The 57,671-nt window shown below is 48.6% G+C and carries 50 protein-coding genes (2 of these 50 only partly in view); 26 read left to right on the top strand and 24 right to left on the bottom strand.

What is annotated here, in order from left to right:
- A protein-coding gene (locus tag AC1DYT_RS23365) for a hypothetical protein (RefSeq protein WP_477471915.1) crosses the window boundary here: on the top strand, nt 1-53 show its final stretch. It extends 199 nt beyond the left edge of the window; only the last 53 of its 252 coding nucleotides appear in the window; its start codon lies off the left edge, out of view; its stop codon occupies nt 51-53.
- A 2-nt stretch (nt 54-55) separates the two neighbouring features.
- Here AC1DYT_RS23365 and AC1DYT_RS23360 read toward each other — a convergent pair whose 3' ends face one another.
- The 3 genes from AC1DYT_RS23360 to AC1DYT_RS23350 form a co-directional block, all read right to left on the bottom strand.
- Nucleotides 56-1,810: an ABC transporter ATP-binding protein gene (locus AC1DYT_RS23360; protein WP_477471917.1), complete on the bottom strand. Its 1,755-nt coding sequence runs from the start codon at nt 1,808-1,810 to the stop codon at nt 56-58.
- Nucleotides 1,811-1,947: 137 nt separating this feature from the next.
- Nucleotides 1,948-2,763, bottom strand: a complete 816-nt coding sequence (truA, locus tag AC1DYT_RS23355; RefSeq protein ID WP_477471914.1) for a tRNA pseudouridine(38-40) synthase TruA — start codon at nt 2,761-2,763, stop codon at nt 1,948-1,950.
- A gap of 47 nt (nt 2,764-2,810) precedes the next feature.
- Complete coding sequence (locus AC1DYT_RS23350) at nt 2,811-3,101, bottom strand: hypothetical protein (protein WP_477471913.1); 291 nt, start codon at nt 3,099-3,101, stop codon at nt 2,811-2,813.
- A 95-nt stretch (nt 3,102-3,196) separates the two neighbouring features.
- On the opposite strand from AC1DYT_RS23350, the gene AC1DYT_RS23345 reads away from it, so the two are divergent.
- Nucleotides 3,197-3,664: a DUF4293 domain-containing protein gene (locus AC1DYT_RS23345; protein WP_477471912.1), complete on the top strand. Its 468-nt coding sequence runs from the start codon at nt 3,197-3,199 to the stop codon at nt 3,662-3,664.
- Nucleotides 3,665-3,720: 56 nt separating this feature from the next.
- On the opposite strand, the gene AC1DYT_RS23340 is transcribed toward AC1DYT_RS23345, so the two are convergent.
- From AC1DYT_RS23340 to AC1DYT_RS23325, 4 genes are all read right to left on the bottom strand, one after another.
- Complete coding sequence (locus AC1DYT_RS23340) at nt 3,721-3,972, bottom strand: hypothetical protein (protein ID WP_477471911.1); 252 nt, start codon at nt 3,970-3,972, stop codon at nt 3,721-3,723.
- Nucleotides 3,973-4,101: 129 nt separating this feature from the next.
- Nucleotides 4,102-5,109, bottom strand: a complete 1,008-nt coding sequence (gene recA / locus AC1DYT_RS23335; RefSeq protein WP_477471910.1) for a recombinase RecA — start codon at nt 5,107-5,109, stop codon at nt 4,102-4,104.
- A gap of 222 nt (nt 5,110-5,331) precedes the next feature.
- Nucleotides 5,332-6,090, bottom strand: coding sequence for an endonuclease III (nth, locus tag AC1DYT_RS23330; protein ID WP_477471909.1), 759 nt, complete (start codon nt 6,088-6,090; stop codon nt 5,332-5,334).
- Between the two features lie 243 nt (nt 6,091-6,333).
- Nucleotides 6,334-6,531: a hypothetical protein gene (locus AC1DYT_RS23325; protein WP_477471908.1), complete on the bottom strand. Its 198-nt coding sequence runs from the start codon at nt 6,529-6,531 to the stop codon at nt 6,334-6,336.
- 266 nt (nt 6,532-6,797) lie between these two features.
- Between AC1DYT_RS23325 and AC1DYT_RS23320 the strand changes: the two genes are divergently transcribed.
- Complete coding sequence (locus AC1DYT_RS23320; protein WP_477471907.1) at nt 6,798-7,856, top strand: proline iminopeptidase-family hydrolase; 1,059 nt, start codon at nt 6,798-6,800, stop codon at nt 7,854-7,856.
- Between the two features lie 144 nt (nt 7,857-8,000).
- Here AC1DYT_RS23320 and AC1DYT_RS23315 read toward each other — a convergent pair whose 3' ends face one another.
- Entirely contained in the window at nt 8,001-10,559 is a 2,559-nt protein-coding gene (locus tag AC1DYT_RS23315) for a family 20 glycosylhydrolase (RefSeq protein WP_477471906.1), read from the bottom strand.
- An 81-nt stretch (nt 10,560-10,640) separates the two neighbouring features.
- Nucleotides 10,641-11,567 (bottom strand): cobalamin-binding protein, encoded by a 927-nt coding sequence (locus AC1DYT_RS23310; protein WP_477471905.1) that lies wholly within the window; start codon nt 11,565-11,567, stop codon nt 10,641-10,643.
- Nucleotides 11,568-11,945: 378 nt separating this feature from the next.
- Here AC1DYT_RS23310 and AC1DYT_RS23305 point away from each other — a divergent pair, with 378 nt between their 5' ends.
- Together AC1DYT_RS23305 and AC1DYT_RS23300 are read left to right on the top strand one after the other, a co-directional pair.
- A complete protein-coding gene (locus tag AC1DYT_RS23305; RefSeq protein ID WP_477471904.1) occupies nt 11,946-12,572 on the top strand; it encodes a LysE family translocator in 627 nt (208 codons plus the stop codon).
- A 10-nt stretch (nt 12,573-12,582) separates the two neighbouring features.
- Nucleotides 12,583-12,978, top strand: a complete 396-nt coding sequence (locus tag AC1DYT_RS23300; protein WP_477471903.1) for a hypothetical protein — start codon at nt 12,583-12,585, stop codon at nt 12,976-12,978.
- 178 nt (nt 12,979-13,156) lie between these two features.
- Here the strand turns inward: AC1DYT_RS23300 and AC1DYT_RS23295 are convergent, their stop codons facing one another.
- The 3 genes from AC1DYT_RS23295 to AC1DYT_RS23285 all read right to left on the bottom strand — a co-directional run bounded on the left by AC1DYT_RS23295 (nt 13,157) and on the right by AC1DYT_RS23285 (nt 18,697).
- A complete protein-coding gene (locus AC1DYT_RS23295; protein WP_477471902.1) occupies nt 13,157-14,218 on the bottom strand; it encodes a DUF2157 domain-containing protein in 1,062 nt (353 codons plus the stop codon).
- A gap of 845 nt (nt 14,219-15,063) precedes the next feature.
- Nucleotides 15,064-17,133, bottom strand: coding sequence for a TonB-dependent receptor (locus AC1DYT_RS23290; RefSeq protein ID WP_477471901.1), 2,070 nt, complete (start codon nt 17,131-17,133; stop codon nt 15,064-15,066).
- Nucleotides 17,134-17,380: 247 nt separating this feature from the next.
- Nucleotides 17,381-18,697: a PQQ-dependent sugar dehydrogenase gene (locus AC1DYT_RS23285; RefSeq protein ID WP_477471900.1), complete on the bottom strand. Its 1,317-nt coding sequence runs from the start codon at nt 18,695-18,697 to the stop codon at nt 17,381-17,383.
- 230 nt (nt 18,698-18,927) lie between these two features.
- Here AC1DYT_RS23285 and AC1DYT_RS23280 point away from each other — a divergent pair, with 230 nt between their 5' ends.
- A complete protein-coding gene (locus AC1DYT_RS23280; RefSeq protein ID WP_477471899.1) occupies nt 18,928-20,808 on the top strand; it encodes a gliding motility-associated C-terminal domain-containing protein in 1,881 nt (626 codons plus the stop codon).
- Here AC1DYT_RS23280 and AC1DYT_RS23275 read toward each other — a convergent pair whose 3' ends face one another.
- From AC1DYT_RS23275 to AC1DYT_RS23265, 3 genes are all read right to left on the bottom strand, one after another.
- Complete coding sequence (locus tag AC1DYT_RS23275; protein WP_477471898.1) at nt 20,809-22,086, bottom strand: hypothetical protein; 1,278 nt, start codon at nt 22,084-22,086, stop codon at nt 20,809-20,811.
- Nucleotides 22,087-22,120: 34 nt separating this feature from the next.
- Nucleotides 22,121-23,377, bottom strand: coding sequence for a hypothetical protein (locus AC1DYT_RS23270; RefSeq protein ID WP_477471897.1), 1,257 nt, complete (start codon nt 23,375-23,377; stop codon nt 22,121-22,123).
- Between the two features lie 237 nt (nt 23,378-23,614).
- The gene (locus AC1DYT_RS23265; protein WP_477471896.1) at nt 23,615-24,136 is read right to left on the bottom strand and encodes an NADPH-dependent FMN reductase; all 522 of its coding nucleotides are present in this window, start codon (nt 24,134-24,136) and stop codon (nt 23,615-23,617) included.
- 344 nt (nt 24,137-24,480) lie between these two features.
- Here AC1DYT_RS23265 and AC1DYT_RS23260 point away from each other — a divergent pair, with 344 nt between their 5' ends.
- The 5 genes from AC1DYT_RS23260 to lepB are packed head-to-tail and all read left to right on the top strand — an operon-like array spanning nt 24,481 to nt 29,165.
- A complete protein-coding gene (locus AC1DYT_RS23260) occupies nt 24,481-25,284 on the top strand; it encodes a ParA family protein (RefSeq protein ID WP_477457193.1) in 804 nt (267 codons plus the stop codon).
- A 5-nt stretch (nt 25,285-25,289) separates the two neighbouring features.
- Complete coding sequence (locus AC1DYT_RS23255; protein ID WP_477457192.1) at nt 25,290-26,210, top strand: ParB/RepB/Spo0J family partition protein; 921 nt, start codon at nt 25,290-25,292, stop codon at nt 26,208-26,210.
- Between the two features lie 3 nt (nt 26,211-26,213).
- Nucleotides 26,214-26,915 (top strand): DUF5683 domain-containing protein, encoded by a 702-nt coding sequence (locus AC1DYT_RS23250; protein WP_477471895.1) that lies wholly within the window; start codon nt 26,214-26,216, stop codon nt 26,913-26,915.
- Between the two features lie 22 nt (nt 26,916-26,937).
- Nucleotides 26,938-27,687: a 4-hydroxy-tetrahydrodipicolinate reductase gene (gene dapB, locus AC1DYT_RS23245; protein WP_477457190.1), complete on the top strand. Its 750-nt coding sequence runs from the start codon at nt 26,938-26,940 to the stop codon at nt 27,685-27,687.
- A gap of 11 nt (nt 27,688-27,698) precedes the next feature.
- Nucleotides 27,699-29,165: a signal peptidase I gene (gene lepB / locus AC1DYT_RS23240; RefSeq protein WP_477471894.1), complete on the top strand. Its 1,467-nt coding sequence runs from the start codon at nt 27,699-27,701 to the stop codon at nt 29,163-29,165.
- A gap of 208 nt (nt 29,166-29,373) precedes the next feature.
- On the opposite strand, the gene AC1DYT_RS23235 is transcribed toward lepB, so the two are convergent.
- The 5 genes from AC1DYT_RS23235 to AC1DYT_RS23215 all read right to left on the bottom strand — a co-directional run bounded on the left by AC1DYT_RS23235 (nt 29,374) and on the right by AC1DYT_RS23215 (nt 34,208).
- The gene (locus AC1DYT_RS23235; RefSeq protein WP_477471893.1) at nt 29,374-30,372 is read right to left on the bottom strand and encodes a Gfo/Idh/MocA family protein; all 999 of its coding nucleotides are present in this window, start codon (nt 30,370-30,372) and stop codon (nt 29,374-29,376) included.
- 112 nt (nt 30,373-30,484) lie between these two features.
- On the bottom strand, nt 30,485-31,546 hold the full coding sequence (locus AC1DYT_RS23230; RefSeq protein WP_477471892.1) for a hypothetical protein: 1,062 nt from the start codon (nt 31,544-31,546) through the stop codon (nt 30,485-30,487).
- Between the two features lie 99 nt (nt 31,547-31,645).
- On the bottom strand, nt 31,646-32,533 hold the full coding sequence (locus AC1DYT_RS23225; RefSeq protein WP_477471891.1) for a class I SAM-dependent methyltransferase: 888 nt from the start codon (nt 32,531-32,533) through the stop codon (nt 31,646-31,648).
- Between the two features lie 194 nt (nt 32,534-32,727).
- Nucleotides 32,728-33,480, bottom strand: coding sequence for an ABC transporter ATP-binding protein (locus AC1DYT_RS23220; RefSeq protein WP_477471890.1), 753 nt, complete (start codon nt 33,478-33,480; stop codon nt 32,728-32,730).
- Complete coding sequence (locus AC1DYT_RS23215) at nt 33,477-34,208, bottom strand: MlaE family ABC transporter permease (protein ID WP_477471889.1); 732 nt, start codon at nt 34,206-34,208, stop codon at nt 33,477-33,479. Before AC1DYT_RS23215 ends, AC1DYT_RS23220 begins: the two co-directional genes overlap by 4 nt.
- Nucleotides 34,209-34,438: 230 nt before the next feature.
- On the opposite strand from AC1DYT_RS23215, the gene AC1DYT_RS23210 reads away from it, so the two are divergent.
- From AC1DYT_RS23210 to AC1DYT_RS23185, 6 genes are all read left to right on the top strand, one after another.
- The gene (locus AC1DYT_RS23210) at nt 34,439-35,143 is read left to right on the top strand and encodes an SDR family oxidoreductase (protein ID WP_477471888.1); all 705 of its coding nucleotides are present in this window, start codon (nt 34,439-34,441) and stop codon (nt 35,141-35,143) included.
- Nucleotides 35,144-35,174: 31 nt separating this feature from the next.
- The gene (locus AC1DYT_RS23205) at nt 35,175-35,807 is read left to right on the top strand and encodes a PspC domain-containing protein (RefSeq protein WP_477471887.1); all 633 of its coding nucleotides are present in this window, start codon (nt 35,175-35,177) and stop codon (nt 35,805-35,807) included.
- Between the two features lie 2 nt (nt 35,808-35,809).
- On the top strand, nt 35,810-36,778 hold the full coding sequence (locus tag AC1DYT_RS23200) for a LiaI-LiaF-like domain-containing protein (protein WP_477471886.1): 969 nt from the start codon (nt 35,810-35,812) through the stop codon (nt 36,776-36,778).
- A 52-nt stretch (nt 36,779-36,830) separates the two neighbouring features.
- Complete coding sequence (locus AC1DYT_RS23195; protein WP_477471885.1) at nt 36,831-37,493, top strand: RDD family protein; 663 nt, start codon at nt 36,831-36,833, stop codon at nt 37,491-37,493.
- Nucleotides 37,494-37,859: 366 nt separating this feature from the next.
- Complete coding sequence (locus AC1DYT_RS23190) at nt 37,860-38,816, top strand: GLPGLI family protein (protein ID WP_477471884.1); 957 nt, start codon at nt 37,860-37,862, stop codon at nt 38,814-38,816.
- Entirely contained in the window at nt 38,813-41,482 is a 2,670-nt protein-coding gene (locus tag AC1DYT_RS23185) for a TonB-dependent receptor (RefSeq protein WP_477471883.1), read from the top strand. The genes AC1DYT_RS23190 and AC1DYT_RS23185 overlap by 4 nt, the downstream gene beginning before the upstream one ends.
- A gap of 294 nt (nt 41,483-41,776) precedes the next feature.
- Here the strand turns inward: AC1DYT_RS23185 and AC1DYT_RS23180 are convergent, their stop codons facing one another.
- From AC1DYT_RS23180 to AC1DYT_RS23165, 4 genes are all read right to left on the bottom strand, one after another.
- On the bottom strand, nt 41,777-43,114 hold the full coding sequence (locus tag AC1DYT_RS23180) for a TldD/PmbA family protein (protein ID WP_477471882.1): 1,338 nt from the start codon (nt 43,112-43,114) through the stop codon (nt 41,777-41,779).
- 3 nt (nt 43,115-43,117) lie between these two features.
- Complete coding sequence (locus AC1DYT_RS23175; RefSeq protein ID WP_477457208.1) at nt 43,118-44,752, bottom strand: TldD/PmbA family protein; 1,635 nt, start codon at nt 44,750-44,752, stop codon at nt 43,118-43,120.
- A 67-nt stretch (nt 44,753-44,819) separates the two neighbouring features.
- Nucleotides 44,820-45,446, bottom strand: a complete 627-nt coding sequence (locus AC1DYT_RS23170) for an RDD family protein (protein ID WP_477471881.1) — start codon at nt 45,444-45,446, stop codon at nt 44,820-44,822.
- A gap of 38 nt (nt 45,447-45,484) precedes the next feature.
- Nucleotides 45,485-46,111 (bottom strand): DUF4159 domain-containing protein, encoded by a 627-nt coding sequence (locus AC1DYT_RS23165; RefSeq protein WP_477471880.1) that lies wholly within the window; start codon nt 46,109-46,111, stop codon nt 45,485-45,487.
- 343 nt (nt 46,112-46,454) lie between these two features.
- Between AC1DYT_RS23165 and AC1DYT_RS23160 the strand changes: the two genes are divergently transcribed.
- The 9 genes from AC1DYT_RS23160 to AC1DYT_RS23120 form a co-directional block, all read left to right on the top strand.
- The gene (locus AC1DYT_RS23160; protein WP_477471879.1) at nt 46,455-47,486 is read left to right on the top strand and encodes an AAA family ATPase; all 1,032 of its coding nucleotides are present in this window, start codon (nt 46,455-46,457) and stop codon (nt 47,484-47,486) included.
- A gap of 162 nt (nt 47,487-47,648) precedes the next feature.
- Nucleotides 47,649-48,527 carry a DUF58 domain-containing protein gene (locus AC1DYT_RS23155; RefSeq protein WP_477471878.1) on the top strand — a complete coding sequence of 293 codons (879 nt, stop codon included), beginning with the start codon at nt 47,649-47,651 and terminating at the stop codon, nt 48,525-48,527.
- Between the two features lie 385 nt (nt 48,528-48,912).
- On the top strand, nt 48,913-50,388 hold the full coding sequence (locus tag AC1DYT_RS23150) for a BatA domain-containing protein (RefSeq protein WP_477471877.1): 1,476 nt from the start codon (nt 48,913-48,915) through the stop codon (nt 50,386-50,388).
- On the top strand, nt 50,381-52,495 hold the full coding sequence (locus AC1DYT_RS23145; RefSeq protein WP_477471876.1) for a hypothetical protein: 2,115 nt from the start codon (nt 50,381-50,383) through the stop codon (nt 52,493-52,495). The genes AC1DYT_RS23150 and AC1DYT_RS23145 overlap by 8 nt, the downstream gene beginning before the upstream one ends.
- Nucleotides 52,492-54,267, top strand: coding sequence for a hypothetical protein (locus AC1DYT_RS23140; protein ID WP_477471875.1), 1,776 nt, complete (start codon nt 52,492-52,494; stop codon nt 54,265-54,267). Before AC1DYT_RS23145 ends, AC1DYT_RS23140 begins: the two co-directional genes overlap by 4 nt.
- Before the next feature lie 185 nt (nt 54,268-54,452).
- Nucleotides 54,453-56,090, top strand: a complete 1,638-nt coding sequence (locus tag AC1DYT_RS23135) for a TldD/PmbA family protein (protein ID WP_477471874.1) — start codon at nt 54,453-54,455, stop codon at nt 56,088-56,090.
- Nucleotides 56,091-56,093: 3 nt separating this feature from the next.
- Nucleotides 56,094-57,425, top strand: a complete 1,332-nt coding sequence (locus AC1DYT_RS23130; RefSeq protein ID WP_477471873.1) for a TldD/PmbA family protein — start codon at nt 56,094-56,096, stop codon at nt 57,423-57,425.
- A 41-nt stretch (nt 57,426-57,466) separates the two neighbouring features.
- On the top strand, nt 57,467-57,664 hold the full coding sequence (locus tag AC1DYT_RS23125; RefSeq protein WP_477471872.1) for a DUF2683 family protein: 198 nt from the start codon (nt 57,467-57,469) through the stop codon (nt 57,662-57,664).
- Nucleotides 57,655-57,671 carry the 5' end (the start) of a Txe/YoeB family addiction module toxin gene (locus AC1DYT_RS23120; protein ID WP_477471871.1) on the top strand. 241 nt of this gene lie beyond the right edge of the window, so only the first 17 of its 258 coding nucleotides appear in the window; the start codon lies at nt 57,655-57,657; the stop codon falls past the right edge of the window. Before AC1DYT_RS23125 ends, AC1DYT_RS23120 begins: the two co-directional genes overlap by 10 nt.

The following is a 57,671-nucleotide window of genomic DNA, read 5'->3' as shown; positions in this document are numbered from 1 at the left end:
ATAACCAGCCCGATGCATCTGACGATGATGCCCGTCGCCTGGAATCTAAGTAAGGCTAAACGGACTTGGCTATACCCGCCGAATTGAATTGCAGATCGTAAAGTTTGCGGTAGTAGCCGTTTTCTATGCGCAGCAGTTCCTGGTGGGTGCCGCTTTCCATAATCTCGCCATGGTCTAAAACGATAATCTTATCGGCATTTTGAATGGTAGAAAGCCGGTGCGCTATCACGATGGCCGTGCGGCCCTGCATCAGTTTATTGATGGCGTTTTGTATAAGCAGTTCGGTTTCGGTATCTACAGAAGAGGTTGCCTCGTCCAACACTAATATGGCCGGGTTATAAACTAATGCGCGTATAAACGAGATGAGCTGCGCCTGCCCTGCCGAGAGGGTTGCGCCGCGTTCCATCACGTTATAGTCATAGCCACCGGGCAAACGCTCTATGAATTCATGCGCGCCCACGTCTTTGGCCGCCGCAATGATCTCTTCGCGAGTTATCTGCGTATTGTTCAGGCTAATGTTATTACCGATGGTATCGGTAAACAAAAACACATCCTGTATTACTGTCGCAATTTTAGAGCGAAGGTAGTCAACCTTATAATCCCTTATGTCCACACCATCTACCGTTACGCGGCCTTTGCCTATCTCGTAAAAACGGTTGAGGATGTTGATGGTAGATGATTTGCCCGCGCCCGTTGCACCCACCAAGGCCAGCGTTTCGCCGGGCTTAATGTGGAAGTTGATGTTTTTGAGCACCCAATTCTCGTCGTTATAAGCAAACCATACATCCTTAAATTGGATATCGCCTTGCAGTACCGCAGGCGCAAGCTTGCCGCTATCTGCGGCCACTTCGTCGGTATCCAGCACTTTAAAAATCCTATCGGCACCAACCATACCCATTTGCAGGGTGTTGAATTTATCGGCCAACTGGCGTATAGGGCGGAAGAGCATATTCAGCAAGGCAATAAAGGCGGTTATCTTGCCGATGGTTACGCCCTTTGCATCTGCCGAGAGCATGTTCAGCTGCTGATCTGTAAGTATCCTTTTGCAGCCGTACCAAACCAGCAGGGCCATGCAAATGGCAAACAAAATTTCCACTACCGGGAAAAAGATAGAGTAATACCAATTGGAGCGGATGTTGGCATCGCGGTATTTTTGGTTTACAGCGCGGAACTTGCGCATCTCCTGATCCTCACGTGCGAAGTACTGGATAATGCTGATGCCGCTGATATGCTCGGCTAAAAAGGTGTTTAGCTGCGCTACCTGCGTGCGCACTTCCTGGAAGGATGATTTGATGGCCTCCTTGAACACATAGGTAGATGCGAACAGGAAGGGCATGGGGATGAGCGTGATGAGCGCCAGTTTCCAGTCTTCCACCAGCATGTAGCCTATTACAGCAATCACCAGCAGCATATCGCCCATAATGGAGATGAGCCCTTCGGAGAAGATATCGGCTATGGTTTCCAGGTCGGATACCGTACGGGTGATGAGCATACCGATTGGCGTGCGGTCGAAATATTTAAGCCGCAAACTGGTGATGTGGTTGAACACATCGATACGCAAATCGCGGATGACGGATTGGCCAAGTGAGTTGGTGAGGTATGTTTGGTAATACTGCGCAAGGGTTTGGATAACGAGCTGCCCCACCATCAGTTCTACCATAAAAACCAGCCCGTGGTAGTTGTTGGCGAGGATATATTTATCGAGCGTGCGCTGGATGAGTATGGGTTGGATAAGCGCAACCACTGCCAAAAAAACGGTGAGGAAGCCTGATAGAACGAACACACCCATATAGGGTTTCACGTAACGCATAACGCGCTTAAGCAATTGCCAATCGAAGGCTTTGCCGGTAACAATAGGTTTCCCCGTGCTCCCTGTAGCAGAAGGGGCCGTTTTTTGAGCAGTGTCTTTATTCCCTTTTTCTTTACTCATTCTTCATTAATAATTTACTAACCATTTAGCGGCCGGAGCAAATACGGATACTTCACTTCCGTTAAATACAGCCCGCAAGCCGGTACGCTGGCGCCCGCCTTGCTGCGGTTCTTGCTTTCGATGATATCGCGGATGCCCTCGGGGGGTATCTCGCTGCGGCCAATAGCAATCAGGGTGCCTACTATGGCCCTCACCATATTACGTAAAAAACGGTCGGCAGATATTTTGAATACGATACCTTTTTCGGTGGTCTCCCACGTCGCTTTTACAATTTTACAATTATTGGTTTTAACCTGCGTATTAGATTTGCTGAAACAGCTAAAATCTGTGTATTCCATGACGATTGCCGCTGCCTGGTTCATCAAATCCAGGTCGGGTCTGTCGCGCAGCAACCAGGAGTAACCGTGCCTGAAAGGGTCTTTCTCAAAATGGATATGGTATTCGTAACTCCGCAGCGTGGCGTCGAAACGGGCATGCGCTTCGGGGGCTACGGGAATGATGTTTTTAATGGCGATATCATAGGGGAGGAGGGAGTTTAGGCCGCGAAGCCCCCCCCGCCCCCTAAAGGGGGAGCCTTTGATTTGCAAGGCCAGGCTAATAGCTCCCCCTTCAGGGGGCGGGGGGGGCTCGTCAAAATGCGCAAAATACTCTTTTGCATGCACACCGGTATCAGTTCTTCCGCAGCCTGTGGTTTCAATGGGCTGGCGCAGCAGGGTGGATAAGGCTTTGTTCAGCAATTCCTGTACGCTTACGGCATTTTGCTGTACCTGCCAGCCGTGGTATTTGGTACCATCATAGGCCAGTTCTAGAAAATAACGTTGGGTATCTGCCACGAAGCAAAGGTAGTAAACTACTGTTATGTAGGCATTGCCCGAAGTGATTAACTGCTATGGATGGTTTTGTTGAAGATCAATTTGTTCCGATAGGCAATGTAGGTGGCAACGGCAATTGTAAAAATAATACTCAGCAAATTTACACTTGTCCAATAAACCAGGTTGGCGTCGGGTGGATTTGTTATTAATAAAAAAGGGCTACCCACCAAAGGGAGAGAGATTAGTACCCCCAATCCAATAAATCCCCAGGCTACAGGGTTACGCTTAAGCTTATAACCCAGGTGGGCATACACAAGAAAGATGATGATTGCTATTATCGCCATTTTGAAATTTGACATAAATATACATCCTTATTTCATCTTTTATTGGGCGTTAACAAATTGCTGTTATCAATTATGAAAACAATTATCTTTGCTGCTCTTAAACTAAAAAAATGCTACAACGAATACAAAGTATATACCTCCTTGCCGCCTCTATTGTTATGTTCGGGCTGTTTGTTTTTCCGCTGGCACATAATATTTATGTGGATAGCAAATTGGTTAACGTAACGGTTACGGGTGTTTATGAAATTGTAAACCAACAGGAAAAACATACTGAGGTTTTTACCGCCTTATCGGTAGTTACAGTAATAGCGGCACTAGTGCCCCTGGTTATCATCTTCCTTTATAAGAACCGCAAGCAGCAAATTGCCTTATGCTACAGTGCCATACTGGTGCTTATCGGTTATAGCTTCTGGATGGCACAAACCGTGAAGAAAGTGGTTGGCGAGATTACGCTGGAATACAAGAATATGGGGATTGGCCTGTTTCTAACGTCGCTCAGCATCATCCTGATCATCTTTGCCTTTAAGGCCATACAACGCGACGAGAAGTTGGTGAAATCGGCAGATAGGCTGCGTTGATTTCGGAATACGGATTTGAGATTTCGGATTTTACTGCCTTAAGGATTTGCCTGGCCTTAATCAAGCCCGTATTTTTTGCGGATATTATCCATGACCTCATTAATAGGCGTGCCTAAGCCGGCGTCCGCTTGCGCTATCGAGGCTTTCAGTCGCTGTTTTTGAAACTCGGGTAAAGAATCCCATTCGTCATCATTACTTTCCTGATTGCAGAGATAGTCGGTTATCAACTTATTCAGTTCTTTCAACTGCTGTTCGTTAGCCTGTTCTATTTTGTGAAATATTTCAAACCGTAATATATCTGCATCCATAAATCTATCGTAAAGATCAAATTGAAAATCTTGTCCTTATAATTCTATAAACAGCGAAAGCCTCCTAAATGGAAGGCTTTCGCTGTTTATAAATCGGTGTAATCACTCCGCAAATCGGTGCAATCCCAATTATACTTCCGCAAGGCTATCGCCGGTTACGGTAGCTTTTATCTTCTTCTCCAGTTCCTCCATCAGCTCCGGGTTATCCAATATCAATTGCTTCACAGCGTCGCGGCCCTGGCCAAGGCGGGTATCGCCGTAGCTGAACCAAGAACCTGCTTTTTTGATGATGTTGTACTCTACGCCCAGATCGATGATTTCGCCGGCTTTGGAAATACCCTCGCCAAACATAATATCGAACTCGGCTATGCGGAATGGCGGAGCCACTTTATTCTTAACAATTTTCACCTTAACGCGGTTACCAGATACCTCGTCGGAATCTTTTATCTGCGATATACGGCGCACATCCAAACGTACCGAAGCATAGAACTTCAAAGCGTTACCGCCCGTAGTAGTTTCGGGGTTACCGAACATTACGCCGATTTTATCGCGCAACTGGTTGATGAATATACAGCAGCAGCCGGTTTTGCTGATGGTGCCGGTGAGCTTACGCAAGGCTTGCGACATTAAACGCGCATGGAGGCCCATTTTAGAGTCGCCCATTTCGCCTTCAATTTCGGCCTTTGGCACTAATGCCGCAACAGAGTCGATTACTAAGATATCGATAGCGCCCGAGCGGATAAGGTTATCGGCAATCTCTAAAGCCTGCTCGCCGTTATCCGGTTGCGAGATGAGCAGGTTCTCTACGTCTACACCCAGTTTCTTGGCGTAAAACCTATCGAAAGCGTGCTCCGCATCAATAAAAGCAGCAATGCCGCCTTTCTTCTGCGATTCGGCAATGGCATGTATGGCAAGGGTGGTTTTACCGGACGATTCCGGGCCATAGATTTCTATCACCCTGCCTTTTGGCAAGCCGCCTACGCCCAAAGCGATATCCAGGCCTATGGAGCCGGTTGATATTACTTCAGTAGGCTCTATGGCTTGTTCGCCTAGCTTCATGATAGTCCCTTTTCCGTACGATTTTTCCAGCTTATCAAGGGTAAGCTGTAATGCCTTCATTTTATCTGTATTGCTCATCTCTATTTTTTTCGTGAAACAAATATAAAAAGTGTTTTTGATATTTGCTAATAATTTTAGTAATTATTTAATATTATTTACCCGTCATTGCGAGGAACGAAGCAATCTCCCGATAGGAATAGCGGATTTGCAAAGCAGCTCTTCATGTGTAGAGATTGCTTCGTGCCTCGCAATGACGCGCGGCTATAGCGAGGATGAAATTATTCAATTATCGTTGCCCCATCAAATATCTTTATCAACACTGCGTTTCTTCAATTCCTTGCTTATGAGGTTCAAGGCTTTGTTCTTTTTAGCATCCTTTACCTTTTTCAACTTCAAGGCTTCGGCTTTCAATAGCGCACTTTCGGTATTGTGCTGCGCATAATATTTGCAAAACCAGGTTAGGGGGCATATCTCGCATTTGGGGCTGCGGGCCACGCATATATATCGTCCATGTAATATCAGCCAATGGTGTGCTATGGCCAGGGTGTTTTCGGGCAGGTTTTGCACCAGTTGTTTCTCCACCGCCAGTGGCGTGCTGGCGCGGACAAGCCCCAGCCGGTTAGCCACCCTAAACACATGCGTATCCACCGCAATCGCCGGCGCATCAAACACTACCGACGCAATCACATTGGCCGTTTTGCGCCCCACGCCTGGCATCATCTGCAATTCGTCGAGTCCCGAAGGTACCACGCCGCCGAACCTCTCCATCAACATTTTACCCATGCCGGCCAGGTGCTTGGCCTTGTTATTGGGATAGCTTACGCTGCGGATATAAGTGAATATCTCGTCGGCATCCGAGGCAGCAAGCGCAGCGGCATCGGGAAAGCGTTCGAAAAGTTTGGGCGTTACCTGGTTGATGCGCTTATCGGTACACTGGGCGGATAAAATTACGGCTACCAGCAGTTGGTAGGGGTTTCCATAATGCAGTTCGGTAACCGCATCAGGCTGGTTCTTTGAAAAGTACTCTACAAAATGGCGGTAACGTTCGGCTTTTAACATAGGTCATTGAGTCATTGCGTCATTGAGTCATTAATGTTTTATGTCTTACGATGCCCATGCGCTGCCGTAAAAGTATAAATTTCAGACAATCGTCTTCCGTTTATGTAAAACTAAAATTGTCCGTTATGCCAATGACTCAATGAACTAATGACTCAATGACCCAAAACTAGAAAGGTTCACAAATCCAACCATCGGCCTTGCCAATAAGTAGGATTCATGAACCAGTGTCGGGGGATGCGGTGCTTAGCGCAGGCTCTTCGAATAATCGAGGATGTGGTGGATGGTTTGCAGCTTCGGCTTCTTTTTCAGAAGGTCCAGCTCGGCATGGATAGAGTGATAGAATATCACTGAGTCCGCGTCCAGATTTTCCATTGTTCCTGATTCTTTCATCTGAGCTTTGTTAGTGACCGCGTAAAAATTTGTTGTAAAGGTTTCACCCATAAGCTATCTGTTTTTTTATTTAGAAAGATAACGATTGTTAAACACGAATATTTTATAAAGATGAAAATTAAATGAAATTTTTTTCATCTTCTTAACCGGCTGATAATGTTTGGCTAAACCGATACTCATTGTGTGAATCTGACGCATCCGGTTGCGCTTTATTTGCGACCCGGATTACCCCACAAAAATGTACCGGTAAAGGCCTTTGCGCCATTTACGATCGCATATTTTTAATTAGCTTTATGGCAAAACCACCTGTCCCCATCATGAAATTAAGAACCCTTATCCTTTCAGCGGTAATTGTTGCGGCCGCGTGCGTATCTGCCTGCGTTAGCCCTGCCGCTAAACCCTACGAGGCCGCCGCTTTAGGCGATTATTTTAAAGATACCACCTCGGGCGTTAAAACCGGCGGCGTGCAAATGGTAACCATCAATACGCCCAAAGGTAAGTTTAGGGTGTGGACGAAAAAACTAGGCAACAGCCCAACCATGAAACTGCTGCTGCTGAACGGCGGCCCGGGCGCAACACACGAATATTTCGAATGCATGGAGAGCTTTTTGCCAGCAAAAGGTATCGAACTGATTTATTACGACCAGCTGGGTTGCGGCAATTCCGATAACCCGAAGGATACCTCCATGTGGGATTTGCCCCGCTATGTGGAGGAGGTGGAGCAGGTGCGCCAGGCACTGCACCTGGATAAGGATAATTTTTACTTGCTTGGCCACTCCTGGGGTGGCATTTTGGCTACAGAGTACGCGCTGAAATACCAGTCGCACCTCAAAGGCCTTATTATCTCTAACATGATGGTGAGCTGCCCGGATTACGGCAAATATTCGGAAGTGTTAGCTAAACAAATGGACCCGAAAGTGCTGGCCCAGATACGCGATATCGAAGCCAGGAAAGATTTTGCAAACCCCAATTATATGGGTTTACTGCAACCCAATTTTTACGAAAAACACATCCTGCGGATGCCGGGTGCCGAATGGCCCGAGCCGGTTACGCGTTCCCTCGGGAAAACAAACCAATCACTATACGTTACCATGCAAGGCCCAAGCGAATTTGGCATTGCAGGCAAACTGACCAATTGGGACCGCAAAAAAGAGATAAAAGGCTTATCGGTACCAACGCTAAGCATCGGCGGGGAATACGACACCATGGACCCCAAACACATGGCCTGGATAGCCACCCAGGTGCAAAACGGCAGCTACCTCTATTGCAAAAATGGCAGCCACATGAGCATGTATGATGACCAGCGCACCTACATGCGCGGCCTGGCCAGATTCATCACCGGCGTAAATAAGGGCCTGAAGAAGATGGAGCTTTAAAGAGTCCATAGTCGATGGTCCATGGACCATGGTAGAAAGTCGATAGTTCAATAAACCATAGTGCATAGCAGTTTTTATTCTTGCTATGCACTACAGACTGTGGACTAAACTTTCAGCGATGGACTATGGTCTATTGACCATCGACTAAAGTACCGGTTTCTGCTCAAACGCCGGGCCTTCTGCAGTGTTGCCACCACGGCCCTTGTCATCGAATGCGCGGAATTTTACGGTGCCTTTGGCATCGATAGGGTTGGTGTAAACCTTGCTTTTCGCCGTGGGCTCGCTGCCATCTGTGGTGTAGCGGATGGTTAGACCCGGGTATTGAATATTGCTTTGGTATTTACCATCCTGAACAATTACGCCAGGTTTAGGTATCCTGAAGCTGTAGCCGCCGTTGTAGTAAGCCAGTCGAGGCAGTTCGCGCTTGCCCAGTATGTTGAGGAATTTGCTCCAGTCCTGGTTGTACAGTTCCTTTGCTTTTGCGGTATCTCGTTCTATGGCCCATGCCGGGTCTTTCGCCCAGGCCCGTTCGGCCAAACCGATTAGTTTTGGGAAGATCATGTAATCCATCCGGTCGGCGGTTTTAACGGTTTCTGTCCACAGTGCACCTTGCAGGCCAATGATGTTGCCCTTGCCGTAATCGGTAAGGCGCTGTTTGCCTACGAAAAGGTTGCGGTTTATAGGGAGGCCGTTTTTATCTACGTCGGCATTTTTAAAGTAATCGTAAGGGATAAAGGAGAAGAACTTATCTATGCCCAAAAACGCGCCCCAATAGTAGCCTGGCTCGTCGAAGGATTTGTAGTTGGCCATATCGAAGTAGAGGTTGGTAACGCAGGTGAGCACCACCTTGTAGCCGCCATTGGCCAGCTTGTAGGCCAGATCTTCCTGCCCGTCGCCCAGTACGTTGTTCCACACATCTACCTGCATACCCTCGCCCACAAACTGGGGGTTGGGTACGTAGGTACCTTGCCCGTCTACAAGCGTTTTGCGCAGGGCCATCTCTTCCCAGCCGGAAAGTTTGATGTTGCGTTTTTTGAGGATATCGTTCACGCGGCCATAGAAATAGTACCACAGGTCGCCGGTGCTTTGTATCTCGGGGTGAGTAGCTTTCAAGGCCAGGTAGGCAGGCGATTTTTCCCAAACGTGGGCAGGTACCTCGTCGCCGCCGAAATGGATAGCAGGCAGGGGGGCGTTGGCATCTTTGTAGATGTTCACCAAATCGCCTACTACGGTTTCGATGTAGTTATAGGTGGATGGCAGCGACACGTCAATCACGTTATCGTTCCAGTACTGTACCGAGCGGTAGTCGGATTTGTCGTTCAAATCGCGCAGCAAGTAGCGTTCTGCGCCTGCTTTATCGCCGCCGGCCAGTAAACGCTCGTAGCGCACGTCCATGGCTTTGATAGAGGCGCGGGCATGGCCGGGGGTTTCTATCTCGGGGATAACGGTCACATGGCGCTCGGTAGCGTATTTCAGTATTTCGATATAATCAGCACGGGTGTAAAAGCCGGTCCCTGCGGTATTGCTAAAATCGGGACCTGAGCCATGCGAGGCGGGCAGGTTGGTTTTGCTATCCAGCGAGTGGCCGCGTTTTGAGCCGATAGCCGTTAGTTCGGGCAGAGAGGGTATCTCTATGCGCCAACCCTCATCATCTGTAAGGTGCAGGTGCAGGGTATTCAGCTTGTACACCGCCATCAGGTTGATCAGCTTCAAAACCTGCTGCTTACTTTGGAAATTACGCGCTACATCCAGCATCACGGCACGGTACGGGAAACGAGGCGCATCGCTCACTTCCAGGCAAGGTACGGTGATAGCGGCTTGCGGTTTTACCCATGGCGCTGCGCTGATGGCAGTTTTGAACGACTGGATGCCATAGAACAACCCGGCAGGGGTAGCGGCAGTTATCGTCATGCCATCGGGCGTTATGCTGAGCTTGTAAGCTTCGGCACCGAGGCTGACATCCTTTTTAAAGGCGATTTTTTTAGTGGTCGATGTGCCTTTTAGCTTACTGCCCAGCAGTTTCTCTATGCCGGTGATGAAGTAGCGTTTCTCGTTGTCGAAGAGTGGGTCGCTAACGATGCTTACCGCATTGGTGATGACGAAACTGCCCGCGTTCTCCTGGTAGCTTACCGGAGTAGGGATAATCTTCTGCAAATCGGCAGCGGGGATATCCAGTATGGTTTTGTTTTGATTGTAAAGAATTTCGGGCGTTATGAGGCCCTGGTAAGTAGGGTTGAAGGGAGCTACCGTAAACCCGCCGAGGGCGTATCCTTTTGCCGGTTCGGCATCCCAAACCAGGTAGGGGCCTTCAATAGCATCAGTAAAATTCACCACCGGCGATTCGCAAACGTATTCTATGCGACCGCTTTCGCCGGGTTTTATCTCCGCGAATTTGGCGTTGGGCGTGATGCTGTACAAGTCGCCGTTTACCTGCGCAATGGTGGCGTTGCCGCTGGCAGCTTCGGGCAGGAAATTGCGCGAGGAGTTGAAGTAGAATTTCCAGCCGCCTGCGGGCAAGCTGGTTTTGCCTTTGTTGGTTATCACAATGGCCGTAAGCGCTTCCTGCTTGTTCTTGTAGTTATTATCTACTACCTGCCAGCTGATGTACAAATCTTTGGCGTTAAACTTCGGCTCATCGCCCAAGCTGGCGAAAGCATGTAGATGGGTAGCAGCAACAAGCAGCAGGATAAGAATACGGCGCATATTTAATTACATTAGGTTGAGAACCGTAAATATAATCAAAATATCGATTTACGATGTTGGCTTAACTTTTTAAAATATTTTTTAAAGTGCGAATTTTATCCAGCCCGCACCCTCGTTGCCGAAGATGAATTGCTTAGGGTGGAGTATCTCTGCCAGTATCTCTACCGAATCTACAATACGTGGACCGGGGCGGTTGAAGTATTGGTTGCCATCGGCGATGTAGATGCGGTTGTTTTTTACGGCTTTTAATTCGGCAAAACCGGGTTGTTGCAGCAGGATGTCTATCTCGCGCATGGTACGTTCGATAGAGAATCCGCAGGGCATCAGGATGATTACATCCGGGTCGGCAGTTTGTATATCGGTCCAGGCAACATATGGCGAATGCTGGCCTTGCGGCGCCAACACAGGTACGCCGCCGGCAATCGTCACCAGCTCGGGTACCCAATTGCCCGATACCATCATCGGCTCCAACCATTCTATACAGGCCACGGTAGGTTTGTTTTCCAGGAACTTCAGCTTGTGGCGTATGATGTCTACCCGTTCCTGCAAATCCTCTACCAATCGTTCGCCGGCTTCTGTGGCATCCAGCGCGGTGGCTACGGTAGCTATATCATTAAAGATATCCTCCAGACTGTTGGGTTGCAGGGAGATGATGTGAGCGGGTTTATCTAAATAATCTACCAGGGCCTGCTCTACCTCGGGCAAGGAAACGGCGCATACTTCGCATTGCGCCTGGGTGATGACCACATCAGACTGTAATTCTTTGATCACTTCCCGTTTTACGGTGTACACAGATAAGGCATCCGCCCGCAACTCTTTCACTTTTACGTCTATATCGGCGCTGCTCAGGCCATCGGGGAAGTTGGCTTCCGAGCATATGGGCAGGGCTTTTACGGTTTCGGGATAGTCGCACTCATACGAACGGCCCACCAGGCTGCTTTCGAGGCCGAGCGCGCAGACGATTTCGGTAGCGGCAGGTAAAAGGGAAACTATTTTATGAGCGGACATATTATTCATTTTGCACCTGGCAGTCTTCAGTTTGCAGGAAACTTCATTGCCAATATTTAAGCTGCAAATATGCGAAATTTATGCATGGCCGACCAGCACCTGCCCTTGGCTTTTTATGGGTGTTCCACTTTTTTGCGTGGAACACTTATTTTTAAATGTACATTGACTATCAGTGTTTTACATGATTTTGCGGAATACTTTGGAACACCCCGGTTGTTTAAGTAACCGATGTAATTGGCTTGTTTGCAATAAGTTGATAAAAACGGGTAAATTAATGCGGTTGCTCCGCGCTGGAACACTTGTTTAAAGCTATCACAGGATTTTTCGGTATCAGCGTTGCGACTGCAAATGCTTGCATAATTACTATCTTTACCGCCAATGATATTCCTAACCTTACTTGCCGGGGTTATAGCCAACTTTATAGGTTATATACCGCCTGGCAATATCAACCTTACGCTGGTACAGATCACCATAAACCGGGGCCTTAAGGAGGCGATGAAGTTTATCATTGCTTTCTCCTGCGTGGAATTTATTTTTACCTACGTGGTGATGCTGGGCGCCAAATGGCTGTCGGAAGAGGTGCGGCTGGATACCATTATCGACTGGATAATGACAGCGCTGTTCGGCACGCTGGCTGCCATTACCTGGGCAAACCGCAATAAGCCGCCCAAAACCACTTACTCGCAGCACGCCAGCATCAAATACGGCATACTGTTGGGCTTTATAAACCCCATGCAAATCCCCTTCTGGATGGTGACGGGCACCTACCTCATCACCCACGAATGGATAGACGATAAACCGCTAGACCTGGTGTTCTTCAGCATCGGCTCAGCTGTCGGGTCTTTTCTCGCGTTGTTTTTATACGCCCGCTTTGCCCGCTTTCTGCAACGTAAATTTGAACTGAGTACCAAAATTATCGATACCAGCATTGCCATACTGTTCTTCGGCTTTGCGTTGTATCACGTTTTTAAGCAGATTTATCTGGTGTTTTTTAAGCATTATTAAGCCAAATCCTATGAAAATCGCTGCTTTTTTAGTGTTGTTATTGGCAATTTGTGGGTGTAAGCAGAAGGTCGGCGACAAACCGGGCGCATCTGATAAAAATGAATCCGTAATGCTAGGCAAATGGACTATGTGTGCAACGGAAAGTGATGAAGGCACGTTTATGGCAAACGTTTGTACCGTCTGGTTATTTAACCCTGATCATTCCGCCGCAGTGGGATTGGGGGCTCCCCAGTATCCTTTTAGTTGGTACATTACAGGCAAATCGCTTTTAATTTTGAATAAAACCGGAAGCGACTTTATCCCAAACGGTAGTTACACCTTAACTGAAAAGAAGGATAAAATCAGCCGCCTTGTAATCATCAGCGATACCGTGAACCATATACGGTATTTCCTGCGCAGGGATTGACTGCGCGCACCCAAACGGCTGTGCAATCGCCCCCAAAGATGAGTTTTTACCACATCGTCATTGCGAGGTACGAAGCAATCTCCCAATAAGCAGAGCGAACTTGCAAGGTGGATTGTCCTGCGTAGAGATTGCTTCGTGCCTCGCAATGACGCGGTTTTTTATTGGGAGTAGTAGGGACCTACTCCCCCTTCACAGAGCCGGTTTTTCTACCCACATTCCAAATCTTCTCCGCTTTGCGGCCAACCAGCCAAAAGGATAGGGCCAGGATGGAAAAGAACAGCGTTTTATTGGTGCCATCCCAAAAGTATTCGAAGTATTTGGTGTACAGGAATATGATGAGGAACGTAATACCAAACTCCCGCGCTATGGCATCCTTGCTTTTTAAGCCGTACAGCAAAAAGCCCCCGGCCACTACCGCCGAAATGATGCCCCAGTAAAACAGGTTGAGCTGCTTGATGCGCCACCAGGTATCTAAACTGCCGTAATTGCCGAATATGCTGAACAGCCAAAGCGACATAAACAAGTACAGCATACCCACCACATAAGTAAGTTCCCAAAAAAACGCGAACCATTTTTGCTTTTTGAGGATATGGCAGGCGGCAACCAGTAACAATCCGAATACGATGAAACGCAGGGGGTAGTTCATGCCGAAGAAGTAGAGCGCCCAATTGGTTTGGTAACCGGTTTCGGTACCAAACCAGCTACCGAGCGATACCAGCGCGAACAGCCATATGAGCCGCGAATTCATGTGCCAGGCTAAAAAACCATACACCAATACCGAAACCAGGAACAGCAGCGAATAATGCCCCGAGCCGTTATCAAATGTTTTGCCCAAATAGGCAATGCAGCAGGCTGTGGCGAATACGCCCATGAAGATAATAGCCTCGTTGCTGAATACTGTTTGGGGGTAAAGTTTTTCGCGCCGGCGGCCGAGATAGAACAGACCCACGGCGGCAACGGCCGATAGGATGCTGATGACGATATCCGGTGTATCATACAGCTTTTTCAGCCAGTTGATAACGGCATCATCCACAATAAGCGAACCCACGGCTACCGCGCCGCACAGCAGCGCTACCCAAAACGAGTATTTGGCCAGCCGCATCCAGTCGAAGCCTTTTATATCGTAGGAATCGCGCAGTTTGGCGGCCTGCTCCGCATCTACCAAATGGTGCTTTTCCCAATGGGCGATGGTGCTATCCAGGAATTCACTTTCCTGCTTATCGAGGTTGAGTTTGGCCATATTATGATTTGAACCGACACGAATTTCAGGAATTAATCCTGATTAATACCAATGCGCGTAGGTTAATATTTTAAAGGAGGGGAAACTTGCATGTCGTTTTTTGCCATTTTTACCAACTTAAATTTGCTAAAATGCCGTAAAAAAATGCGCCTTTTTCCGTGTTTTCCGAATTTTATCCACGCTTTTTTATCGCTTTTCGCGGGCAAAAAAGAGGGGGATTCATATCGCACCTGTTTCAGTTATTATTTCCGAGTCTGTATCATAAATAAAAGCCAGCGTTAAACAACAAAACTAAATTTGATCAAAATAGGCTTTGCGCCCTTTGCGCTAAACTACATGCCGTCCGCAAAGGGAGAAACGCAAAGAGCACAAAGCCAAATTTAATTTTGAGTAAAATCCCTAAAATGTATTTATAATACAGCCTCCCCGATGGGCAATGCTATTGTTTAAGTGTTAGCTACCTCGTAGAGGTTTAAGCTTTGTAGAAAAATATAACAAAAAATAAAACAACGCCGTTAGGTGTTGAACCCCATTTGGTTGGGTACCTACGGCCAATATCATTAAGTTAAGAAAAATCAATTCGGTTCTACCATTGCTTTTAAGCCCCACCTAGACGGCGAAGCCCTCATGAAATAATCCTCCCCGGTAGGGAGGACTTGAAAAAGTAAGGCGGATGAAGCTAAAGTCTCCCCTTCCGGGGGAGATTCAGAGGGGGCTAAACGCTTGTCTAGCCTTAACTTAATGACATTGACCTACGGCACCCAATGTTGGGGATGACTGGTTTGCTACAAAGCTTTAGCCCTTATTGGGCGAAAAAATTGCCTAAATTAAAATCCGATTACTCACTATAAACTAATCCCCAATCCCGCATAGTAGCTCCTCGGTGCGGATGGGTTATAGTAGCGGTTGCCAATGGCGTTTAAATCGTTGCCGAGGCTGTATTTTTCGTTCAGCAGGTTATCGGCACCGGCGTAAATTTCCAACCGGGTTTTGCCGATGGGGTGCTGCCACGATGCTTTGGCCTGCAGCAGGTTGTACTTGCCCGCATACACGGTGTTACCATCAGTTAGCGGTATTTTAGCGGTATAGTTATGTTGCACGAATACCGAAAAGCCCTGTGGGAACAAGGCTTGCAAGGACGACACCAGCACCTCGCCCGGTACGCCCGTTAGCTTATTGCCCGAGTAATTGTTGCCCGCCACATTATAATCCCTGAATTTGAAACGGCTGATGCTTGCCGAAGTGTTTAACTGCAGTCCGCGCAGGAACCGCGCATTATTTTGGCGGATGAGCCACCAGGTAAAGGCCAGCTCGGCCCCCGGTTGCTTGGTGCCGCCGGCGTTGAGGTAGTACTCGGTTTCGTCGGGGTTAAGCTGACGCACGATAGCGTTATTGATACGGTAATAAAATACCGAGGCATCCAGCAGCAGGCTTTCATCGTGGTTGCGCAGGCGGAAACCCGTCTCATAGTTCCAGCCAAACTGGGCCTGCAAACCGGTATTGATGATATTGTTGGTGGGGCGCACCTCCGCCGTGGTAGGGGTAGAGTAACCGCGACTAACCGATGCCCGCCAGATAAAATCGTTGGTAACCTGGTAGCTCAATGCCAGCCTCGGCATCAGTTGCGGACTAAAATCGCGACCGGTAAAATCAGCCTCGTTCAAGGGTGCCGTGTTCCTGAATTTATAGTGGTAATAGTTAAGGCTGAGGGCAGCTTCAGCATGCAGGCGTTTGTATATATCGGCCGCGTAGCGCGCAAAAAAGAAATGCTGGTTGGTGTTTATCTTATCAATCTTCTGCACGTTGCCTTTTACGCCCTTGTTGTTATCATAATTGCTGATGAGCGAGTTGGTTTGCTGCCACTCCAGCCCAAGGTTAAGCTTGCCGCTATAATCGGCGCTTGCTTTGCCTGCAAATTCAAAATAGCTGCGCAGGCCGTAGGTGTCCTCGTTGCGCTGCTCGTAATTGGTGATGAAGGGGTTGGCAAAATCTACATGGTTGCCAAATACGGCCAGCACGTTGCGTATGCCCGGGGCCAGCAGGGCATCGTTGGTAATGCCGCCTAAAAGTATTTTGGTGTTGATGCGTATTTTTTGGTCGATAGCGCTTGGGAGGGTTTTGGTGGCCAGCCTCGCCGAGCGCGGGTCGGCCTGCATTTGGGCGAGGGTGAGGCCGCCGGGCGTTTGATAATCCAGGTCGGAAAATAGTATCGTGCTGCGCAGTTCGCTGTTTTTGGCATATTGCCAGGCGTAGCCGCCCTGCAGATAGCTGCGGTGCATACGGCTGTTTTGGCGGTAACCATCGTAGTTCTGGTACGATTGATTGAGGTTGAAACGGTAATTGTTGCCTGCCTGCTGCAAGGACACTTTCTGATGGAACAAGCCGTATGAGCCGCCGTTGATGCCTGCTGAAAGGTAGCTGCTATCCGTTTTGTTTGCGGGGTTAAGCAGCACCACGCCGCCGCTGTTCGCGCCGAAAAGGCTGCCATCGGGGCCTTTCAGTATCTCGATATGGCGGATGTTGGCTATATCGATAGTGTTGAGGTACGTATTGCCTCCTGCATCGGTAAGGGGTATCTCGTCGAAATAAACCTTTACATCGCGCACCCCGAATGGCGAACGCAGCAGGCTGCCCCTGATAGATAGGCGGTAACTGCCCGGCGAACGTTCTTCGGCCCTTACGCCCGGCACAGTATTGAGGGCGGTAACAAAGGAATTATCAGGCTGTAGTTTAAGCTGCTTTGCACTTAACACGCTTACCGAGGCAGGCACATTCAGCACGGGCTGCTCGCTCAGGTAAGCTTTTACGGTAACGGTTTGCAATTGCCTGGTGGTATCGGGCTTTGGTTTGGTTTGTGCGAGGGCCTGGCCAGCTAAGAGGGAAAAGACGATTACGGCAGGGTAGATTTTCTTCATATCGATGCAAAACAAAAATGAGGCTCTATCATAAAACTGTTCAATAAAAACCATTCAAAATAAATTTGGCTTTGTGTTCTCCGTGGTTCTCCCTTTGCGTGCTTTGTGGTAAAAAAATTAACCACAAAGAGCACTAAGATTTTACACAAAGGTCACAAAGATATGTCCTGCTCAAATTTTAATTTGTTGTCCAAAGTGGTTTTTATTTTTGATACAGCCTCATCTAAGCGCAACATTTACAAAAGTTTTACTTTGCCGCCACGCGCCATATTTTATTGCCGCTGTCATCAGCCACCAACAGGGAACCATCGCGGGCAACCATTACGGCAACCGGGCGACCGTGAACTTCCTGTTTTACGCTATCAGCTATAAAGCCGGTCAGGAAGTCTTCCAGCTTATCGCCGGGCTTATTGTTGGCAAAAGGCAGGAAAGCTACCTTATAACCTGATAGTTTAGAGCGGTTCCAGGAGCCGTGCTGACCTATGAAAGCGCCGCCCTTGTACCTGGCGGGAAACTTATCGCCGCTATAGAATGTAAGGCCTAAGGATGCCGTATGCGCGCCGAGGGCAAAATCGGGCGTAAGGGTCTTTTTCACCATATCGGGCCGTTTAGGTTCGGGGCGCGGGTCCTCGTGCTGCCCGAAGTACGCCCAGGGCCAGCCGTAAAAGCCGCCTTGTTTTACGCTGCTCAGGTAATCGGGCACCAGTTCATCGCCCAGTTCGTCGCGCTCGTTCACTACGGTATATAGGGTGCCTGTGCCCGGCTGCAGGGCCATGCCCACGGGGTTGCGCAAGCCGGCGGCGTAAACGGTTTCGCCGCTGCCATCGGGTTTTATCAGCAGGATATTGGCGCGACGCTGTTCGTTCTCCATGCCATGCTCGGCGATGTTGGTGCCCGAGCCCACAGATACGAATATCTTAGCGCCTGTGCCATTGGCCAGCAGGTTGCGCGTCCAATGGTTGTTATAACCACCAGCGGGTAGGGCCAGTATCATTTTGCCGGGGCCATCTATTTTTGTTTGTCCGGCTTTATAGGGATATTGCCATATGCCATCGGTATTGGCTACGTAAAAGGAATTGCCCATAATGAGCATGCCGTAGGGTTGGTTCAGCTTATCTAAAAAAATAGTTTTGGTTTCGGGGATGCCGTCGCCATTGGCATCGCGCAGCAAAGTAATGCGGTTGGCGCTTTTATTGAGGTTTTGCGATGCCGCCGCACCGATGATTTTTGCACCCAGTTTTTTGATGCCCTTCAACTCGGTATTGGCCTCAGATACCAAAATATCGCCATTGGGCGCGATGTAGATATTACGCGGATTGGCCAGGCTATCGGCAAAAAGGCGTACCGTAAAACCCGCCGGGGCCAGGGGCGTTTTGCCCTTTGGCCAGCCAATTACCTTGCAAAAGTTTTGTACCGATTTTGTTTGGAAAGGAGCGGGGAGGGCTACCTTTTGGCGATCGGGCGTTTGCAGGGTATCCTGTTTGCTCAGGTCGGCCTTTTTGTTTTGCGAGCATGCTGACAAAGCAATAGCCAATAGCGCAACGGGTATTAATTTGATTTTCATTTTATATCTTATCCGGTAAATAAATTAATCCCTTAGTCTGCTCCCTTGGTTTGTTGATTGATGTTTGAGCTAATGTTAGCCAATATTGAGAATAAACACGCATCCTATCTTAAAAAGTTTATTTTTGGAGAATTAACTGTTTGTACAACAGTGCACCAATGCGACCAATAAAGCTACTTATATTTATTCCTCTTCTTAGTGTTATCTGTTTTTTGCAAGCGCGTGCGCAGGTGTGTAAAGGCAGTTTGGGCGATGCCGTAATCAACCAGGATTTTGGCTCGGGCAACGGGCCGGGCGCACCGCTTGGCACGCTGGTTACTACTTATAACTACACAACCAATACCTGCCCCAACGATGGCAGTTACTCTATAGGGAGCGGTACCACAGGCTGTTTTAACAATAGCTGGCATACGGTTCTGCAAGATCATACGGGCAATGCCAATGGTTATATGATGATTATCAACGCATCAAACAACCCCGGGCAGTTTTTTGAGCAGCGTACACCCGTGGGGGCTTTGTGCCAGAACACAACGTACGAGTTTTCGGCCTGGGTATTGAACCTCATCCTGCCATCGTCTTGCGGTGGGGCGTCGTCTCGGCCAAATATTACTTTCTCCATAGAAACCACTTCAGGGCAAATACTGAAGACCTATGATACCGGCGACATCCCGCCCACCAATTCGCCCGAATGGCTAAAAAAAGGCACTTTCTTTACAACCCCGGCGGGCGTAACCGATGTAGTGGTGCGCATGGTAAACAATGCCCCCGGCGGCTGCGGCAACGATTTATTGCTGGACGATATCACCTTTAGGGCCTGCGGGCCGATAGTACAGGCGGGTTTTGCCGGCTCGGCATCGGTTACTACGCAAAATGCTTGTGAAGGCCAGCCTGCAGTTTATGATATCAGCGCTACGGCGGGCGAAGGCTACACCGACCCCGCCTACCAATGGCAGCGCAATTTTAACGATGGCCGGGGCTGGGTGGATATCGTGGGCGAAACGGGCTCGTCTATGCATATAACGTTTCCAAGCAGCCAGGTGGGCGATTATATGTATCGCCAGGGCGTTGCCGAAAGCAGCAATATATCATCATTGAACTGCCGCGTATATTCAAACCCGGTTACCATAACGGTTACCAAATACCCCGTAGTGCCCGCCATACCACCCACGGAAGTTTGCGAGGGCGATGTGCTTAGCATTACGGCCACCGGCGGCGTAGTGTACAGCTGGACGGGCCCCAATCTGCCCGCCACCAGCCAGAACCCTTTGGTAATACCCAATATAACGGCTGCCGATGCCGGGCAATATAAGGTAACTGTAACCTCGGCACAGGGCTGCGAAACCATTCGCTTTGTCGATGTTACCGTAAAACCCAAACCCGTGATAGCCGTGAGCCAAACGGCAACCATATGCCGCTCTGCAAGTACGATAATTACTGCCAACGCACCCGGCGCGGCAAGCTATAGCTGGGCACCTGCAACCGGCTTGTCTGACGCCAATGTGGCCAACCCGGTGGCCAGCCCCGATGCAACTACTGTTTACACGGTAACCGTTACCGGCACCAACGGGTGCAGCAATACCGCGCAGGTTACCGTAAAAGTAATAGACCGGCCCACAGTAGATGCGGGGAAGGATAAGAAGATGTTCCAGGGGCAATCTGTAAAACTGGATGGTAGCAGCACGGGCGAGGTGTTGAGCTATAGCTGGTCGCCCACCGATTATTTGGACGACCCGCATTCGGCAACGCCCACTGCATCGCCAATGGAGGATATTACCTATACGCTGACGGTGACATCGGTTAACAACTGCTTTACCGCGCAGGATCAGGTGTTTGTGCGGGTGTATAAGAAAATCGTTATACCCAATACCTTCTCGCCCAATAACGATGGCACCAACGATATCTGGAATATCGAAGCGCTGGAAACCTACGCGCAAAGCACCATCAAGATATTCAATAAGGCGGGGCAGCAGGTTTACGCTAATACGGGATATGCTAAACCCTGGAACGGTACGCTCAATGGCAAGCTACTCCCCGGCGGCACGTATTACTACATCATCGACCTGAAGAACGACTCGCCGCTGCTATCGGGCTGGGTGTTGTTGCTGCGGTAGTTACTTCTGCTTTCCTAAAATGTAGTTTACGCCAAACTGATAAGTATTTTGGGTAAGGCTAAAGTAATTTCCTTCCGAAATATAACCGCCCTGAATGTAAGTTGCATATAGCTGTATCCTGTTTTTTGCAAGCACCCCAACTTTCAAAATACCGGAGTTTACAACGCGATCAAGTTGAAAAGGATTGAGTGCGAAATCCACCGGGCTTCCGTCCTGTGCGGCATATACTTTATTAAAGTAAGTGCAAAAGCTTAAATCGAACCCAATGGCCAGAAAAAATTTAAAACTGTTTGCGTTGTATAGGTTGTACGAGATTTGCGGGGTGATAGAAACAATAAGTTGATCGAAGCCGTATTTTAAACCAATGTAAGGGTAAATTTTGTTATCGTAAACAGATTGATATTTGCCTAAACCGGCGGCCAATTCGGCAGAAAATACAAGTTTGCGGGTGTTGGGGTTAGCATAGGTGCTAACGCCGATAACAGCCTTAGGCAAATACGATGTATAAGGTTTACCCCCGGCGGTCGCATACTTGTTATGGGGCTTAGTTGAAATGATACTTAGCCCGGCGCCCACGTAGATATCAAAGTTAGGTTTCGCTGCCGGGGCGTTTTTGGCAAGGTCGGCCTTGGTAAGCCCATTCATTTTGGTAGTTACTTCGAGTATTCTGGGCTTGTTATAAGAAAGTTGGTCTAAGTAGCGTTGCAGCTTATCATCCAAAACACCCGCATTTAAAGCTACTGAAGTTAGTTGCTGTGCATAGGTGTTTTCGTTAACAGTACGCCCAATCCCTTTTACCGAGTTAACCCGGTTATCATCAAAATACACCCTGTAAACTAATTCCTTAATTGTTTTGTCGGCAGGGGTGCTGAAGAAATAGCGTTGTTTCACTTCGTCTGAGTAAGAATACAGTGAAATTACCTTGCCTTTTTGTAATAGTTTTAAAAAGATAGTTTGAATGGTGTAGCTTGTATCCCGGCCGTAGGCTACCCTATCTTCGAAAGTTTGGTCGTTGCTGACACGACCGGTATAACTTTGGAAAGCTTCGAGACCGTCAATATTGATAAACGCTACTTCTGTTGGATAGATTTTTTTCGGCTCGCCTACAGGTCCCTGGAAGGTGATGCTCCGGGGAGGGCTGTCCCATTCCTGATAGTCAATAAAGCCCCTTACGGTGTCGCCTTTTAGGTTAATAATAAAACCGTGTTTAAGGTTACTTTGCGCGAAGCATAGCGTAGTAAACAGGCATAGGCAGCATAGCAGGTAAATTTTTCTCATAATTAAAAGGATTTAGGGTTGGGTGCTGGGTTAGTTACTTTTGCTTTCCTAAAATGTAGTTTACGCCAATGTTGTTGCTTGATTGCTTCATGAAATAAAAGCTATCGCGCGAAATGGGGTTGCCGTATAAATGTTGTACATACACCTGTAGCCGTTTGCTTATTAAAGCCCCGGCTTTATAAGTTATAGCGTTATTGAAACTGCTGAAGAAAAATGGCAGATGGGTCTCCGGTAACGCCGAGCCATCATATTTAGTGAATTTTTTGTTGAAGATGCTATAATGGCTCAGGCCTACGCCCAGTGATAAAAAGAATTTAAAATTGTCGCCATTGTAGATGTTGTAAGAAACGGATGGCGTTAAAGTAGCGGCCAATTGATCGAAACTATAATTTGCCCCCGAATAGCGATCTTTATATTTAATATCTGTTATTGATAACTCTACCGAAAAAAACAGCCTGCGCGTGTTAGGGTTAACATAGGCATAAAAGCCAAACAAAGCCCTGGGCAAAACGGAGGTATATGGCGAGCCTACGGGATTTTTACTCTGATCGAAAGATTTTGTGGTGGTGATGTTTATACCGCCCCCCGCATAAAAATCGAAAGCATCATTGCTGCTGCTGGGCTGTGTTGAAGCTACCTGCTCTTTGGTGTAGCCATTCATTGTTGTCGCCACTTTAAGCAAAAAGGACTGAGCGTATTCGGCGTCTTCCATCATTTTCTGTAGCTTATCGTCAAATGCGTTTGCTTTTAAAGCAACTGCTGTAAGCTGCTGCAAATAGGTGGCTTCAATAGTGGTGTTGCTTTGGCTTATGCCTCCTGTGCCCCCGTTGGTGTAAATGCGGTAAACCAATTCGTGCGCGGCGTTACCGGCAGCCGGGTCGCTGTAGAAATAGCGCAGTTTTATAGCATCCTGGTAGGCATAAAGGTTTACTACTTTCCCGGTTTGCAATACTTTTAAAAATACTTCCTGTAGGGTAAAGCTGGTATCGCGGCCGCCAACTACCCGGTTGGGATTGGTTTCATCGCGGCTTATGGGCCCTTTGTAAAGCTGGTACATATCCAGCTTATCTATGCTGAAGTATTTGACATCGGTAGTGGTAAACTTTTGGATTTTGTTACCCGGCGTTTTAAAACGGATGCCCGATGGGTTGCTGCTCCATTCCTGGTAGTCCACTTCGCCTTTTATTGTATCGCCGGCCAGCGTTACAACGTAACCAGGCTTAAAATTGCTTTGCGCAAAGCATAGCGTGGAAAACAGGCATAGGCAGCCTAATAAGTAAATTTTTCTCATAATTAAAAGGATTAGGGTTGTTGGTTAGTATTTAGTTTATTTTTGGTCAGGGTGTCGCCCTTTGGGGTAACAACATACCCTTCTTTATAATTCCGGGCAAAAATCAAGCACGGAAAAAGCAGCGTAGGCAGGATAGGGAGGCAAAGATATTTCATTATCAGATTAAGGTTTAGCGCCGTTCAAGATACAAAAAAAGCAAAGCCAAGCAAGCCCGAAAGCCCTAATCTGAAATAATCCTTAAAACCTGATAAACTTATCTATCTGCTCGTCGGTAAACTTTAGGGTATCGGGTAAATAGAGGTTGCCATCGGCATCAAATTCGGTTTTGATGGCGGCGATATGTATCTTCAGCGGCATTACATGCAGGTGGATGTAATTGCAAATGCCCGTAAAATGATCCACGCCGCGGATGTTGCCGTACTTGCCCGAGGATAGCCCCACCAACGCAGCTTTTTTCTCATAAAAACTCGCCGGGAAATCGCAGGCATCTATAAATACTTTAAGCACGCCGGGGAAACTACCGTTGTACTCAGGTATCACGAAGAGGAACTTATCGGTAGCGGTAATCTGCTGCTGTATCTTCGCAAACGCCTCGCTGCGTTTGCCGTAAAGATCTGTGTCGATGAGGGTTGCAGGTAAATCGGTAAGTGGCAGCAGGTTGGCCTGCACGCCTTTTTCGGCCAGCCGCTTTTGGTAGTAAAGCGAAAGCTTGTAAGTAGAGCTATTGGGGCGGTTGGTGCCCGATATGATGGTGATCATCTGGCTTTTTAATGAATTTTTTAATGTGTGATTTAGCGTGTAACAGTATTATTGTACATCATGAAATATCGTGGCTTCGCGGTTAGCCAAAAGCACTAAATAACTCATCTATCGATGAGCCGCAAAGTAACGCTCTATAAATCACTAAATCAACAAATAGCCCATGCAATTGGGCAATAAACAGCTAAACGACCCCTAATTTGTTTGTAAGTTGACAAATGCTGTGGAATTCTGAATTGTTTTAATGCGTATCTTTATCGCGGATAAAAAACAGGGCAAACGAAAAAATTTCCGCTGTGTTTTTACGTTCAAATAAACCGCTTAATTAATTTTGGATATATATAATGGGTAAGATAATAGCTTTGGCCAATCAGAAAGGCGGCGTTGGTAAAACAACGTCATCCATAAACCTGGCAGCGAGTTTAGCAGTGCTTGATTACAAAACCTTGCTGCTCGATGCCGATCCGCAGGCCAATTCCACATCAGGTATAGGTTTCGATCCGCGTAATATCAAAAACAGCATCTACGAGTGTATCATCAATGATATCGACCCGCACGAGGCTATCCAGAAAACAGATACCCCCAACCTCGATCTGCTGCCGGCGCATATCGATCTGGTGGGTGCCGAGATAGAGATGATAAACCTCACCAACCGCGAGTTTAAGATGAAAGCGGTATTGGAGAGCATCCGCAACGAATACGATTTTATCATTATAGATTGCTCGCCATCGTTAGGTTTGATCACCATTAACGCCCTTACCGCTGCCGATTCTGTTATTATACCCGTACAGTGCGAGTACTTTGCATTGGAGGGTTTGGGCAAATTGCTCAACACTATCAAAATTGTACAAACGCGCCTGAACACCGCCCTGCAGATAGAAGGTATTTTGCTGACCATGTACGATGTGCGCCTGCGCTTATCAAACCAGGTGGTTGATGAGGTAAAGACGCACTTTGAGGATATGGTTTTCGAAACCATCATACAGCGTAATACCCGCCTGAGCGAAGCGCCGAGCTTCGGGGTATCGGTAATTATGCACGATGCTAATTGCAAAGGCGCAGTAAATTACCTTAACCTGGCCCGCGAGATCATACGCAAAAATGGCCTGGTGAAAGACGAAGAACTGGCTACTACCCAAACCGCATAAGCCCTATGAGTGTAGAGAAAAGAAACGCCCTGGGTAAGGGCCTAAGCGCGCTATTGAACGATTCGCCGAGCGTAAACACAGGCACGGTCACCGGCAGGCAAACAACGCCCGGCGGGCCCGTATCAGAAACGCAAAGCCTGGGCAACATAGGCGAAGTGAAGATAAGCGAGATTGAGGTAAACCCCTTTCAGCCCCGTACCGAATTCGACGACCAGGCCCTTGCCGACCTGAGCGCATCTATCAAGCTGCAAGGCCTTATACAGCCCATCACCGTTAGGCGCATCAACGCGCATAGCTACCAGTTGATATCGGGCGAACGCAGGCTGCGCGCCAGTAAACTGGCCGGGCTTACACAGATACCTGCCTACATCCGCAGCGCCAACGACCAGCAGATGCTGGAAATGGCACTGATAGAAAATATACAGCGCGAAGACCTGAACGCCATTGAGGTGGCCCTGAGCTTTCAGCGGATGATAGATGAGCTTAAACTGAAACAAGAAGAACTGGGCGACCGCGTAAGCAAAAACCGCAGCACGGTAACCAACTACCTGCGCTTGCTCAAATTGCCGCCAACCATACAAATATCCCTGCGCGATGGCGAGATAAGCATGGGCCACGCCAAAGCCTTATTGGCCGTTGACGATGCCACCACGCAACTCTTTATACACCAGCAGATCGTAAAGCAGGGCCTATCCGTTCGCCGTGCCGAAGAGATGGCGCGCGATATACAGCAGGCACCCAATAAGCGCGAGGGCAAGCAGCCCGAACCGCTGCCTTTCCAGATGCAAAAGATACAGGATGAATTGGCTTCTAAGTTCAGCACCAGGGTTAAGCTAAAAGTTAATACCCAGGGCAATGGATCAATAGAAATCCCGTTCCTATCAGAAGACGACCTGGGGCGCATACTGGAAATGCTGGACTGGTAAATTATGCTTAAACAAAGTTTCGTTATCTTGCTTTTCCTGATCATTGCGGGCGTGTGCCGGGCGCAAACTGCCGATACGCTTGTTAGGGCAAAGGATACCGTTAAAGTTATTAAGCGCGATACCGTTGTGCATAGCACCTTCGCGCCTAAAATAAAAAAGGAGAAAATTTACCATCCCGATAGTACCCATATACCCAGCCTGGCAGTAAAGCGATCGCTCTTCGTACCCGGTTGGGGGCAGGTATATAATAAAAAGTACTGGAAAGTGCCGCTGATATACGGCGGCCTTGGCCTTTTGGGCGCAGCCGTAATTTACAACCAACAGTATTTTAAGCAATTTTTGGCCCTGGCCAAACTGACCAAAGTGGGGGCGGGCCAAATACCTGCGGTAGGCAGCTCCCTATACCCGCTATATGTTAAATACAAGGCGGAATATGAACAGTATAGCCGCTACGATTACCAAACCCTTGTCGATGCATCTGACAATTACCTGCGCAACCGCGATATAAGCATACTGGGTGTGCTGGCCGTTTGGGGCGTACAGGCTATAGATGCCTACATCGATGCCAAGTTCATCAGCTCTTATACGGTAGATAACAACCTATCCATGCGGGTTACACCCGGCTTCATCAATCAGCCTGTTTATGCATCAAATTTTAATGGTGCGTATATTCCGGGTATAAAAATTACCTTTACGCTTAAATAGTAAGCCGCAATAAGATATCAGGATGAAAATCGCATTATTAGGGTACGGTAAAATGGGCAAGATTATCGAGAGCATAGCCCTGAGCCGCCAACACCAGATCGTACTGAAAATAGATAAAGACAACCAGCACGAACTTACCGTAGAGAACCTGCAACAGGCCGATGTGGCCATAGAGTTCAGCACGCCGGGCACGGTTCTGGATAATATAAATACCTGCCTCGAAGCGGGCGTGCCTGTAGTAGTAGGCACCACCGGCTGGCACAATATGCTGGCTTCGGTACAGCAAAAATGCGAGGACACCGAGGGCACAGTGCTGTATGGCACCAACTTTAGCGTTGGCGTGAATATCTTTTTCCATGTAAATAAGCTGCTGGCCAAACTGATGAACAACTACCCTTACTACGATGTACAGGTAGAGGAGATACACCACATGCAGAAGCTCGATTCGCCCAGCGGAACGGCCATAACCATCGCCGAAGGCATCCTGGATAACCTGGATGCCAAAAAAGAATGGGTAAATATCCTCACAGGCGGCCCAACGCCCGAGGAAAGCGCGGTAGCTGCCGATCAGCTACTGATAGAAAGCCACCGCATAGATAGCGTACCCGGCACCCACACCGTAATTTACGACTCGGAAGTAGACACCATCGAATTTAAGCACACCGCACACAACCGCAACGGTTTTGCCCTGGGTGCCGTTTTAGCCGCCGAATGGGTGCAGGATAAGCAAGGTTTTTACTCGGTAGAGGATATGTTTAATTTTAACGTTTAACGCCATCATAAGTGAACATCGTATTTTTTTTAGTTGTATTCTTTTTGCTTGTTGTATTGCCATACATAGGCCTTTGGAAATTATTTGAGAAAGCGGGGGTGCCCGCATGGAAGGCCATCGTCCCATTTTATAATGCGTACATCATGATAGAACTAAGCGGCAGGCCTGTTTGGTGGTGGTTTTTGCTGTTTATACCTGGGATCAACATTCTAGTAGCTATAGGTATAGAGATTGATTTTATTAAATCCTATGGAAAATTCAGGCTTCGCGATATCCTCGGCTTGGTCCTTATTGGGTTTGTATTATTGCCGATGTGGGGTTTTGATAAAGAAACCCAATATTTAGGGCCGTCTGCTACCGCCGGATTTAAAGAAAAATACCAAAAGAAACTTGCCAAATCATCGGGCCGCGAGTGGACGGAAGCTATCATCTTTGCGGTGGTTGCAGCTACACTTATTCGCACGCTATTCATTGAGGCCTATACTATCCCTACGCCTTCTATGGAGCGTTCGCTGCTGGTGGGCGATTTCCTGTTCGTGAGTAAGGTTAACTATGGCGCACGTACGCCCATGACGCCCGTAGCGTTCCCTTTTGCGCACCATACCATGCCGCTGCTGGGTACAAAAGCCTATTGGGACGGTCTTAAACTGCCTTATTATCGCCTACCCGGCCTTGGCGAAGTAAAGAAAGGCGACGTGGTGGTATTCAACTACCCGATGGAAGCCGATGCGCCATTTAACCGCCCGGTGGATAAACGCGAGAACTACATTAAACGCTGCCAGGGTGCCCCCGGCGATACCATTGCCCTGCTGCATGCGCAGGTGTACGTAAACGGCAAAGCCATGCCTAACCCGCCGGGCGAGCAAACCGATTACACTATTGTAAATAACGGTACCGACCTTAACCCCGAAATAACCGACGACCTGAAGATAACCCAATACGATAACGGTGCCGGCCCAACCATGACCAGGGCATCTGCCGATAAGGTACGGGCTTTTTCTAACATCAAGTCTATCACGGCAAACATCAAACAACCCGGTGCCGCCGATCCATCTAACCCGGTGTTTCCGGCTGCTACGCCGCAATACAAGCTGCACCCGGGCGACAAAGATTTTAACTGGAACGTAGATAACTTTGGCCCTATTATCATCCCCAAAAAAGGATGGACCGTAAAGCTGGATAGCCTCACCTTGCCGGTTTACGGCCGCGCCATTGAAGTTTACGAAGGCAACAAGCTAGAGATACAAAACGGCGAGATAAAGATAAACGGTCAAAAAACCACCACCTACACCTTCAAGATGAATTACTACTGGATGATGGGCGATAACCGCCACGATTCTGCCGATTCGCGTTTCTGGGGTTTCGTACCCGAGGACCACATCGTGGGTAAGGCCCTGTTCATCTGGATGAGTTGGGACGATAACGCCTCCTTCCTCGGCAAAATCCGCTGGAGCAGGCTGTTTAGGGGGATTGAATAATAAAAAAGAAATCCGGTTCAACGAACCGGATTTCTTTTTTTAGCCACCTCGTCCTTGCGAGCGATAGCGCGGCAATCATCGGGTGGAAGGTCCGGTAAGCAGAGAGGCTATGCAAGCCGGACTTGCAAAGTGCCTTTGCTTGCCGAGGGTTGCCGCGCTATCGCTCGCAATGACGCGGTGGTTAGGTATGACGGGTAGGGTTGGCTTACTACTCCCCCAAAAACTTCAACCCCACCTGTTTTCTTGCTTCATCTATCATCCCAATCATCCCGCGCGACATTTCATAAGGTATAATGGGGCTTTCCATCTCGCCTGCGCGTAGCAGCTCTGCAAAGTGTGCTATTTCGTAGTTGAGGCCGCCATCGGTAAAGGGCTCATCAAGCACCACAATGCGGCCGTCGAGGTAGTTTATGGTGGCTTTGGCGGGGTTCCACCAGTTTTTGTGGATGGTGATATGGCCCAGGGTGCCGCAGATAAGGGCATCGCCCTTACCATGCAGATCGAACCCGCAGTACACCTGCGCATAACCATGCTCGTGCCTGCTTTGGAATATGCTGAACATATCTATCCGGGTATCATCTATATATCCCATCGCCTGTATTTCCCTGGCCTCGCCCAGCCAGGCAATGGCTAGGTAAGCCTCGTAAATGGCTATGCCCATCAGGCTGCCACCGGCCAGTTCGTAGCTAAAGTTGGGGTGGTTGCGATCTATATCTGCCACGGAGGAGCCTGCACGCACATAAGCCACCCGGCCTATGGGGTCCTGTGCTACGTATTCTATCAGTTTACGGTACAGCGGGAAGAAGGGCGGTTTCATACCTTCCATAAACAGCAGCTTCTTTTCGCGCGCTACGGCAAGCACTTCATCCAATTCGGGCAGGTTAAGGGTGGCGGGTTTTTCGCAAAGCACGGGTTTGCCGGCATTTAAGGCTTTGATGCAGTATTCGGCATGGCTGTTGGGGAGGGTAGCGATGTAAACCGCGTCAATATCACTTGCCAGCAATTCCTCAATGCTGCTGCAAGCCGTGCCGCCGTATTGGGCCGCAAAGGCATCCACCGTCTCCGCCCTGCGCGACCAAGAAGCCGCCAGCACATTATCCGGCAGCGAACTAAGCCCCTGCATAAAACGGTGCGCAATGCGCCCGCAACCAATGATACCCCATTTGATGGTTGATTGGTGAGTAGAGAGTGGTGAAGGGTTAAGCATAGTGCTAAATAAAGCCTATTTTAAATAATTCGCTAATTCCATAAAATAAAAATGGTGAGTAGCAATGGTATTACAACCATTCACTACTCACCATTCTCTATTCACCAACTATTTACTGGTACTGGATGTAAATAGGTTGCGGTTTATATCTCGACAATACTTCCTCTGGTGTAAGCATGTGGTGAGGCGCTTTCTTGATATCGTTTTTGTAGAACAATTTAAAGCCGGTGAACTGCACCGGCTCACGATCGATAAAGTAGCGGTAGGTACCGGTTTTCAGGTCGGGTTCGCCCCAGCCATCCATATCCATTACTACCTGTACCTCGGGGCGCAATTTGATGTTTTTGTAATTGGTTACCATTTTTTTGGTGAAACGGTGTACTACCAAAATTTTTGGCGGCAGGCCATTTTTCTTAACAATTTTAGCCAGGTAATCAGATACATAGTTTATATCAGCAGCATCGTAAGTGCCTATTTTTTTGCCGGGCTTGCTGCCGTCTTTCATCGAAAATTCAGGGTCCATGCCAAAGTGTACCTGTGGCATCTTAAGGTATGGCTCAAATAATGGCAACTCCTGCTGTATAGTGCTTAAAGACACCTGCACATCAAGGAAAACAATCGCGTGCGCCGTTTTTGCCATGGCTAAAACGCTGTCTATCTGTTTAAACGGCATGCGGTAACGGTACTTTCCGTCTTTTCCGGCGGCGCCCTGGGCCACAACGGCTATGTAATGCAATGCGGGCTGTACAGGAGTTTTAGGATCGGCTTTTTCCCAGGCTTTCACCTCGCCTTTTAGTTTAGCAAGCATTTCTTTAGGTGGCAATTCGCCCAGTATCCCCATTTTTTTGGAGTACAGGTTGCCGTAATAGGCCACCACGCGCTTAAATGGCAAAATGGCGCCGCCAAGTGGGGTAGGCTGGTTTTTAACCGGCCAGCGGCCGCTGGTATCGCCGTGGGCGTTGAACTTCAGCAACGAATCGTACAATACTTTATCTGTTGGCGGGTAGCTCGATTTTACCACGCTTAGCGTGTCGGGGCTATCCGCAGGTGTTTTTGCCGTGGTATCGCCTTTTTTACCAGGTGCCTTTCCGCCGCCGCCCGAGGTGCAGTTAGTGAAGAATACAGCCGTGCACAACACGAACAAGGCAGGGATAAACAGTTTTCTTAATTTCATAGATATAGTAATGTTTGTACGTTACGTAGCTTAGCGGGGGCTATTTTTTTAATATTTAGATAAATATAATTCGTGTAAAGATATAGAATCGGCAGGCTATCAGGCCATATTTTTATAAAATTTCCCAAATACGCCCAGCGGCAATTTGGGGCCCGCGGTGGCCTGCAGGTAAAGCTCGCCTATCTCTAAATTAGCTACCTTGGGGAAGGCATTTTTGATGAGATTCTCGATGATTACCGACGAAAATCCAAGCGAATAAGTGTTGAGGATAAGGAAATGCTCCTCCGGATCCAGCAGTTGTATCACATCGCTCATCATTTCGTTGATGTTATCTTCCAGCTTCCATTTCTCGCCGTTGGGGCCGTTGCCATATGCCGGTGGATCTAGTATGATACCGTTATAGGTTTTGCCGCGCTTCACTTCGCGCTTAACAAATTTAAGCGCATCCTCTACCATCCAGCGGATATCTTTGATGCCCGATAGTTCCTGGTTTTCGTTGGCCCAGGTAACTACTTGTTTTATCGAATCTACGTGGGTGGTATCGGCACCGGCTGCCTTGGCTATAAGCGATGCACCGCCCGTGTAGGCGAACAGGTTAAGTACTTTAGGCGTGGGTGTTTTGAACCGCTTGATATTATCAGAGATATAATCCCAGTTTACAGCCTGCTCGGGGAAAATGCCCAGATGCTTGAACGAGGTAAGCGCCAGGCGGAATTTGATGGCAACATCATTGTTTTTATATTCGATGTGCCAGCGGTCGGGTGTTTTAGGGTCTTTCTTTACCCAGTCGCCCGCGGTGGCAGATCGGCCCTTGAATTTGATATGGTGTATCTTTTGCCATTGATCGGCACTGAGGGTTTTGCTCCAAACGGCTTGCGGCTCGGGGCGTATGAGTACGATATTGCCAAACCGTTCCAGTTTTTCAAAGTCGCCGCAATCAATCAGCTCGTAATCTTTCCAGTGGGTTGGTGTAAGGAGTTGGATCATTTTTATTTAGTCCGAAAGTCAGTAAAGTCCGGAAGTCCGAAAGTCGGAAAGTCCGGAAGATTATTTTTTAGCCCGAAAGTCCGCATAAATCCGGACGATTTCAATTGCCGCAAAGATAGTAGCTTCTTTCGGACTTTCCGACTGCGGACTTTCCGGCTCTTCTACAGCACCTTCTTCCGGACTTTCGGACTCCTTTACAGCTTCTCCTTCGCTGCCTGCATAAATTTGCTGGCGAAAACGAATTCGTTTAGTTCTTTATTATCGGTATGGGCAATCTCTTTGTTGCTGCCTTCCCACCATTTTTGGCCCTCGTGCAAAAAGATGATATGGTCGCCTATCCCCATTACCGAATTCATATCGTGCGTTACGATGATGGTGGTCATGTTGTACTCTTCCGTCAGGTCGTTTATCAGGTCATCTATAACGATGGAAGTTTTTGGGTCGAGGCCGGAGTTGGGCTCATCTACAAACAAATATTTTGGCTGCATAGATAAGGCACGGGCAATACCCACACGCTTCTTCATCCCGCCCGATAGCTCTGCAGGGTACAGCTTATTTTTATCTTTAAGGTTCACCCTTTCGAGGCAAAAGTTGGCGCGATCCAGTTTTTCAGCATGCGATTGCTTGGTGAAAAGGTTCAGCGGGAACATGATGTTCTGCTCCACCGTCATAGAATCGAACAGGGCCGAGTTCTGGAACAGCATACCTATCTGGGTGCGGATGGGTACGCGCTGGGTAAAATCCATATCGGTGAAATTATCTTCCTCAAAAAAAACGTCGCCTTTGGTAGGTTCGTGCAAACCCACGATGCACTTAAGCAGGGTGGTTTTACCCGAGCCGGAGCCGCCTATGATGAGGTTGTTCTTGCCGGTTTTAAAGGTGGCGCTGATGCCTCTAAGTACGTCGTTATCGCCGAAGGTTTTGTAGATGTCTTTTATCTCGATCATAGCATTAAACGGGTGATCACCAAATCGGCAAATAATATCATTACGCAACTGAACACAACGCCCCGCGTGGCCGATTGGCCCACCTCCAGCGCGCCGCCCGAGGTGTAAAAACCCTGGTAGGCACAAATTGATGCGATGATGAAGCCAAATGCACAGGCCTTAACCAGCGCCACCTGAATGGTGAGGGGCAAAAAGCCATCGCGCAAACCCATGATGTAGTCCGCGGGGGTTACGTCGCCGCCAAAAAGGCAGGCAATCCAGCCGCCGGTCATACCCAATACGATGGAAATAATAACCAGCATAGGTACCATGGTAACGCAGGCGATTATCTTTGGTGCTATAAGGTAGCCAGGCGCGTTTACGCCCATAATCTCCAGCGCGTCTATCTGCTCGGTAACGCGCATGGTGCCAATTTGCGATGCGATGCTGCTGCCCACGCGGCCGGCCAAAACCAGTGCCGAAATGGTTGGGCTGAATTCCAGGATGGTAGAATCGCGCGCTATTTTGCCGGCGGTGCTCAACGGCACCAAAGGGTTGGATAGCTGAAAAGCTACCTGTATGGTAGTAGCCGCGCCAATAAATAAAGAAATCATGCTGATGATACCCAGCGAACCGATACCAACCGACACCATCTCGCGCAGCACTTCGGCCCAGTACACGCTGAACTTTTCGGGCCGCTTAAAACTGAGGCGCAGCAGCAGTATATATTTTCCTAAACTATAAAACATGGTAAATGCAAAATGTGGTTAAAAATACATTTTTTAATTTTAAGCTTTACGGCCCGTTATAATTGAGTTACTTTTAATAAGAATATTACACGGCTATTGCCGAAAACATAACACATTTGAAGCCTCAGCCCAAACCCCTCTCCAAGAGAGAGGGGCTTTAAGTCCTCTTCTTTGGAGAGGATTTAGGTGAGGCTTCTAAACCGCTTAAGTAGACAATATAACATCCATACATGAAAAACGCATTAATAACCGGGGCAACAAAAGGCATGGGCCGTGCCGTAGCCATAGCTTTCGCTAAACAAGGGATAAACCTGTCAATTTGTTCGCGCAAAGAGCAGGAATTATTAGATTTTAAGGCCGAGATACTGCAGATAGCACCCCAAATTACTGTGCATACCCTGGTTGCCGACGTGAGCAAAGGCGATGACATCAAAAAATTTGCCGAATTCACCGAGAAAAACATGGGTTTCGTCGACATTTTGGTGAATAATGTGGGTATGTACAAGCACAGTTTTATACTTGATGATAGCGACGATTCCTTTCAAAAACAGATAGATACCAACCTGATGCCGGCCTACGAACTGTACCGTTTCTTCGGTAAAAGCATGGTTTCTGTCGGTAAAGGGCATATATTCAATATATGCTCCATTGCAGCTATAAACCCCATTGCTGAGGCGGGGGTGTATAGCGTAACAAAGTATGCGTTACTAGGTCTTAATAAGGTAATGAAACTCGAAATGCAGCCACACGGAGTAAAAGTAACAGCAATAATTCCCGGCTCAACATTAACAGATTCGTGGGCGGGGATGACGGTTGATAAAAACAAGATGGTAATGCCGGAAGATATAGCAGAAGCCATCGTTACTATTTACAACATGAGTGCCGGGGCCAACGTAGATGAGATGATTGTTACACCAAAATTTGGACAGATCTGATTATTTAAACGCAATTAAAAAACTAAACAAAATGGAAAAGAAACTTCATAGGAACGAATACGGCAAGATGATAGGCGGTGTTTGTTCGGGCATTGCAGACTACTTAGGCATCGACCCTACCATCGTACGCCTGGTATTTATTGTATTATTCATAACACATGGCGCAGGCCTTTTAATGTACATTATCTTATTGGTGGTATTGCCGAAAAACAACTCGTTCATTAACCCTAACTTCAGGCCGGGGGTAGACGATAAAGATTACCGGGTGCCGCCAACGCAACCTTTTGGCCAGCCCTTCGGTCAGCCGTTTAACCAACCCTTTGGCTTCCCGCCTGTAACGCCGATAAAGAAATCCTCTAATGCAGGCATGATATTCGGCGCGGTGCTTATCGTATTGGGTACCATATTTTTAGCCAATGAGCTGAACATTATACCCGACTGGGATTTCGACAGGCTTTGGCCACTCATTATCGTAGGCGCAGGTGCCGCATTAATATTTGCCGGCAAAAAGAAACAACCCTGGGAAAAGCATGATTGGAACGCCACAACAGCTACCGAGGTGCCGGTAGACGATAATAACATTGCGGACAAAACCAAACCCTCAGCATTTGACCTGAGCAAGAAAACCGACGAACCATCAACCGATAACCCTACAACTATATAACCATGAAAAGCAATAAGATTATGCCGGGCGTTGTCCTGGTTTTGATAGGCGCCCTTATTATGTTGCATAACTTCCATGTTATCAACTTCAGGTGGGAGAACATATTCTCCTTATGGCCCGTGTTTTTGATAATGGGCGGCGTAAACCTGCTGCTATCCAACAACCCGGCCCCATGGGCCACCGCAACAAAGGTAGCGGTAGTAGTAGCTTGTTTTTGCCTGCTGGCTTTCGTGCCGAATAATCACCGCTACTTTTGGAACCATAGTCACGGCAACTGGAACTTTAGTGACGACGATGATGACAACGACACTTCAAGGTCGCATGGCGTGTTAAAAGTAGAGGGAGCTACCACCTATAGCGAGCCTTACGTTGCAACAATCAAGTCGGCCCACTTAAACATCAGCGGCGGCGCATCCGAGTACACCATAAAAGATACCACCGGCGAACTGTTCAACGCGGTAACCAAGGAGTTCTACAACAAATACGATTATACCCACAGCCTGGATAGCGGCGTTTTTACGGCCAACCTAAAGATGAGGGACCCCAATGGCAAAGATTTCAAGAGGGATAATGATAAGGCTAATTCTGCCGTAATCAGGCTGAACACCGCTCCGGAATGGGACATCCAGGTAGACGCCCTTGCCAGTAAGCTTAATTTCGACCTTAGTAAATTCAAGATCAAAAGTGTAGTGGTAAACGGCGGCGCTGCATCATTCGATTTAAAATTAGGGCAGCCATTGGAGCGTACCAATATCGAAATTTCTACAGCAGCATCGGGTGCTACGCTGGAGATACCTGAAACAGCCGCCTGCCAGATAACAACCTCTTCTTTTTTATCATCTGATGATTTTGATGGCTTTGATAACAAAGGCGATCATCGGTACGAAACCCCGGGTTTTGCTACCGCGAAAAATAAAATATACATTACCCTTAAAGGCGCATTTTCGGGCTTCGAGGTTAAGAGGTACTAATTTATATGAAGGGCCGGGAGGGTATAGGTACAAATGTTTAATTTTGACAGATATGCAAGCTCCCGGCCTTAATAACCCTACAACTACCCCAAAATACGTGCTCGTAATAGCCGGCAAACCCGAGGGGCCCTTCAGTATAGAAGAGCTAAAGAGCCGGAAGATAAAGCCCGGCGATTTCGTAAAAAGCCCCGGGATGGACGATTATAAAGAAGCCCATGAAGTTGCCGAATTACGGCAACTTTTTGGTTTTAGCAGGCAGCCTGTACCCATGCAGTACTTCGGCAGCTTTGATCAGCGGGCAACGGCTTCGGTGGTAGATTGGTTCCTGATGTTTGCGGTGTTCGTGCTAGTGGCTTTCGCGGCGATGTTTTTACTGCTGATATTGTTCCCCGGCGATGATAGCAAATACCTACGCCTGGGCATAGGCGGTGCCATAGTAGCGCTGGCCATACCTGCCAGGCTCATTTACGCCGTAGTAATGGAAAGCGGCCCCAAACAAGGCACCTACGGCAAGCAACTACTCAAGATACGCGTATGCGATATGTATGGCGAACGCATAGATACCGCCCGCGCCCTCGGCCGAAACGCAGCCAAATTAGTTTCGGTACTTACTTTCTTCATTGGCTACTTCTTCATCTTCTTCAGCAAAAAACAACAAGCCCTGCACGATATGCTCGCCGATACGGTAGTGTTAAAGGATAGGTTAGAAGGGTAAAAGCCGGTAACATTACATTGTAAAGCAGAAAAGCGAGGAAACATCCTCGCTTTTCTGCTTTAATATCCCCATCGTCATTGCGAGGCACGAAGCAATCTCTAAGTTGGACAAGCCGCTCTGTAAGTCCACCCTGCTTATCGGGAGATTATTGATATTTTAATTTTCCTTTAAGGTATCAATGAGCTCCCTTCGGTCGGTTGTCTTCGTGCCTCGCAATGACGATGTGCTATGAATTGTTTCCAACTCCTCCCCAAACGTTAAAAATTGTTAAACTCTACGAAATTATCGTAGATTAACTAATCGGCTAGTTATATTTGCTACATAAACGATAACAACCTTAATTTCTAATAATTATATCACAGTAAAATGAAAAGCTTAATCCTACTTTTAACGTTCGGCATCGTTGTACACAACGTGAAGGCCCAGGGCCCCGAAATGGCCAAAGCCATCGTTCATTATAAATTTTCGCACCTGCGCGATACCACTCAGAAAGACAAACCCTACACCGAAAATATGGTGCTTTTTTTGGGCCCAAGCTCCAGCGCCTACAAAAGCTATGACCGCAAACTGCAGGATGCCATGATGAAGAAACAGATTGAGCAGCAGCTGGCCGAGCAAAAAGGCAGCGGAAACGTAAATATCAAAGTAAGCGGCAGCAGGCCAACCACCCGCGTAGAGTACTACCAGTTTGCCGCTAAAGGGCAGCTGGTTCGCAAGGAAAACCTGATAACGCCCTACCTCATAGAAGAACCCATGCCAGCCATCAGCTGGAAGATAAGCGCCGATACCGCCACCTTCGGCACCTTGCTTTGCCAGAAGGCTACGGGCCACTTTAAAGGCCGCGATTATACCGCCTGGTTTTGCCCCGACCTGCCCTTCCACGCCGGGCCGTGGAAACTGAACGGCCTGCCGGGCCTTATAGTAGAGGCTTACGATACCAATAAAGAGGTAGTGTTTAAATTCGATGGGATGGAGCAGGTAGTTGCTTCTGATAAACCGGCAGTTGCCGCCGAACCAGCACCAGGGCAAGGTGGCACCATAATAAGGTTTGGCGGCCCCGATGATAATACCGACCCTAATTTGATTGCACTGCCGGCCAACGCCGTTAATACTACCGAAAAAGAGTTCGACAGGTTGCAGGCTGCGATGCGTAAAGACCCGCAAGCCTTTATGGCCGCTATGGGTGGCGGCAATGCCGCAATGAGGCCGGGCGGCCAGGGGCCCGGTGCTGGTGGCGGCGACAGGCAGATACGCTCAGTGGTAGTAAACGGCGGCACGCCGGATGTGATCAATAACCCCATAGAACTGCCCGAAAAGAAATGATAAAGCTATGTAAGTTTGCGCTGGTGTGCATGTTATGTACGCTATGTGCCGCCGCATGCCTTGCCCAAAGCATAAAAGGCACGGTTACCGATAGTTTGGGCAAGGGAATTTCCTTTGCCACGGTAAACCTCAAAAGCGGCAACCTGATATTGGCCTACGCCACCACCAACGATAAGGGCGCGTACACCCTTGCCATACCGGTTGATGCCGACAAGGCCAACCTGCAGCTGGCGGTAAGCTGCGTGGGTTTTAAAAAGGCTTCGGCTAAAGTTGAGGGGCTTACATCGCCTTATAACTTTAAATTGAGCGCGGCATCTAACCAATTGAAAACCGTAACCATAAAGGATAACAGTCCCCGTTTGCGTGCGCATGGCGATACGCTGGATTATAAGGTGTCGGATTTTGCCAGTCCGCAGGATAGGGTAATTGGCGATGTGATTAAAAAGCTGCCCGGCGTTACCGTGGCCAAAGATGGTACCATCAGCTACAACGGCAAGGCTATATCCAACTTTTACATCGGCGGCGATAACCTTACGGATGATAAGTACAACATCGCCACCGGTTCTATCCCCCAGGGCGTGGTAGATAAGGTGCAGGTGCTGGATAACCATCAGCCAATCAAAATGCTGAAAGATAAGGTGGTGAGCGAAGATGTAGCCATGAACATCACCATAAAGAAAGATGCCAAATTGCAATTGGTGGGCCAGGAAACCCTGGGCTCAGGCCTGCCCGATAAGTACTACGCCGATATAAACGCCATGATGTTTAAAGATAAGTATAAGGCCATCAACTATATCAAGGCGAACAATACCAATTTTGATGTAGCAGGCGATTTGGTAGCACACAATAATTCGAGCTATTTATCGCGGCTGGATAACGATAAGCCGGCAACCGTGTTATCGCTGGGTACCGCCGGCGACCCCGACCTGCCGCGCAACCGCTACCTGTTTAACCAGGGGGGCATCATCAATCTTAATAATTTGGTTAACCTGAAAAAGGATGTACAACTGAAGGCTAACCTAAGCTACCTGCACGATACGCAAAAACAAACCTATACCAAGTTCAGCGAGTTTTATTTGCCTACCGACACCATACGCTACGCCGAGGTGCAGAAAAACAAATACCGGCCCGATTATATGCACTCTCAGCTGAGCCTCAACATCAATAAGGATAAATTTTACCTGTATGATAATTTCGTGGCCGATTACAGCAAAAGCACCGGCTACTCGGCATTGATCACCAACGGCACGCCTGTGAACCAGGTTTTCAAGGATAATTTGATGGATATTTCCAACGAATTCAATTACATGAAAACCTTTAAAAAAAATGACATCATCGAACTCTACAGCTACCTTAACCGCTCTACCGAACCGGAGACCCGCGTAATAGACCCGGGCCTTAACCCTGATATCTTCAACAACGGGCAGGCTTATAAACAGCTCACCCAAACCGCGGATATCCCCACCTGGTTTACCAATAACTACGTGGGCTACAAAATACCGGGCAATAACGTAACGCAAACTTACAGGGCCGGGTTCAGTCTGCAATCGCAAACGCTGAAATCTGATTTAAGCTTAACCCAGCTGAACAACAGCAGCAACCTGGTGGGCGATAGCGCACTGAACAACTTAGATTGGCAGCGACGTAAAATCTACGCCGAAGCAGGGTATGACATTCCCGGCAGCATTATGAAAGTGAATATCAGCCTGCCGGTAAACTATCTCAACATCCATTACAACGATGGTTATTACGGCTTGAATAAAAACCTCGACAGGTTGTACTTTAACCCGCGCTTTTATGTGAAATACCAAAGCGGGGTAGAGAATTTCTTTTCGGCGGGGTATAGTTTTCGTAATGATATCGGCAGCATACAGGATGTGTATAACGGCTATATCCTAAAAAACTACCGCAGCCTGTATGCCAATAACGCCGACTTAACCGAACGCAAAACGCAGTCGGCAAACCTGGGCTTTAATTTCCGCAGGGCCATACAGCTGTTCTTTTTCGGCATAAATGCCTCGTATATGCACCAAAATGCCAATAATATCGCATCCAGCGTGCTCACCAACAACATACAACAGCGTATCGTGCTGCCATACGATAACAATATCGATTCATGGTCGCTGGCAGGTAATATCAGCAAATACGCCTTCAGCCTGCGCACTACCTTCAGCGCGGGGCTGGCCATACAGACCACCAAACTGAACCAGATACTCAATAACATCATCCTGCCCTACAACACCGTATCCAAAACCCTGAATTTTGGTGCGGACACCAAAGTGAGCAGCAAAGTAAACTTTAGCTACAAGGCGGGGTACGACCAAACCACCAGCAAATCATCCGCCGTAGCATCAACCAGCAAGTTCGAGCGGCTGATACAGCAGGCATCCGTGAATTACAACCCATCTGATAACCTGTTCTTCGCCATCAGCGGCGACCATTATTACACCCACCAGCAGCAAGCTAACGATTTGAAGTACATGTTTGCCGATGCCAGCCTGCGCTACAAATTCAAGAAAACAAAGGCAGATGTAGAGCTAAGCGCGCAGAACTTATTCAATACCAAAACCTACAGCGCACTGTACCTCTCGGCAAATTCGTTCACCCAAAGCACTTATAATATCCCGGGCAGGTTTTTGCTGATGAAGGTGACGTTTAATCTATAGTGAGTGGTGAGTGGAGATTGGTTGTGATAGGCGTAAAGCAAATCATCAGCATAACTCATCACCGCGTCATTGCGAGGTACGAAGCAATCTCTAGGTAGGACAAGCACCCATGCAAAGCCACCTGCTTATCGGGGATTGCATCGTGTCTCGCAACGACGCGGTGGTAAAAAGAGAGGCCGGTAAGCAAAATGCTTACCGGCCTCTCTCGGATTTTAGAGCGTTGTTATTTTTCGTCTTTTATTGCAATGAAGATTTTAAAACTGCCCACTGCAAACCGCCAACTGTAAACTCTTTCTACACCGCATCCGATAACGATGTAAACGTAAACTCTTTTATCCTTATAGGCGGAATCATAGCGCTTTGGCCACTTTCGCCGCTTACGGTTCGTTCTGGTTTGCCAAGGGCGTCCAGGTTGTTCAGCATAATAACCGGGCTTTCGTTAAAGCGCAGGTTCTTTATCGGGAATTTTATCTGGCCGTTCTCTATGTAAAAAGTACCATCGCGGGTGAGGCCGGTGAACAGCAGCGTTTGCGGATCTACCGGGCGTATGTACCACAGGCGGGTGACCAAAATACCTTTGGTGGTGCCTTTTATCAATTCTTCTAATGTTTGTGTGCCGCCATCCATAATAATATTGCCGCCACCGGGGATTGGCGCAACGCCTTTCTTCTGCGCCCAAAAGCGCGAATAGTTAAAATTCTTCACCACGCCTTTTTCTATCCAGCTGCGTTTTACCTGCGGCTGGCCATCGCCGCTCCAGCTGCTGCTGGGCAGTTCGGGGTGCCATGGGTCGGTGTAAATGTTGATGCGCTCGTCTACCAGTTTTTCGCCCAGTTTGGTTTTGCCGCCGGGTTTGCTCAAAAAGCTACGACCCTCATCTGCACTGCGGGCATCAAGGCTGCCGTATAATTGCTCTAGCAAAACAATGCCTGCGGCAGGCTCTAAAATCACGGTGTATTTGCCCGGCTCTATGGCGCGCGCACTTGCCGAGCCACTTGCTTTTTGCGCCGCTATTTTTGTGAATGCAAGAGTATCCAACTTGGCAACATCGTTATAATTTTTTGTGGAGTAACCCGAGCCCTGGCTATCTGCCGTGCGCAGGGTAACCGAGAAGTTGATATCGGTTGAGGTATTATAAGCAAACAACCCGTGCGAGTTCATCATGGCCGAGAAGCCCGCGCTGTTTTGCAGGAAGCCTGCGGCGGTCAATTTATTCTCTTTGGCTACGTTGAGGCTTTGCGCTACCATATCCGTGCGTTGCGCGGGGGTAATGGCAGCAGTTGCAGGTACGAAGGTTTTTGCCGGTGCGTCATATTTTTGCGGACCTAAAAAGGGCATGTACTCCGGGTTTTCGGGGGCTAATTGCGCCAGTTCTTCCGAGCGTTTTACGGCTGCGGCTATGGCTTCGTCGGTATATTCGTTAAGGGTTACGATGCCCAGTTTTTTGCCGAAGGCTGATGAAATGGCCATGCTGCTTGAGCTTAACGCGCCGCTGGTTGATACCGAATTGCGCGCGTAACGTATATTGGCAGAATCGGACCCGTTAAGGCTTATTTCGCATTCGTCGGCTTTGGAGTAGCTAAGCGCCTTTTTTAGTATCGCTTTGCATTCTTCTTCAGTTAGGATAGCCATATCTTAAATTTTTCTTGCTGTGTTAATTACGTTAACCCCTTTGAACAGGGCAGTTGATGAACCATGAGATACCGCGCTGCTTTGCATCGGCTGGCCCTTTCCGTCGAAGAAGGAGCCGCCCAAACGGTAATCGCTTTTATCGCAAACGGCGGCGCAGCTGTTCCAAAACTCCTGCGTGTTGGCCTGGTAGGCTACATCGTTCAGCATACCTACTATTTTGCCGTTCTTTATCTCGTAATAAAGTTGCCCGCTAAACTGGAAGTTGTAGCGCTGCTGATCGATAGAGAAGGAGCTATCGCCGATGATGTAGATGCCTTTTTCTACTTTGCTAATCATCTGCTCTACATTCAATGGGGTTTTGCCCGGCTGCAAGGATATATTCGGCATGCGCTGGAACTGTACATCCTGCCAGCTTTGCGAGTAGCAGCAGCCCTGCGATTCGGTAAGGCCGATGATATGCGCCTGGTCGCGGATGGCCTGGTAGTTCACCAATATGCCGTCCTTAATAATATCCCATTGTTTGGTGCCCACGCCCTCATCATCATAACCCACCGCGCCAAGCGAACCCGGCTGCAGTTTATCGGCCACGATGTTTACGTGCTCGCTACCGAACTTGAATTTTTTAGATTCCCATTTATCCAAAGTGAGGAAGCTGGTCCCGGCAAAGTTGGCCTCATAACCCAACACACGGTCCAGTTCCGAAGGGTGGCCAACCGACTCGTGGATGGTGAGCCACAGGTGGCTTGGGTCGAGCACCAAATCGTATTTACCCGGTTCAACCGATTTTGCCTTGAGCTTTTGAGCAGCCTGCAAAGCCGCTGCACCGGCATCTTCCAGCATGTCGTAACGGTCGCGGTATAGGGTGGTCTGGCTTTTTATTTTATCGCTTTCGCGTGGTATCAGATATTCATAACCCATGCCGCGTGGTGCGCTTAAACTGCTGCGGGTTTCAAACTTGCCGCTCTTTTCGTCAACTTTTGTCATACCGAAGATCGGCCATATGCGGTGGATATCCTGGTCGATGTAAGAACCATCGGTGCTGGCGAAGTACTTTTGTTCGTTCACAAAAAACAATACCGACTGCGCATAGCTGGCACCGTTTTTAAATGCAGCATCGTTTACAGATAGCAGCAGGTCGGTTTTGTCCTTCATCGGCACCTCGAAGGCATTCTTTTCGATAGGCGTTTTCCAGCTTACCTCGCCGTAACCTTTCTGCGGGGCCAGGCGCACGGGCTCGCTTTGTATGCGGGCATTTTCTTTAGCAATTGCCACAGCTGTTTCGGCAGCGCGGGCAATGCTGTCATTATCCAGTTTATCGGTAGCGGCAAAGCCCCAGCAGCCATTGGCAATAACGCGGATGCCCATGCCGTAGCTTTCGGTATCCACAATATTCTCGATGTTTTTATCGCGGGTAACCACAAATTGGTTAAGGTAGCGGCCTATGCGCGCATCGGTGTAAGTGGCGCCTTTGGATCGGGCTGCGTTGAGGGCAACATCCGCCATGCGTTTTTTAAGGGCTACATCAACATCGCGCAAAACGGTGCCTGGTACCACGGGGCTGCCCATGGCGGTCATCCTGCTGAGCATGGTTGCGCTGATGCCCATGCCGGTTAGGTAAAGGAAATCTTTTCTTTTCAAGGTGATACGATTAAAAGCCTAATATAGGCAAACCGAACTGAGATTTATCAGCTCATGGTGTATTTTGTTAAACGTCGCGGCGGATAACGTAGGTTTTAGCCAGCATATCGTGCCAGCCCTGTCTGCGTTCTGTCCAAAGGATAGGCAGATAGCCAATGCATAGCACAAAGAACCATAATATTTGCGTAAAGTTGCGAACAATGGCACGGCCAACACCAAGGCGTTGCCCATCGGCATCAACTACGGCCAATTTGCAAAGCCGTTTGCCAATACTGCCACGCAGTGGGGTTGATTCTAGTAATGTTTTGTAAAACGCAAACGCTGTAAGGAATAATAATGCAAATTCCTGCATTTTGGCGTTGTAATGCGTAAGGTCGTTGGTTTTAACGGTTGCCGCAATTTGCGCTATGTATCCGGGGATGAGAAGGGATATGATAAAACTGAAGATGACGTAATCGATGAAAAAAGCCAGCAGTCTTATCCAAAAGTTGGCCAGGTTACCTTCTGTAGGGAAATATATACCTCTAGCCTCAAAATACTCAAATAACTCCGGCACGTACGATGCTTCCTGCCATTCTTCATTACCGGGGGTTAAAACCATGGTGTCCACATCAAGATCGAGCTCTAATAATTCTTTAAGCGTGTAGGGGCCTGTTTGCTGGCCAGCATCTTGTATGTAGTAAGTATCGTTCATTGTTTAGTGTTAACCAGAGCAAACATAGGTAAACCGCATCATGAATTCATGGCGTAAACAATAATATTCACCCCGAATTTGGTGTTATCCTCGGCCAGGAAGCGCTTATTGCGGAAATCGTAATCCCATTCGCAACCATAATCTTTGCTGCTGTACAATACGGCTATGCGGCCATCTAGTTCTATAGCCTTAAGGTAGTCATGCACCAGGTCGTCGCCCCAGCCATTCAGTTCGAAAGAGGTGGTAGGCGGTCCTTTATCAAAACTGAAAAAGGAGTGATAAAGCTTATGGTTATTGGGTATTTTTTTTAAGGCTGCCGGACCGAACAGTGCCGCCATCTGCGCCTCGAAGGATTTAGCGAACAGCCCGTCGATATCATGATTGCAATCATCTACGAATACGAAACCCCCGTTCTGCACGTATTTTTTGAAATTGGCCTTTTCTTTCGTGTCGAACTGTACCAGCTTGTGGCCGCTTAGGTAGCAGAAGGGGTAATTGAAGATATCGTCGCTGCTGAGCGGGATAACTTTCTCGTGCGGATCGATGGAGATGGTGGTGTATTCTACCAGCGAGTTGAGCAGGTTTGAGGGCATGCGCTGGTCGGTATCCCAATCGCCGCTGTGGTAACTTAACCTGGTAAAAGTAAACTTTGCGCCCTGTGCCATCAATTACAAAACCCTAAAATTAGGATAAAATTATTGCCCGCCCCATATCAAAAGCTAACAAGGTTGTAAAGTTTTAGATACTTTGTTGGGTTTTTGGTAAAAAAACTGGGTATTTAGTTAAAAGGGTAATATCTTGTGGGGGTGTTGGTGGGGAATGCCGCCTACCCGTTGACTCACCCCGGGTTCGCTTCGCTGCCCGACCCTCTCTTCCTGCGGAAAAGAGGGTGAGCTTCATTTTTAACCCTCTTTGCGAAGCAGAGAGGGTCGACGCCCGCGCATGCGGGCCGTCGGGGTGAGTCAAATAACGACGCACTCCATAGCGATGAGTTTCAAACCCATCGCTATGGGCAAAACAATAATACAAACACTGACAACATTGGAACTTACCGAGACTAACATCAAAGCCCTGCTGGCCAAATTACCGCAGCTGAAAACCGAGATACAAAAGGTAATAGTAGGGCAGGACCATATATTGGACGAACTGCTGGTGGCCTTTTTGGCCGGCGGGCATTGCCTGCTGGAAGGTGTGCCCGGACTGGCGAAAACGCTCATCGTAAAAACCATGTCGCAGGCGCTGCACCTCTCATTCAGGCGCATACAGTTTACACCCGATTTGATGCCTACGGATATTATCGGTACCGAGATATTGGAGGAGGACCATGCCACGGGCAAGCGTTTCTTCAAATTCAACAAGGGGCCGTTATTTGCCAATATTATATTGGCCGATGAGATAAACAGGACGCCGCCTAAGACGCAGTCGGCCTTGCTGGAGGCCATGCAGGAATTTGAAGTAACCTACGGCGGCCAAACCTACCCGCTGGATAAGCCTTTCTTTATCCTCGCTACGCAAAATCCCATTGAGCAAGCCGGCACTTACCCGCTACCCGAGGCGCAGCTTGATCGTTTTTTGCTGCTGATAAAAATAGGCTACCCAACCGAGCAGGAAGAATTTGCGATACTGAACCGCACCACCGGCACAAAAAAGGCCGACGTAAAAGCCGTTATCACCGCCGAAGAAATAACCCAGGCGCAGGAACTGGTGCGCCAGGTAACTATTAATGAGGATTTGACAAGGTACGTTAGCCATATCATCCGCGCTACCCGGCCCGATACTACCGAAGTTGCCTACGTAAAAGAATGGGTGCGCTGGGGTGCCGGTCCGCGCGCAGGGCAGGCGCTAATCCTGACCGCCAAAGCCCGCGCCTTATTAAAAGGCCGGTACACCGTATTGATGGAAGACATCCACGCCATGGCCCCGGCCGTTTTAAGGCACCGCATATTGATGAACTTTAAAGCCGAAGCCGAAGGGATAAATTCTGATAGGGTAACGGAGGAGTTGTTGAAAGTGATAAAAAGAAAAGAAACCGGGATTTAACAGATCGTTCGGATTTCCACAGATTTTTAAAGAAATTTGAAGGAAATCAAGGGAATCTCTAATCCTAAAAGTCAAGGTTCAGCAAAAGAAATCTTTCAATCCTTTAATCAAGTAAATCAAGGTTCAGACAAATAAATCCCTTAATCTGTTTAATCCCGGTTCATGCTCGATCCCAAAGTATTAATGACCATCAAGGATTTGCCATTACTGGCGAAAACGGTTATCGATGGCTTTATGAATGGGTTCAACAAAAGCACGGTAAAAGGGCCGGGACTGGAATTTAGTCAGTACCGCAGCTACCAGCCCGGCGATGACCTGCGCTGGCTCGATTGGCGCATGTTTGCCCGCAGCGACCGATACTATATCCGCGAATCGGAGATTGAGACCAGCATTTCCATAAGGTTTTTGGTGGATGCCAGTGCATCCATGAACCATGATGACGATGGAATAAAGAAAATAGATTATGCCAAAGCCTTGACGGCCTCGCTGGCATACCTGGCCAACCTGCAGGGCGACAGCGTAGCGCTAAATGTGTTTAAGGATGGCGAACTGTTTTCGCTCCCCTCCAAACCCGATCCGCAGCATCTGCAGCGTTTATTCTACCATTTGCAAGGTGTTGAGCCGTCGGGCACATTCACCAAACCCATACATTATAAGGAGTTGTTTGCAGGCAATGGCCGCAAGGAACTACTGGTTTTTATAACCGATATGTACCAGGCCGAGGCGGAGATTGACGCCCTGCTAAGTTCGCTGTCGGCCCTGAAGCATGAAATAATCGTTTTCCACCTGATGGGGCAGAATGAGCTGAACTTCGATTTTAAAGGATATTCTACACTGGAAGACCTGGAAACAGGCGAAACCATACAAGTAAACACGCAACGTGCAAAAGATGCCTATACCGAAAAATTGCAGCAACATTTAGCAGCAATCCGCTCAACGCTATTAGGCAAACGTATTTCGTACCGGATGCTGAGCACGGCGCAACCATTGGACGAAGCCCTGCGGGATTTTTTGGTGCAAAGGAAGAAGGGGGCGTTATGATGGGGAAACTACATTTAGTATCTTATAATAATTTTATCCCTAGCGATGGGTTTGAACTCCATCGCTATTTTGGGCAGTTTTTTACATCCCTCCTTGGGGAGGGGTGCGGCTGGCTGAGCGCAAAGGCAGGGAGGGGTTTAGCCACTAACCCGCATGCATACTCAGGGTTCGGAAACGAAGGTTTTGGGCAGTTATTTACTTCCCTCCCTGGGGAGGGGTGCGGATGGTTGAGCGCAAAAGCAGGGAGGGGTTTAGCCACAAAGCTGAGATTGCAAAGTCTAATAAACCCCTACCTCCTCCTTCCCCAGGGAAGGAATCGCACATGCCCCGCGCTTTTATTTGATTTCGGATATTCAAGGTTTCAGGTACTCACCACTCTCCAAAGATGAGTTTCCTATCCCCCATATGGTTTATCGCGCTGGCTGCCCTTGGCATCCCGGTACTGATACACCTATGGAACATCCGTCCGGGCAAAACATTGAAGGTGGGCAGCATATCGCTCATTACCGAAGCCTCAAAAACTACCAGCCGTAGCTTTAAATTGTTGGATATCCTACTGCTGATACTGCGCTGCCTGCTGTTGGGCTTGCTGGCCTTCTTTTTGGCAGGGCCGCTGTGGGCCTGGTTCTCGCCGGATAAGAAGGCTAAAGGATGGGTGCTTATCCCCAAAGAAAATTTAAAGGAAAGCTATCAAAAATTCAGGCCACAGGTAGATTCTTTGCTGAAGGCAGGCTTTGAGTTCCATTATTTCAACAAGGGTTTTGCCGCGGCCGACTTGAAACTTGAATTGGTAGATACCACGCTAAAGGATACCGTCACACAGGCCAATTACTGGAGCCTGATAAAGCAATTGGATGAAAAAGCGCCGAGCATACCGCAGGCATACCTCTACACACCAAATGGCTTAAGCCATTTTGCAGGCAGTAAACCGATAATCAAATCAGCCATTCAGTGGGCGACTTATACGCCGGCAGATTCCACAAGCCTCTGGATTGCGGGGGCATGGCTCAATAATTCGAGCGAGGTGAGGGCGGTGGTAGGTAGCAGTAACCCACAGGGTACACAGTTCGATACCAAGCCCGTAAAAGCAGGGGGCGCGGGCGATTTACAATTAACTATACAAAATGGTCGGCCCTTAGTCAGCCTGAAAGGGGCAAAGCAGCAGCCCGTTGCTGTAGATACCGCCACCATCAACATCGCCATCTACACGGATAAATATGCTTTGGATGCGCATTACCTGCACGCTGCACTGCAGACCGCCACAGGCTTCATGGGGCACAAGGCCGTCGTGAAACAATACGCATCGCCAAACCAGATTCCCGCAGGGCGAACCTGGCTTTTTTGGCTGAGCGATAAGTCGGTGGATAATCGTTTATCAGCCAGCAATACAAATATTTTTAAGTACGAAGGCGGTAAAATGCTAGATGTGCATACATTAATAAGCCCCGGCGATATCCCGCTGACTAAACGCATTTCGGCTACTGCTGTAGGTGATATAGTATGGAACGATGGCTTCGGCGGCGCGATACTAAGCAAGGAACAAAAGGGCAGCACAACCTCTTATCACTGTTACTCCCACCTTAACCCCGTCTGGAACGACCTGGCGTGGAACGACGCATTCCCCAAACAGATACTGCAATTACTGAACAGCAAGCACTATACCGTGCCCGCTGAATACGACAGGCGCGTGCTAAGCCATCAGCAATTAATGCCGTATTACATGGTCAATAGTTATACGCCATCGTCGATAACTGCCACTAATCCAAAAGACATATCGCCGTATTTTTGGCTGTTGATGATATTAGTTTTCACTGCGGAGCGTTGGTTATCTCACAAAACAAAATCTACTACCAATGGCTGAGCACGCAATATATAAAATTGACGCACTGCGCCGCCGCTGGGTTGTGTACCAGATACTGGCCGATGCGGCTTTGTCGACAGCCATGGCCCTGTTGGCTGCGGGTTTGTTTTTGCTGTTGGGATGGCTGGTTTGGTGGGCATTCCCGGTGTTTTGGAGCACGTTTATCCTGGCGCTGGTTTTACACCACCCATGGCGCATCGGCAACCAGAAAATCGTGAGCTTCCTGGACAGAGAATATCCGGAATTACAGGAGAGCACCAGCTTGCTATTGCTGCCTGCGGAGGAATTGAATGTGTTGCAGCCGCTGGCCCGGGCAAACGCTGCGGAAGCATTGGCCAACTTACAGGTAGGCCATAAACTGTTCGCCAAGCGGTTTTTGCGCTCATTATTGCTGATGGGCTTATCGGCATTGTTTTTTGTGGCAATAGCAATGCTGTACCACCCCGCGAATAGCGGCAATAGTCGAACCAGGGGGCTAGGCATTGCAGAGCAAAAGTTCCCGATGGAAAATCCCCTTCCGCAGATTGAGGGCATCGATATTATCATTACACCACCCGCTTACACTCGCAAGGCACAGCGCAGCCAGGATAGGTTCAATCTCTCCGTGGAGGTTGGTGCCAATGTAAACTGGCATATCAACACCAACATCGCGGTAAAGACTGCGTACCTGCTGTTTAATGATAAGGAGCGTATCAGCCTGAATGATACCGGCGAGGGCAGAGCCTGGCGGGCCGCGAAAACCATCAGCGGACCGGGATATTACCAGGTAAGTATAGATGGCAAATTGTCTGAACTTTACCAGGTGCAGGTGATTAAAGATGCGCCGCCGGTGATACAAATCAAAACGCCCAAACCCTATACTTATATCGATGCGGGCGAAGCCCAGCGTATCAATATTGATGCCGCCTTAACGGATGATTACGGCATTGCCAATGCGCAGATTATCGCAACCGTTGCCAAAGGTCGGGGCGAAGGCGTTAAATTCAAGGAGTATAAACTGAACTTCAATACCGCGTTTTCCGGGAATCCACAGTACGACGCGCAGAAACTGGTAGACCTGCCCGCCCTGAACATGGAACCCGGCGACGAGCTGTATTTTTATGTTCAGGCAAAAGATACCCATCAACAGCAAAGCCGTACTGATGTATTCACCGTTGCCATACAGGATACTGCCGAACTGCTCAGCATGGATGGCATACTCAGCGGCGCTAACCTCAAACCCGAGTTCTTCCGTAGCGAAAGGCAAATCATCATCGATGCGGAGCAATTGTTGAAAGATAAGGACAGCATCTCGGTGGAAAAATTCAACGCCCGCAGTAATGAGCTCGGTATCGACCAGAAACTGCTGCGCCTGCGCTACGGCAAATTCCTGGGCGAGGAAGATGAAACCCAGGAAGGCCCGAAAAGCAGCGATGGTGTGGCCGACCCCGCAGATTTCAGCAACGCGGCAAAAATATTAAAGGAATATACCGACGACCACGACAAGGCCGAGGATGCCCAGTTCTTCGAGCCGGCCATCAAGGCGCAACTGAAAGCCACCCTTACCGAAATGTGGAAGGCCGAACTGCAACTGCGACTATACAAACCGCAAGCCGCATTGCCATTTGCTTACAAAGCTTTGCGTTTACTGAAGGATTTGCAGCAAAAATCGCGCTCCTTCGTGGCGAAAACGGCCTACAACCCAACACCTATAAAACTGGATAAACGCCTCAGCGGCGAACTGGATAAGATTATCCAACCCGTAGATAAGCAAGAAATAAAACCTGCGGCCGACCGCTTCGAGGCCCTCCGAAAAGCCGTAGAAGTATTGGAACAACTGAAGGCCAAACCCATATTAACTACTGCAGATGCCCGCGTATTGCAGGTGGCCAACCAGCAACTAAGCTTGCGCGCATCGGCGCAGCCGGGTACTTACCTGGCCGCCCTGGGCGCCATGCGTAGGATATTATCGGCGCAAAAAATAAATGTAGTGGATATTGGTATAGTACAACGGGCAATCCAAACAACGATATCGGTGCCTAAGGTGCAACCGTTCGCAAAGGGCCAACCTGCGGATGGCGGGTTATCGCGCAGCTATTACAAAAACCTTAAAAACGCCAGGCCATGATGCAAGCCAATTGGAGTTATATGGTTATCGGGCTATGCGTGTTGCTGGCGGCCTTCGCGGTATGGCAGGAAATCCGAAGGCTTAATCAAAAACGTTTGGCATTAAGGGCTTTGGCGATCATCATTGCCGTAACTGCTTTGGCTTGTTTGGCATTGCCGGTAAGCTACCAAAAAGAAGCAAGGCAAGACCACAGGGAGGAGTTTGCTCTCATCACAACAGGATTTGCTGCAGATAGCATACCTGCAAACGCGCGGTTATTTACTGCCGATGAGGCCATCAAAAAGGCCTATACCCGCGCTATGTTCATGAATAGTTTGGATGCGCTGGCCGATACCCTGAAAGGCAATCCACTGCATATTTACGGCCATGGCCTGATTAAAACCCGGTTGGATGAACTGGATAGCCTGCCCGTGATTTTTCACCCACAAGCACCGCCAGTGGGCGTAAGCCATATCAGTTGGCCCCAAAAGCTAAAGGCAGGCAAAGCCTTGCAGGTACAGGGCACTTACCATAATCCATTGGCACAAAAAGTAATGCTGTTGCTGAAAGGATTGAACACAGTTTTAGATACAGCCACCATCCAACCAAACGGGCAATGGAACTTTGAGTTGAATGCCACGCCGAAATCAAACGGCAAACAAATTTATCAACTGCTATCGGTAAGCGGCGGCGATACCGTTTTGCAAGGCAGCCTGCCGTTTATAGCAGAGCCGGTGAAGCCGCTGCGGGTGCTGATACTTTCGGCTTCGCCCGGTTTTGAAACCAAATTTTTAAAGAGCTGGCTCAGCGGGCAGGGATATGCTATTGCCGCGCGTTCGGCCATCAGCAAGGAAAAATTCAACAGCGAATACATCAATATTAAACAACTTCCCCTTGATAGGCTCACGGCCTCAATCCTCGCGCAATTCGATGTGGTAATAGGCGACCTATCCACCCTGAATACCCTTGGCGGGGCGGATGCAGCGTCTCTAAAACATGAAGTAGAAGATAATGGCCTGGGCATCATCATTAGGGCGGATAGTACGGGCAAAACCTCCTGGCTGCAAAAGGATTTCCCAACGGATAATGTTCCCGGCAAAGAGGTTTTATCTGCCCTTGTCATCAATGGCAAAAAGAGCGCATCAGATAAAATAGGTAATGGCACAACAGGCATCCGCTACCACGAAGGTGCGCAGCCGCTGATTACGGGCGCACAAGGCCGCGTATTGGCAAGCAGCAGCATTGCAGGGCAGGGGAGATTGGTCTTTACCAGTTTGGGTAATACGTATAGTTGGGCATTGGGCGGTAATCAGCAGGATTACGCTGCGGTATGGAGTGCCCTGATCAGTAAGGCCGCCCGCAGCGACACAATGGCAACGACGCCTATCGAGCCGGATGCCATGCCCTTTGCGGACCAGCCTGTGCAGCTACGCATTGCGAAAAGTGCAAGTTCGGCAATCAGCATCAACGGCGAGGCAGTGCCGCCTGAGCAGAACCCGGAGATGTCTTTTGAGTGGTCGGCACCTTATTGGCCAACGGAGGCCGGTTGGCAATCCGTCCGCGAGGGTAATGCCACCGATTGGTTCTATGCCTGGCCGCAAACCGAATGGAAAGGCGTACAAGCGGCTGCGAATGTCGCCGCTACACAGCAATATGCCGCAAGCCATCAATCGGGCAGTATTGTAACGAAACAGATACATCAAAAACTTCGGATTGAGGTGCCGAAAATTTACTTTTATATCCTGCTGCTGGCAGCTTTCGTTTTTCTGTGGGTAGAGAGGAAGTTGTCGTGAAAAATATGGCGCAATAAAAATTGCGCCTGTTCAAGCGTCCACGCTTGAATAATAATCTTTGTAAGCGTCCACGCTTACTTTTTAACTGCGACGGGAGCGAGGACGCTCCAAAATGTGTTTCAGTCAAGCGGGGACGCTTGACCGGGCGGAGAATAGAATTGCGATGATTAAACATATATCATAATATGAGAAGAAGAGATTTTATTTATTTAACAGGGCTTGGTGCGGCGGCAACGGCATTGCCAAACCTCGGCGCATTCGGTAAAACTATCGATGTGCAGGATGCCCTTAATCCGGTGGATGCCAAAATAAAAAAGGAACTGGCCGATGCAGGGCTCAATGCCGCAAAAGCAGCAGGTGCAAGCTATGCCGATGTGCGCATAGGGCGCTACCTTAACCAGTTCGTCATCACCCGCGAAAACCGGGTGCTTAACGTGGCCAATACCGAAAGCTACGGCGTGGGCATTCGCGTAATTGCCAATGGCTGCTGGGGCTTTGCCGCTACTAATGATGTAACCAAAGATGGCGTTGCTAAAACCGCAAAACGCGCGGTTGCCGTTGCAAAGGCCAATGCCAAGCTAGGCAGCGCACCGGTACAGCTGGCTCCTCAAAAAGGTTACGGTGAAGTAAGCTGGAAAACGCCTATCGAGAAGAACGCATTCGAGGTGCCGATAAAGGAAAAGGTTGATCTGCTGCTGAACACCAATGCCATTGCTATGGGTGCAGGTGCTAACTTCGTCAACTCTACCATCTTTGCGGTTAACGAGCAGAAGTATTTTGCCAGTACCGATGGTTCTTATATCGACCAGGATATCCACCGCTTTTACCCAAGCTTCACGGTTACCAAGATCGATCCTGCAAAAAATTCCTTCGAAACCCGCCGCTCGCTAAGTGCGCCGATGGGTATGGGATACGAATATTTAACGCCTTTGGCATCAGAAACGCTCCCTGGCATTACCCCGCGTTACAAAAAGCGATACGATATGCTGGAAGATATTAAGTTTGCCACTAAACAGGCGGGTGAGAAAATCAACGCGAAATCGGTTGACCCGGGCAAGTACGATTTGGTGCTTGATCCGAGCCACCTTGGTTTAACCATACACGAATCAGTTGGCCACCCCACCGAGCTCGACCGCGTACTGGGCTACGAAGCCAATTATGCAGGGACCAGTTTCTTAACTTTAGATAAATGGAAATCGGGCAACTTCAAGTTCGGTAGCGATAAGGTGAATGTTGTTGCCGATAAAACCCAGGTGGGCTCGCTCGGTGCTGTTGGTTATGATGACGAAGGCGTGGGTACCAAAAAGTGGGACATTATCAAAAACGGCGTGCTGGTGAATTACCAGGCCATCCGCGATCAGGCGCACATCATCGGCCTGAAAGAATCGCAGGGATGCTGCTACGCGCAAAGCTGGCAGGACGTACAGTTTCAGCGTATGCCGAATATTTCCCTTCAACCAGGTGCGGAAAAGCTAAGTGTGGATGACATGATCAAAAATGTAGAAAAAGGTATTTACATCATCGGCGACGGCTCTTTCTCTATCGATCAGCAACGCTACAACTTCCAGTTTGGCGGCCAGCTGTTTTACGAGATAAAGAACGGCCAGATCGCCGGTATGCTGAACGATGTTGCCTACCAGGCCAACACGCAGGAATTCTGGAACAGCTGCACCCAGGTTTGCGACCAAAGCGATTACCGCTTTATGGGCGCGTTTAACGATGGTAAAGGGCAGCCCGGCCAAAGCAGCGCGGTATCGCACGGTTCATCTACAACAAGGTTCAATGGGGTTAACGTAATCAACACAAAAAGAAAAATCGGTTAAAACATGGCTATATATACAAAAGAACAGGCACAGGCCTTACTAAAAAAGGTGCTGAGCTATTCCAAAGCCGATGAGTGCGAAGCAAGCCTCGGCGGTGGCGACGAGGGCAACGTGCGCTATGCGCTGAACGCGGTTTCTACCGCGGGCGATGTAAGCAGCATCGGCCTCTCGGTAACATCGGTTTACGGCAAAAAGGCAGGCTCGGCCTCTATCAACGAGTTCGACGATGCCGCCTTGGAGCGCGTAGTGCGCCGCTCTGAGGAACTGGCGCAGCTGGCACCGGAGAACCCGGAATACATGCCGATGCTGGGCCAATCGGAGTTTAAGGAAGCGATAACCTATAATACCAACACCGCCAATATGACACCCGATAGCCGGGCCGAAATGGTGGGCAAAAGCCTGGCTGTTGCCAAAGAGGCCAAGCTTAATGCCGCCGGCTTTTTAGATAATTCGGCCAGTTTCAGCGCGGTAATGAACTCAAAGGGTTTGTTTGCCTATAACAAAAGCACTGACGTAAACTTCACGATAACCCTGCGCAACGATGCCGGTACCGCTTCGGGCTATGCTGCCCGCGGTTTTACTGATGTAAGCAAACTGGATACTGCCTCGGCAACCCGCGTTGCTGCCATGAAAGCCAACGCCTCGATAGGCGCAAGGGCCATGGAGCCGGGCAAATACACGGTGATATTGGAGCCGGTTGCTGCAACTTATATGCTGGAGAACATGTTTCGCTTTGATGCCCGCAGTGCCGAAGAGGGCCGTAGCTTTTTGAGCAAAAAAGGCGGCGGTACCCGTTTAGGCGAGCAACTGATGGACCCGAAAGTAAACATCTATTCTGACCCCTTTAATCCCGACCTGCCCGGCGCAACCTGGGGCGGCGACGGCCTCCCACGCGAAAAAACCATGTGGATTGATAAAGGCGTGGTGAAAAATCTTTCGTACTCGCGCTATTGGGCGCAGAAGAAGGGCGTAGCACCCGTGCCCGGCCCAAGCAATATTATTATGGATGGCGGCGATGCCACCCTCGAAGAACTGATCAAAAGCACCGAGCGCGGGATATTGGTATCGCGGCTGTGGTACATCCGCATGGTAGATCCGCAATCGCTGTTGCTTACCGGCCTTACCCGCGATGGTACGTTCTACATCGAGAACGGCAAGATAAAATTCCCGGTGAAGAATTTCCGCTTTAACGAGAGCCCGGTAATTATGCTGAACAACCTGGAAGCCCTGGGCAGGCAGGAACGCAGCATCAGCGTAGAAAGCTACCGTAGCTACCTGATACCGCCATTGAAGGTTAGGGACTTTACGTTCTCGTCGTTATCCGACGCGGTATAACAATGCTTTGCTAAGTTATTTGTAAATGTTTAAATTTGTATATGTCGACACTTATTGTACACCCGGATAGTAAAGAGCAGTTAACTGCAATCAAAGCTTTTATGAAAGCCCTTAAGATTTCTTTTAAGGAAGAAAAGGATGATTACGATCCTGAATTCGTTGATATGATTCTCAAAGGTGATGAAGAAATTAAAGCGGGTAAGGGTACTAAAGTCGATTTGGATAATTTATGGAAGTGATTTTTAC

The sequence above is a fragment of the Mucilaginibacter sp. P1_D10 genome, from assembly GCF_056406215.1.
The sequence above is the reverse complement of the archived record's forward strand: the minus strand, read 5'-3'. Positions and strand labels throughout refer to the sequence as shown.

Coding starts and splice junctions, on each gene's coding strand:
- AC1DYT_RS23170 (WP_477471881.1), bottom strand. CDS start 45,446: ATGAACGATACTTACTACATACAAGATGCTGGCCAGCAAACAGGCCCC.
- AC1DYT_RS23275 (WP_477471898.1), bottom strand. CDS start 22,086: ATGAGAAAAATTTACCTGCTATGCTGCCTATGCCTGTTTACTACGCTA.
- dapB (WP_477457190.1), top strand. CDS start 26,938: ATGAAAATCGCATTATTAGGGTACGGTAAAATGGGCAAGATTATCGAG.
- AC1DYT_RS23230 (WP_477471892.1), bottom strand. CDS start 31,546: ATGAAATTAAGAAAACTGTTTATCCCTGCCTTGTTCGTGTTGTGCACG.
- AC1DYT_RS23125 (WP_477471872.1), top strand. CDS start 57,467: ATGTCGACACTTATTGTACACCCGGATAGTAAAGAGCAGTTAACTGCA.
- AC1DYT_RS23250 (WP_477471895.1), top strand. CDS start 26,214: ATGCTTAAACAAAGTTTCGTTATCTTGCTTTTCCTGATCATTGCGGGC.
- AC1DYT_RS23165 (WP_477471880.1), bottom strand. CDS start 46,111: ATGGCACAGGGCGCAAAGTTTACTTTTACCAGGTTAAGTTACCACAGC.
- AC1DYT_RS23300 (WP_477471903.1), top strand. CDS start 12,583: ATGAAAATCGCTGCTTTTTTAGTGTTGTTATTGGCAATTTGTGGGTGT.
- AC1DYT_RS23185 (WP_477471883.1), top strand. CDS start 38,813: ATGATAAAGCTATGTAAGTTTGCGCTGGTGTGCATGTTATGTACGCTA.
- AC1DYT_RS23135 (WP_477471874.1), top strand. CDS start 54,453: ATGAGAAGAAGAGATTTTATTTATTTAACAGGGCTTGGTGCGGCGGCA.
- AC1DYT_RS23315 (WP_477471906.1), bottom strand. CDS start 10,559: ATGCGCCGTATTCTTATCCTGCTGCTTGTTGCTGCTACCCATCTACAT.
- AC1DYT_RS23145 (WP_477471876.1), top strand. CDS start 50,381: ATGGCTGAGCACGCAATATATAAAATTGACGCACTGCGCCGCCGCTGG.
- AC1DYT_RS23260 (WP_477457193.1), top strand. CDS start 24,481: ATGGGTAAGATAATAGCTTTGGCCAATCAGAAAGGCGGCGTTGGTAAA.
- AC1DYT_RS23295 (WP_477471902.1), bottom strand. CDS start 14,218: ATGGCCAAACTCAACCTCGATAAGCAGGAAAGTGAATTCCTGGATAGC.
- nth (WP_477471909.1), bottom strand. CDS start 6,090: ATGTTAAAAGCCGAACGTTACCGCCATTTTGTAGAGTACTTTTCAAAG.
- AC1DYT_RS23140 (WP_477471875.1), top strand. CDS start 52,492: ATGATGCAAGCCAATTGGAGTTATATGGTTATCGGGCTATGCGTGTTG.
- AC1DYT_RS23220 (WP_477471890.1), bottom strand. CDS start 33,480: ATGATCGAGATAAAAGACATCTACAAAACCTTCGGCGATAACGACGTA.
- AC1DYT_RS23255 (WP_477457192.1), top strand. CDS start 25,290: ATGAGTGTAGAGAAAAGAAACGCCCTGGGTAAGGGCCTAAGCGCGCTA.
- AC1DYT_RS23265 (WP_477471896.1), bottom strand. CDS start 24,136: ATGATCACCATCATATCGGGCACCAACCGCCCCAATAGCTCTACTTAC.
- AC1DYT_RS23320 (WP_477471907.1), top strand. CDS start 6,798: ATGAAATTAAGAACCCTTATCCTTTCAGCGGTAATTGTTGCGGCCGCG.
- AC1DYT_RS23325 (WP_477471908.1), bottom strand. CDS start 6,531: ATGGGTGAAACCTTTACAACAAATTTTTACGCGGTCACTAACAAAGCT.
- AC1DYT_RS23235 (WP_477471893.1), bottom strand. CDS start 30,372: ATGCTTAACCCTTCACCACTCTCTACTCACCAATCAACCATCAAATGG.
- AC1DYT_RS23180 (WP_477471882.1), bottom strand. CDS start 43,114: ATGGCTATCCTAACTGAAGAAGAATGCAAAGCGATACTAAAAAAGGCG.
- AC1DYT_RS23190 (WP_477471884.1), top strand. CDS start 37,860: ATGAAAAGCTTAATCCTACTTTTAACGTTCGGCATCGTTGTACACAAC.
- AC1DYT_RS23310 (WP_477471905.1), bottom strand. CDS start 11,567: ATGTCCGCTCATAAAATAGTTTCCCTTTTACCTGCCGCTACCGAAATC.
- AC1DYT_RS23285 (WP_477471900.1), bottom strand. CDS start 18,697: ATGAAAATCAAATTAATACCCGTTGCGCTATTGGCTATTGCTTTGTCA.
- recA (WP_477471910.1), bottom strand. CDS start 5,109: ATGAGCAATACAGATAAAATGAAGGCATTACAGCTTACCCTTGATAAG.
- AC1DYT_RS23350 (WP_477471913.1), bottom strand. CDS start 3,101: ATGTCAAATTTCAAAATGGCGATAATAGCAATCATCATCTTTCTTGTG.
- AC1DYT_RS23290 (WP_477471901.1), bottom strand. CDS start 17,133: ATGAAGAAAATCTACCCTGCCGTAATCGTCTTTTCCCTCTTAGCTGGC.
- AC1DYT_RS23340 (WP_477471911.1), bottom strand. CDS start 3,972: ATGGATGCAGATATATTACGGTTTGAAATATTTCACAAAATAGAACAG.
- AC1DYT_RS23200 (WP_477471886.1), top strand. CDS start 35,810: ATGAAAAGCAATAAGATTATGCCGGGCGTTGTCCTGGTTTTGATAGGC.
- AC1DYT_RS23360 (WP_477471917.1), bottom strand. CDS start 1,810: ATGCGTTACGTGAAACCCTATATGGGTGTGTTCGTTCTATCAGGCTTC.
- AC1DYT_RS23130 (WP_477471873.1), top strand. CDS start 56,094: ATGGCTATATATACAAAAGAACAGGCACAGGCCTTACTAAAAAAGGTG.
- AC1DYT_RS23270 (WP_477471897.1), bottom strand. CDS start 23,377: ATGAGAAAAATTTACTTATTAGGCTGCCTATGCCTGTTTTCCACGCTA.
- AC1DYT_RS23210 (WP_477471888.1), top strand. CDS start 34,439: ATGAAAAACGCATTAATAACCGGGGCAACAAAAGGCATGGGCCGTGCC.
- AC1DYT_RS23305 (WP_477471904.1), top strand. CDS start 11,946: ATGATATTCCTAACCTTACTTGCCGGGGTTATAGCCAACTTTATAGGT.
- AC1DYT_RS23345 (WP_477471912.1), top strand. CDS start 3,197: ATGCTACAACGAATACAAAGTATATACCTCCTTGCCGCCTCTATTGTT.
- AC1DYT_RS23205 (WP_477471887.1), top strand. CDS start 35,175: ATGGAAAAGAAACTTCATAGGAACGAATACGGCAAGATGATAGGCGGT.
- AC1DYT_RS23215 (WP_477471889.1), bottom strand. CDS start 34,208: ATGTTTTATAGTTTAGGAAAATATATACTGCTGCTGCGCCTCAGTTTT.
- AC1DYT_RS23225 (WP_477471891.1), bottom strand. CDS start 32,533: ATGATCCAACTCCTTACACCAACCCACTGGAAAGATTACGAGCTGATT.
- AC1DYT_RS23160 (WP_477471879.1), top strand. CDS start 46,455: ATGGGCAAAACAATAATACAAACACTGACAACATTGGAACTTACCGAG.
- AC1DYT_RS23155 (WP_477471878.1), top strand. CDS start 47,649: ATGCTCGATCCCAAAGTATTAATGACCATCAAGGATTTGCCATTACTG.
- AC1DYT_RS23150 (WP_477471877.1), top strand. CDS start 48,913: ATGAGTTTCCTATCCCCCATATGGTTTATCGCGCTGGCTGCCCTTGGC.
- AC1DYT_RS23195 (WP_477471885.1), top strand. CDS start 36,831: ATGCAAGCTCCCGGCCTTAATAACCCTACAACTACCCCAAAATACGTG.